Genomic DNA, 57,671 nt, shown 5'->3' with positions numbered 1-57,671 from the left:
TAGGTCGTCTTGTCCTGCTGGATGACCTCCAGGCACTCGGCGGCCACGCGCTGGGTGCAGATGCACTTGCCCTTGTCCGCGTCCTCGATCGTCTCCGTCTCGAATTTGTTGATCGCCTCGGACGTCTTGTTGACGATCGACGAGAGCAGCTGCATCGACTGCAGGACGTGGAAGTTCGTGGTGACGTTCTGCAGGTCGGCGCCCTTCGGATTGGGGTTCTCCGGCATCTTGCCGAGCTGGTTCGGGTCGCACGCCTTGACCTTGAACTCGACGCCGGAGCCGCCGCCCGCCCCGCTCGCGCCGGTGGAGGCGCTGCTCGACGCGCTGCCGGAGCCGGCGCTGCTCGACGCGCTGCCAGACGAGGCGCTGCTCGACGCGCTGCCGGCGCCCGAGCCGGTCTCGAACTCCTGGAAGACAGGGTCCGGCCGATCGGGCTGCTGGGACCACTTCGGCCAGCTCGGGGCGCCGTTCTGGCAGCCCAGGTCGTCGGCTGCGCAGAGCGCTTGCTGCGCGTTTCCAATGGGCTCGCCCGGGTCCTCCGCGCCGCCCTCGCAGGCGGCGGCGACGATGCCCAGACAGAAGAGGAGCGGGAGGCGCCCCGCGCGGCTGGAGACCGCGAGGGCGTCTTGTAATTGAATGAGCTGACGTATCAGCACGGACCTACGAGCTGTCATTGAATCATCCCCGACGGCCTGGTTGGCCGAGATGAGCGGACGTGACGCGGGCGTCCGCCGGGCGCGCTCGCGGAGCGGCTGGCGGTCTCCCGTGATGGCCTGGACTACCTGCCTTCGGGCCGGCCGCGAAGGCGACAAAGCGCGCCAGGGGGTGACAAAACCCGCCAGGCGCCGCGCGCCGGCGCGATCCGCGGCGACGCGGGATCAGCGCATCGGGCCTGCCATGGCGGCCGTTATGCGCCCGCCGGCGGCGCGGGCGGCTCCCCGGTCCCCCGCTGCCTCTCGCCGCCGCCCCGTCCCGCCGGCGGCGAGGCGCCGCCCTCGGCCACGGCGCCGGGGGTCAGCCCCGTCCACCGCTTGAACGCGCGGTGGAAGGCGCTGGGGCTCGAATAGCCGAGCTCATGAGACACCGCCTTGAGCTGGGCAGCCCCCAGCGCTTGCCGCGCCCGCTCCAGCCGCAGCTGCTGCAAGAGCTCCCGGTGGCTGACGTGCGCCGCGGCCAGCCGGCGCTGCAACGTCCGCGCGCTCATCCCGAAGCTCTCGCCGATGCGCGTCAGGCTGGTGTCGCCCGCGTCGAGCGCCAGCGCCAGCGCGTGCCGGAAGGCAGGGACAAAATCCTCATCGTGCGCGACTTCCCCGCAGACACCGAGTCGAGAGAGCGCTTCCTCCGCCTGCGCAACAAGGATGCACCTGAGCTGCGGGTCCTGGCTGGCGATCGGCGCCCGGGCGATGTCGCGATCGAACACGATCTCGTCGAAGCGGCCCCCGAACTGCACCGGGACGCCGAGGACCTCTTCATACCTGCTGGCCGCGGCGAGGGGAGCGTGCGCGAACTGGACCCGGCGCGGCGCGTGGGCCGGCCCGAACAGCGCCTGGGAACGCGCGACGACCAGCCCGAGCAGCAGCTCCGCCAGCGAGGGGACGCCGCCGGGCGCATCGTGACAGAACCGGAAGCTCTGCCCGTCGGATTCGGTCCAGACGCGCCCGGCATCCGCGAGCAGCGGCATATAACGTGTCAGGTGCGAGAACGCTTCTGCGCCGGTCGTGCTGGCCATCGCGAGGTAATCGAGGAGGTCGAGGCTCCCCAGCGGGAGCTGCCGGGCAGCGCGGAGGCCCAGGAGAGGACCCGCCGTCCGGGGGTCCGTGAGCCCGCTCCACACGCGGCGGACCAGGGCGATGGACACGCGAGCGCCCCGCTTCTCCAGAAAGCCGCTGGGGAGGGCCATCACGCGCCGAACGTCCTCGGCGTCGAGCCCGTCTCGCGCCGCCGCTGTCACCAAGGCCCGCAAGAACTCCGTCGATCCCGAACCTTGAGCCGGCACGATGGCGCATTATGCGAGCGTGTCGCAAAATGTAAATCTGTCGCGCGATCGATCCGGCGATACATCAGCTAATTTGGCGCCCTGAGAGCCTGGGACACCCACAACCGAACCCCCCGGGCAGCGCCACCGATGACCTGCCTCGACCATTGCCTGACACGTTCTCGATCGCCTCGACCTGACCCGGCGCCCCACCGGCGTCGCCGGCGCCGCGCGCGCCCCTTCGCGACCGCGGCCCTGGCCGCCTTCGCGCTCATGACGTCCGGGTGCGACTCCGGACTGACCCCGCCGGCCAGCGGGCAAGACTCCACGGGCGATCTCGCGCGTCCTGCCGCCTGGAGCGGCCTCTCCGCCGGCGCCGCCGCGTCGACCCCTGTCCCCGCCCCGGCCGCGCTCGGCTCACCCCCGGTGAACGGGTTCGCGGACCTGCACTTCCACATGATGTCGGAGGAGGCGTTCGGGGGCGGATGGCTGCACGGCAAGCACGACGGCGCAGGCGCCCTCGACGATTGCGACGGCGGCATTCCAGGGAGCGATCACGCCCGCGTGCGACAGGACCTCAGCGCGCTCCTGGACCGGTGCCCTCAGTCGGCGATGCTGGATCTCGCGAGCAGCGGCGCGCTGTCGGCGCTGCTGGGCCTGGGCGGCGGCGTCGCCGGCTCGGAGGCGATGGGCAAGGCCGAAGGGACGGAGGGCGACACAGGGCTTCACCTCCAGCGAAAGCGCTTCTCCGAGGGGTGGCCGCGCTGGGACACCATCGCTCACCAGCAGGGTCATGTGAGCTGGCTGCGCGCGGCCCACGACCGCGGGCTGAGCCTCATTGTCATGTCGGCGGTGAGCTTCGACTGGCTCTGCTCGCTCGTGCCGGAGCAGAACCGCACGCGGGCGTGCGACGAGATGGCCGACGTCGACCTCCAGCTCCAGATGACCCACGCGCTCGTCGCGCGAAACGCCGGCTGGATGGACGTCGCGCTCTCGCCGGCGCACGCCCGGCAGATCATCGGGGCGGGCAAGCTGGCCGTGGTGCTGTCCATCGAGGCAAGCCACCTGTTCGGCCGCGACGTCGACGCGGCGAAGATGCGCGCGCAGCTCGACAGGTACCATGCCCTGGGGGTCCGGACGCTCCAGCCGGTGCACCAGGTCGACAACGCCTTCGGCGGGGCGGCGCTGCACAACCCGATCTTCCAGTTCGCGCAGTACACCGAGAGCTGCTTCATCGACACCGACTGCGACGCCACCCTCGCGGGGCTGACGCTGGGCATGGACGTCGACGCGAGCTGCCGCAACATGCGCGGGCTGACGCCGCTCGGCGACGCGCTCGTCGGCGAGATGATGGACCGGGGAATGCTGATCGACGTCGCGCACCTGGCGGAGCGGGGCGTGGATCGGGTGTTCCAGCTGGCGCAGGCGCGCGCCTATTACCCCATCTATATCTCCCACGGTCACTTCCGGGAGATCATGGGCCCGGAGGTGGCGGAGAAGGAGAAGTCCACGCCGGCGCGGGTGATCCGGATGCTCCGGCAGACCGGCGGCATCTTCGGCCTGCGCACCGCGCACGACGAGACCCGGCAGTACACCCGCAGCTCGGTCGAGAACAGCTGTCAGGGCTCCTCGCGCTCCTTCGCTCAGGCCTACGAGTACGGGCGGCTCGGCCTGAAGGTCCCCATGGCCTTCGGGGCGGATCTCAACGGCTTCATCCAGCAGACCCGGCCGCGCTTCGGCGAGGACGGCGCCTGCTCGGCGGCGTTCCAGGCCGAGGCCGATTGCCAGGCCTGGGACCAGCGCGAGCAGGGGCCCGGCCCCCTGGGAACGGAGTTCGACGAGAAGGGCCTCGCCCACGAGGGGATGCTGCCCGACCTCGTGGCCGACCTGGATCGCCTGGGCGTGGACACGACCGGCCTGAGGTCGTCGACCGAGTCCTTTCTCCGCATGTGGGAGCGCGCGCAGGGGCCGCGGGCCGGGATGGCCGATCCCGCCACCGATCTCGACGAGAGCGGCGTCGCCCCCTTCGCGACGTCGGAGGAGCGGGAGCTCGCCTATCCAAGGAAGTGCGGCGCGGCCTACTGCCCGGGGTTCCAGGCGCTGGGAGGGAGCTGCCGGTTCAATGAGGAGTGCGAGAGCGGCCAGTGCACGGCCGTCGCCTGCAATGCGATCCCGGGGCGCTGCGTCTGCAACGACGACGCCGATTGCGGCAGCGGCCTCCGCTGCGCGCGGAAGACGCCTGGCATCGGGGGCGACAACGCCTGTGAGCCGAAGAAGGCCGATCATCAGATGTGCACGCGCGACGGCGAGTGCGCGTCCGGCCGCTGCGGTGGGCTTTTCGCCGGCGCGGGCTGGTGTTACACGCCCGGATCCAGGACCATCGGCCAGGGGTGCCGGGTGAACGAGGAGTGCCACAGCAACCGCTGCGGCGATCTCGCCCAGACGTGCCTCTGCCGCTCCGACGCGCACTGCGCCGCGAGCCAGTTCTGTGGCTGGGGCACCAACGAGGGCGAGTGCGTCAACAAGCGCAGCCGAGGCGCGGCGTGCACCAAGGACAACCAGTGCGCTTCCGGGAACTGCAGGTTTCTCTTCTGTCGCTGACCGCTGTGGCTGCACATTTCCGGGGTCACGGCACCCTGGCGCATTCTGTACATTGCCTGTCGCGAAGTGGAACTCGAGCCCTCGCGAGCGCGTGTTACACGCTTGCCGTAGCACCGTTTCGGCCTGACTGGCCACGACCCATTCCAGGAGATCCAGATGAAGAAGAAGCTCGCACTTGCCCTGTCCATGCTGATCGCGACGCTCTCCGCCGCTTGCGGCTCGGGTGACGCCACGGAGACGGAGAGCGACGCGCCCGCGCCGCAGGCCGAGGCGTCGGCGGCCGTCACGCCGGCCCTGTTGCTGCGGACCGTGGAGAACATCGGCGCCGAGCTGGAGGCGCGGCTGGCCTCGGGGACGCTCTCGGCCGAATGGGTCGAGGCCTGGTCCAAGGCGCAGGTCATGCGGCAGCAGAGCCAGGTCCAGACCTTGATCGAGCTCCTCCGGGAGGGGGCCACTTCCGGGGACCTGCTCGCGGCCGGGTCGGACGCGATCGAGCTCTACCTCCAGTCCTACGATGCCGTCCTGCTCGAGATGGAGCGGCAGCACGCCGAGGGAACCCTCGACGCCCGGCTCACGGAGCTGCGCTCGAGCTGGCTCTCGGTCGCGGAGCGGGTCTCCGAGTCCGGCGACTCGTCCCAGAGGGCGTCGACGTACTGCTGTCGCGCGAGCGTCTCCTTCTCGGACAACTGGTCGTGCCACCAGTTCAACACGATCGGGATCTGGGCGGCCGCGAAGTGCTCGGCGTTCTTCGCCGGGGTGCCGGTCATCGACGGCATCCGCCTGTCGAAGCAGTCCTGCTCCGACGTCCCGGAGTGCCAGTAACCGATCCCGGCGGCGCGGCGCGCCGGGCATTCGAGCCCGGCTCGCCGTGAGCCCGGAGCCTGCGTGACATGAGCCCACGCCTCGTCGCTCTCGCCTGCGCGGCCCTCGGCGGGTTCGCGGGGTGCTCGCACGCCCTGCCCGGAGACCCCGTGGAGGAGCAGTCTCTCGCGATCAAGGACGGGAGACCGGCGACCCCCGACGCCCTCTTCGGCGCCGTCGCCGTGCTGGACAGCGAGGGTGCCCAGGAGTGCTCGGGCGTCCTCATCTCCCCGAGCTGTGTCGTCACCGCGGCCCACTGCGTCGTGCTGCAGGACGAGGTCACCGGGGAGATCCTCGCCGAGCTCGGGTCCGCGAACCTGCGGGTGGCGGCGGGCGCGCTCGACGTGACGGACGCGCCGCCCGAGCAGATCTTCCGTGTTCGAAAGGTCGTCCGACACGAGGACTTCCCGGTGCCTGGCACGATCGGCGCGAGGAAGCTCGCCCGGGCGGAGGACATCGCGCTCTTGCTGCTGGAGACCCCGGTGACGACGATGAACGCGGTTCCGCTGGTCCCGCCCGAGGCGCTGGACGGCCTGCTGGACGAGGGCGCACCGGTCGTGATCGCCGGCTACGGCGCCCGGGGCGAGCCTGGCCAGCCCTCCGGCGCGCTGTACGTCGGCGAGACGCCCTTCCAGGAGCGGAACGCGACCGAGCTCTCGGCCGGCGCTCCCGGGTCGCCGGACAGCTGCTCCGGGGATTCGGGCGGGCCTGCGTGCCTCATGATCGCGGGAGAGCCGCACCTCCTCGGCATCAGCGTCCGCGCGCTCGGCTCGCCCGACGGCCCCGACTGTGGAGACGGCGGGATCTACACGCTCGTGCCCGCATACGGCCGCTGGATCGAGGAGAACGCCGACGGAGAGGTGCCTGCCACGGGCGAAGGCGCCACGCCGGCGGCGGGCTTCGATGGAGACCCGCCGGGCGGATGCGCCGTCGGCCGCACCGGGCGCCCCCTGGACCGCAGGGGCATCGGAGCGCCAGCGGCCTTGATGGCGAGCGCCATCGTGACGTTCCTGCGACGATCCAGGGCACGCCGATGAGGGTGGCCCTGGCGCGAGCACCCCGAGCACGGCGCCGATCGACCTGATCCAGGACGAGCGCGATCCCCTCTCGAGGACGGGCGTCTGTCTGGCGTCCGCCTCGGGCCCGATCGCGATGAGCCGCTCGCCCCGCCGCGGATGGGGTAGTGTGCCCTCCGTGCCGACGATCTTCACCAAAGGCGACATCCTCCACACCGACGGAGTGCGCGCCTACGCCCACGGTTGTAACTGCGCGGGGACCATGGACGCGGGGGTCTCCGTCGCCTTCAAGAAGCGGTGGCCGCGGATGCTCGAGGCTTACGCCCAGCGCTGCGCCGAGCGCAGGCCGACGCTCGGGGACGTCTTCACGTGGAGCGAGGGCACGGACACGGTCTACTGCCTGGCGATCCAGGAGAGCGAGGCAAAAAAGGCGACCCTGCCGGCCCTTTCGCGATCCCTGAAGACGATGGTGGAGCTCGCTGCGAAAGCGGGGATCGACCGGATCGCGCTGCCGCGCCTCGGGGCCGGGAGCGCCGGGCTCGACGGGCAGCGGGTGAAGCGCGTCCTCGCGGAGAGCGGCGCCCACACGAGCGTCACGCTCCTTGTCTTCGAGCAGTTCGTTCGCGCGCGGACCGCGTAGCCGCAAGCGGCTCGCCGCGCGAGTCCTTGCCTCTGCGCGTGCGCGCCGTGCCGGTCCGGTGCGCGCGCCCTGCCGGGTAGCGCCCGGCGCGCCGGGGCGTCACTGGCTCGCGGTCATCGCGCTGTGCTTGCGGCTGTAGCCGAAGTAGATCACGAACCCGAGGAGGAGCCAGATGGCGAGACGTAGCCAGTTCTCGGTGGGCAGCGAGAACATGAGGAGGAGACAGATCACGATCCCGAGGATCGGGGTGAGCGGATAGAGCGGCACCCGGAACGGGCGCGGCGTGTCCGGCGCCGCCCGGCGCATGACCAGGACCGCCGCGCAGACGAACAGGAACGCAAGGAGCGTCCCGATATTGACGAGCTCCGCCAGGATCCGCAGCGGGAGGAGCGACGAGAGGGTGGCGACAACGAACCCGGTGACGAGGGTGGACTTCCACGGCGTCCTGAAGACCGGATGCACCGCTCCGAAGAATTTCCTGGGCAGGAGCCCGTCGCGGGCGATGGCGAGCAGCACGCGCGGCTGGCTGTTCATGAGCACGAGCAGCACGGAGGTGATCCCCGCGACCGCCCCGAGGGAGATGATGAACTGCGCCCACGGGAGGCCGACGCGCGCGAAGGCGTCAGAGACGGGCGCGTCGATGCTCAGCTCGGTGTAGGGCACCATGCCCGTCAGGATCGCCGCGACGGCGACGTAGAGCACGGTGCAGATGATGAGCGAGACCACGATGCCGATGGGGAGATCGCGTTGCGGGTGCTTCGCCTCCTCGGCGTGGGTCGAGACCGCATCGAACCCGAGGTAGGCGAAGAAGATGGTCGCGGCGCCGGCGAGCATCCCGAGCGGCTCGCCCCCTTTGCCGAGCTCGCCGAAGATCGTGTGACCGAAGAAGCTGAGCCCCCCGAACCCGAACGGCGCGAACGGTCGCCAGTTGTCCGGGTTGACGTGGAACGCGCCGACGACGATGACGAAGAGCACGACCGCGAGCTTGAGCGCGACGATCACGGCGTTGAAGGTCGCGCTCTCGCGGATGCCCTTGAGCAGCATCATCGTGACCGCGGCCGTCACGAGGAGGGCGGGGAAATCGATGACCGACCCCGTGGACACGAGCTCGCCGATCGCTGGATCGTAGTCGAACGGCGCGCTCCTGAGCTCCCTTGGCAGCTCGACCCCGAAGATTCCGATGAAGTCCTGGAAATAGTGGGACCACCCGTGCGCCACGGCGGCGGCGCCGACGGCGTACTCGAGGATGAGATCCCACCCGATGATCCACGCCGGCAGCTCGCCGAGCGTCGCGTACGCGTACGTGTAGGCCGAGCCCGCGACCGGCACCATCGCCGCGAACTCCGCGTAACAGAGGGCCGCGAACACGCAGGCCATCCCCGCGACCACGAAGGACAGCATCAGCGAGGGACCTGCCTTGTCGTGCGCGGCCTGACCGGTGAGTACGAAGATGCCTGTCCCGATGATGGCGCCGATCCCGAGGCTCGTGAGCTGCAGCGGCCCGAGGGCGCGGTGGAGGCGGTGCTCTCCCTCCAGCTCCTTTTTCAGGACCGATATCGGTTTGCGGACGAATAGCCGGCTCCCCATGAACTTCGGTGTGCTGGCTCTGCGGCCCGGCCCTCGGCACGTCAAGCCAGAGGCACGTCGACGAGGACGACAAGGAGGCGATGACCTCGGCACGGACATCGCGCGGGCGCAGGGGGTGAGCCGCCGCTCCCCCCTCGACGGCGCGACGGCAGAGCAGCTCGGCGGCTCGCTGGCCGCGCACATCCGCTGGAGCCTGTCATCGTCCGCTCGCCGCGAGCGGACTGTCGCTTTTCCGCGAGCGTGATTTGTGGGCGAGAGGTCCCGGGTGAAGCCGGGGAGAGCGCCGCGCCCAAGACAGGCCTGGCTCAGCGCCCGGGCGACGCGGTACGGTCACCCGTGACCGACACTGTCCTGCTCATCGACGACGATCCGGGCTTCCGCGACGCCTACCGCGAGCTCCTTTCGCTGGACGGGTACGCGGTCGCCGAGGCCGGGGCCGCCCCGAAGGCCCTCGCGGAGCTCCGCCGCACGAGCGCGCGCCTCGTCGTGCTCGACCTGATGCTGCCGCCGTCGGGCCGCCCCGAGGAGGGCGCCGCGCTCGCCGAGAAGATCCTCGCCGAGCGGCCCGCGGCCAAGGTGATCGTCGTCTCCGGCGCGGGCGAGACGCCGCTCGCCCTGCGGCTCGTCGAGCGCGGCGCGTATGATTTCCTGGCCAAGCCGGTCGACCCGGACGTGCTGCTCGCCGTTGTCGCGCGCGCGGCGGCGCGCCTCGCGCTGGAAGACCGGGTGGCGGAGCTGGAGCGCTCGCTCACCGCCCGCGAGGGCGACGCCTCGGCGCTGCTCGGGCAGTCGCCGGCGTTCCTCGAGGCGAAGACGCTGTGCGAGCGCGCGGCGCCGGCCGACGTGCCGGTGCTCATCACGGGCGAATCCGGGACGGGCAAGGAGGTGTTCGCCCATTACCTGCACGCGAGGAGCCGGCGGAAGGGCAAGCCGTTCATCGCGGTCAACTGCGGCGCGCTCGCGCCGACCCTGCTGGAGTCGACGCTGTTCGGCCACCGCAAGGGCGCCTTTACGGGCGCGATCAAGGACGCTCCAGGCCTGTTCGTCGAGGCGGACGGAGGGACTCTGTTCCTCGACGAGCTCGGCGACATGGATCCGGCGCTGCAGGTGAAGCTCCTGCGGGTGCTCGAGACGGGCGAGATCCTGCCGGTCGGCGCGGCGCGCCCGGTGACCGTGGACGTCCGCATCGTGTCGGCCACCCACAGGGCGCTGGAGTCGATGGTCGCGAACAAGACCTTTCGCGACGATCTCTACTGGCGCGTGCGCGGGATCGAGATTGCCTTGCCGCGGCTCGCGGATCGCGTGGGAGACCTGCCGCTGCTCGCGCAGCATTTCCTGAACGTGTCGCGCGCGCTCGTGCCTCGCTCGCCCGTGACGGCGATCTCGCCCGGCGCGATGCGGCGGCTCGAGGCCTGCGACTGGCCCGGCAACCTGCGCGAGCTCCGGCACGAGATGCAGCGCGCGCTCGTGATGGCCGGGGGCAGGGGAGAGATCCTCGAGGAGGACCTCTCGCCGGCGCGGCGAGGCGGCGCGCCCGCGGCGGCGGCAGGCGACGAGCCGGCCGAGGGGGCGACGCTCGAAGAGAAGATCGCGGCGCTGGAGCGGCGGGAGATCGCCGCCGCGCTCCGGGCGACGCAGGGGAACAAGAGCCAGGCGGCGGTGCGGCTCGGGCTGTCGCGCCAGGGGCTGCTCAACAAGATGGATCGGTATGGACTGAAGTGAGCTGGGCCGCTCGTGCGATGACGAAGGAAATATTCACTCGACCGAGAACGAACTCGGATCTGCAGGCGACCATAAAAACATGAGCCGCGCCGAGCTCAGGCCGGCACTGAAGGACCGAGAGCGCGGCTCGTCACGACTGTCGCTGGTTCAATCCGATCGAGGTCGTGGTCCCTGTCGATCGGGGGCCATCGGTGCCTTCCGATCGGCGCGACGCCGGCCGCTCTGCACGCACGATGTCGGTGGTTTGCTCCTCGCGAGGGGCGAGCACCGCGGATGAGCAACTTCAGGAGGAGTCATGACGCTTAGCAGGATGATGCTTGTGGGCTGTCTGTCGCTGGTCGGATCCGCCCTCGCCGGCTGCGGGCTGGGCGCCGCGGATCGCCTCGGCGAGGGGAGCGGCAACGTGGTCGTGAGTGAGCCCACGCCCGACGGCGGCGGCGACGGCGACGGCTGCACGCTCACCCAGGGTTACTGGAAGAACCACGAGGAGAGCTGGCCGACGTCGAAGCTCACCCTCGGCGGCGTGGAGTACTCCCAGGAGGAGCTGCTCGAGCTCTTCCGGACGCCCCCGAAGGGCGACACAAGCCTGATCCTGGGCCACCAGCTCATCGCCGCGCTGCTCAACGTGGCGAGCGGCGCGAGCGACGCTGCCCTCGACGGGGCGCTCGCCGACGCCGAGGCGTGGATGGCCGCCAACAAGGATGCTGACGGCAAGCTCCCGTACGGCGTGAAGCGCGGCGCCGCGGCCGACGCGGCCGTCTCGCTCTCGGGCAAGCTCGCGGACTTCAACGAGGGCGGCACCGGCCCCGGCCATTGCGACGACGGCCCCGGCAGCGGCTCCGGCGACCCGGGCGACAGCGACGGCGGCGAGGGGGGCTGCGGCGCCCACGACGGCGGCACGGGCGAGAGCGGCGAGGGCGGCTCCGACGGCAGCGGCGGCGACCCCGACGGCGGCACGGGCGAGGGCGGCTCCAGCAGCAGCGGCGGCGACCCCGGCGGCGAGGGCGAGCCTGACCCGACGTGCTCGGAGCCCTGCAGCGCCGGGTGTTCCAGCGGCTACAGCTGCGTCGTCGGGTGCTGCGTGTTCATCCCCACCTGAACCGCCTCCCGGCAGGCGCTCCGCGCGCGACCCGCGCCTGCCGGCGATCCCCGCGTGACGGCGACGCGGGCCACACCGCTCATCTCCTTCCCGTCACGCCGCCGCCAGCGCCCCATGAAGTTGCTCAGCTCGCCCGGGCCAGCGCCACCGCGTCGGGGCCGGCCGGGAAGCGGAGCTGCCCCGATGCGTCGTTCGCGGCGCGCCACACCGCTTCGGCCACGTCGGACTCGCTCGTCACGAGCGCCGGCTGCCCGAAGGAGGCGAAGATGCGCTGCGCGAAAGGCGCGTAGGCGTCGGGAATCAGCCCTTCCATGCGGGCTCCCCCGTTGCTCGTGAAGCGCGTCGTCGGGGCGTAGCCCGGCTCGACGAGCTTCACGCGCACGTCGAAGGCCTCGAGCTCGAACGCAAGCGACGCGCTGAACCCCTCGATGGCCATCTTGCTCGCGGTGTACACGGCGACGAGCGGCATCGGCGCGAGCGTCGCGCTCGAGGTCACGTTCACCACCACGCCCGATCGCCGCGCGCGGAACCCGGGCAGCACGGCCTGCGTCATGGCCATCACGCCGAGGGTGTTGGTCTCGAACACCTCGCGCACCGTGGTCATCGGCGTGGCCTCGAAGGCGCCCATGAGCCCGATACCGGCGTTGTTGACGAGAACGTCGATGGCCCCGCTCGCCTCGATCGCCGCCGCGATGCTGGCGGGCTTCGTCACGTCGAGCGCCACCACGCGCAGGCGGTCCGACCGCGGCAGCACGTCCTCGCGCGGCGTTCGCATCGTGGCGACCACGTTCCAGCCCTGCGCGTGGAAGTGGCGCGCGGTCTCGAGGCCATAGCCCGAGGAACAACCAGTGATGAGCACGGTCTTCATATCCATTCCTTTGCCGCGACGAGCGCGGCGTTCATGAGGGGAACATAGCCGCGGGGCGCTGGACTATCTACAATTGAGAGTCCACATTTTGTTTGCTACAGTCCGGACATGAACGACCCTCTCTCGGAGGTCATCGCGCTGCTCCAGCCGCGCACCGTGCTCTCGAAGGGCATCAGCGGCGCCGGCCGCTGGGGTGTTCGCTACTCGGACTTCGGCCAGCCGAGCTTCTGCGCCGTGCTGGAGGGCAGCTGTCGTCTCGCCGTCGACGGCGAGCGCGCCCTGACGCTCGAGGCGGGCGACTTCGTGCTCCTGCCGGCGACGCCGGGCTTCACCCTGTCGGGCTTCGAGCCGGTGAGGCCAGAGCGCATCGACCCGAAGGTGGCGCCCGCGCCGACCGGTGAAGTCCGCCACGGCACGCGCGGTGGACGCCCCGACGTGCGGCTGCTCGGCGGCTACTTCATCTTCGACTCGCCTGACGCGGCGCTGCTCGTATCGCTGCTGCCGGCGCTGTTGCACCTGCGCGGCGTCGAGCGGCTCTCGGTGCTCGTGCGGCTCGTAGGCGACGAATCGAACGAGCAGAGATCGGGTCGCGACCTCGTGCTCACGCGGCTCGTGGAGGTGCTGCTCATCGAAGCGCTGCGGTCCACCTCGGCTGAAGACGCGCCCCCGGGGCTCCTGCGCGGGTTGGCCGATCCGCGGCTCGCGCCGGCGATACGGCAGATGCACGCTCAGCTCGCGCGTTCGTGGACGGTGGTCGAGCTCGCGAAGACCGCGGCCCTCTCGCGCTCGACGTTCTTCGAGCGCTTCACCCGCACCGTGGGCCAGCCGCCGATGGACTACCTGCTCGCCTGGCGCATGGCCGTCGCGAGGGATCTGCTCCGCCGCCAGGATCTCGGGATCGCCGAGGTCGCCGAGCGCGTCGGCTACGGCTCGGCGAGCACCTTCAGCACCGCGTTCAGCCGCCACGTGGGCCAGCCTCCGAGCCGCTACGCGCGCGCGGGCTAGAACGTCGCGTCGAGCGGGGCGTCGCCGCCGACCCCGACGTGGTGCGCGCTCACGCGACGCAGCTCCGCGCCCCCCGCAACCTGAGCGGGGCCTGCCCCGTGCTAGACATCGGTCATGACAGACAGACACTCTCTCTGGTTGGCTCATGCTTGCTTCGTCGCATGGGCGGCGCTGGGAGCTGCTGCGTGCAGCGATGACGGCCATGAACCGGCGAACGCAGGAGCCTCCAGCGCCAGCGGCGCGGGGGCGAGCGGCAGCACCGGCGCAGGCCCGGGAGGCACCGGGGGTGGGGGCGACGGCGGCGGGGGCGCGAGCGCGGGGGCCGGCGGCTCCGGGGGCGACGGCGGCGGGGGCGACGGCGACGGGGGCGCGAGCGCGGGGGCCGGCGGCTCCGGGGGCGAGGGCAGCCATGGGCTGACGTGCCGCGACTCGAGCTTTCCGGGGTTCAGCAAGGCCTGCGAGCAGGCCAGCGATTGCGTCGTGCTGGAGCACATCACGAGCTGCTGCGGAGATGTCCTGTTCGTCGGCGTGGACGCGGAGGGCAAGGGCGCGTTCGAGTCCGCCGAAGCGGCCTGCGCCGCCAGCTACCCGCTGTGCGACTGCGTCGCAGGTCCGCCGCTCGCGGAGGACGGCAAGCCGCTCGACAACCCGAGCGAGGCGGCCGTCGTGGCGCGCTGCAAGGAGGGCTCCTGCACCTCCGAGATCAGATATCTTCCCTAGCCCGGCGCTCGCTCGCGCTTGCAGGGGCACGACCGCTCCGCCGCGAAGGACGCGTCGTCGGGTCAGGAGCCCGCCGCGCCGAGGACCTCCGCGCTTCGCCGAGATCGATGCTCCTCGCCGTCGACGCTCGCTGGACAGCGCCGTGCGAAGCGCGATCCGCCGCGCCACACCGGCTCGCACACACAATGGCACAGATCGTCTGAGCCATATTGAGCCAATTCGCTGGACAACCACCGAAGAGAGCGTGAATGACGGGGATTCCTGCTTGGCCCGCGGATTGCTCACAGGTCGCACGCGAAATCGGTGGTGGACCGTGGCACCCGCGGCCGCCGGTACCGAGCGGCAGCTTGGGAGGAGAGAAGAATGAACAAGATGTCCAGGGGTTTCGGGTCGCTCGCGGCGGCCGGCGTGCTGTTCGCTGTCGGGCTCAGCGGTTGCGTCTCGCAACCTGGCGATGACGAGGCAGCGCTCGGCTCGATCAGCTTGCCGCTCGCGGCCGAGGCGCCGTCTGGAGCGCGCTACCAGCTTCGTAACGCCACGTTCGAGATCCGGCGTGGCTATTACTGGGACATGGGGGCAGACGTGGGGGCGGGCGGCGCCTCGTCCACCAGCGGAGGCGGGGGTATCCCCAGCGGGCCTCTGCTGACGATCCATACGGAGGACGAAGATCCAGACGCGAGCGCCATCCTCGTCGATCTGGAGCAGGGCAGCTACAACGTCACGCTGCTTCCAGGCTGGGAATTCAAGAAGGTCCAGGGCGGCGCGGTGACGGACGTCGAGGCCACGTTGCTGTCGTCGGAGACGGTCCACGTCTACGTCTCGCCGCATTCGACGACCTGGGCTCAGTATCAGTTCGGTATCGGGGATGCCGCCCTGTGGCTCAACGGCAAGCTGAACGTCAGCATCGAGGTCTACGAGGATCCGAGCGAATACTACGGCGGGAGCGGAGAAGGAGGCGCGGGCGGAGCCGGGGGCTGGGAGACAACCGGAGGCCAGGGCGGAGCCGGGGCGTGGGGTGGAGACGGGGGCGTCGGGCTGGGGCCCGACACGTCGAACGGCGGCTCCGGCGGTTAGTCAAGGAGACCTGTTCATGCACTTGAAATCTTTGGCTACAATCGCCCTCTTCGGGCTTCTTCTTTGTGCCTGTCGAGATGACGGAGGCGGCTCCACGCCCGGAACGGGCGGCGCCTCGGCCACGAGCTCGAGCGTCAGCGCGGGGGACGCCGTCAGCAGTTCGATCGCCAGCACAACGGAGTATTGCTATGGCGACCCCGACGTGTCCGCCGCTTGCGCGGTCGATCACCCAGAACGGCCGGAAGGCTGGTACTGCGCACCCAATGCGAGTCCGTTTGGGATGGGTTCAGATTGCGTCGACGGTCGGAATGAAACCGATCTCTGTTGTCGCCTCCCTGGGGCCGGCGGCTCTGGAGGCGGAGGCGGGAATGGCGGAGGCGGAGGTGGCGGAGGCGGGGGTGGCGGAGGCGGGGGTGCCTGATCGAGGCGCTCTCGGCGGTGGTGCTGACACGTCGAGCGGCTCACCTGACGTGACCTGAGCGACCGCCGGGCCCGGGAGGCCGGGCCCGGGTAGTGCGGTCATTTGAACATGAAGGCGGGGAGAAACCCTGAAGGCTGTTCCCGCCTTCCCGCCTTCATGTGGAATCTCTCTGGGCAAATGACCGCACCACCCGGTGCCCGCTGCAGACGTTCGGAACCTATTCGTACATGGTGCCGCTCATGGCCAGGACGCCGCCGGCCCCGCTCCCCACAAACCGCGAGCCCGGAGGCGACCTCAGTTCTTGCAGCAGAGCGTGCCTGCCGTCGTGTTGCCGGCGCAGCCGCCGAAGTGCCGGCTCGTCGTGCCGCCGTCGTAGCCGCACCGCACCCAGTTACAGCTGTTCCCCTCGGGATCGACCTTGTCGGGCGAGCACACCCGCATCGGCGTGTCGGCGCCGCAGCTCGTGCCGGTGGCCGCAGCGCTGCAATTCCCCGAGCCCGTGCCGGTGTAGTCGAGGTGATCGTCGGTCCAGTAATGGTGCTTCGGCGCCTCGGCGTTCGTCGAGCCGTAGCTGTTCTTGTCGACGAACTCCTCCGCGCTGCACACGTGATGGCCGGCCGCGCATAGGTCGGCGCGGTCCGAGAAGCTCACGCTGCCGGCGCAGCCGAACATCTCGTCGTCCCAGAAGCGCTGCACTCCCGTCACGAGCGCGGGGTCGTCCTTGCACCCGCCCGTGGTCCGCCGGTACGCCGGCTGGCTCGCCATCCAGCTGACCACGGTCGCGTTCGCCCCATCGGGGTCCGGCCCGCCGTTCGCGAACGAGAGGTAGGCGATATCCATCTCGGGGTACACGCAGATCCTCGACTGCATGCCCGTGAGCGCGCCCGAGTGGCACATGCCGGTATACGTGATACCGCCCGCCGTCACGCGGGGCCCCGAGCTCCAGCCGTAGTTGTACGACGTGTAGTCGAGCGCGTGGGTGTTCGTGATGGCCGGCGAGTTGTCGCGCATGTGCAGGACGGCGTAGCGGGCCCAGTCGAAGATGTTGAATGCGAACCCGCCCGAGCCGGGCGACATGGCCCACGGATCGACGTCGGGGTGGAGCACCGAGTGCGGCGTGCCCACCGAATTGTGGCCCCAGACGAAGTCGCCGGCGGCGAGGTAGGCGTGCGCGGGCTTGAAGAAATAGGGGTTCCAGTACGCCTTCTGGGCCGCCGTCCCGGTGATGGTGCCGCTCTGCGCGAGGAAGAACGCGTGCGAGGGCAGGTAGGTCGCGCCCATCCCGTTCGGGGTGATGAGCTTCTGCTTCGCGTACTCGACGAACTCCATGCCGGACCAGTGATCGATCACCGCCTGCGCGATCGTGAAGTTCCCGTTCTCGTAGTCGTGGACCCCGATGGGCGCGCTGCAATCGGCCAGGAAGCCCGTGGCGTTGCCGCCGAGCCCGATGACGGGCCCCCGCAGGAACTCCTTCAGCACCGTCTGCCGGGTCTGGCTCTTCCAGCTGGGGCCGTAGTCAGGGTGGTTATACAGCTCGTTGCCGCCCCCGCAGGCGATGCCCGAGCGGTGCCCGACGAGCTGCCGCAGCGTGACGTTCTTGCGCGCGGCTGGCTTGATGTACTCCTTGCCCGGCGCGGTGGCCCAGGGCAGCGCCTCGGCGAGCGTGGTGTCCCATTCGAGCGAGGGGTGCTCCTCGATGAGGATCGAGAGCAGGGTCGCGGTCATGTTCTTCGTGTTTGACCCGATGTTGAAGATCATGTCCGTCGTCATCGGGGTGTTCTCGGGGAGCTTGGCGTGGCCGGCCGCGCCGATCGCGACGATGTGCTTGCCCTTCACCACGGCGGCGATCATGCCGGGCGTGAGCGCGCCCGGGCTCGGGAAGCCGGTGTACTGGTCGAGCTTCCACGAGATGTCGTCGTGCGCGGCGTTCAGGAGGGGCGGCGGGGCGGGCGCGGCGATGACATCGAGGTGCTCGGTCGACTCGCTGACGCTCTCGGCGGACGCCGCCTGCGTGGGCTCGCTGTCGTTCCCGGGCTCCGCGCACCCGGCGAGCGAGGGGAGGACGCCGAGACACGCGATGATGCATCGATTGAGGTTCATTGTTTCTTCCTTGTGGCCGATGAATAAAGAGGCCGCGCCGCGGGGGCCGCCTGCCGGCGCGCGGCGGCGCGGCCGCGCGCCGCTCGCCACTCGCCACTCGACGTCGACGTCAGAGCAACTGGCAGGCCAGGCCATGAAAGGCTGGCGATCGGGGCAATCTGGGGCGCGGTGTCACGCTGCCATGACACCGCGCTGGCACGCGGTCATGACACCGCGCCGTCGCGCTGGTACACCGCCGTGACAGCGCCCGCTCAGCAGCTCAGCTCAGCTCCCCACGGTCCTTCAGCGGCGGCGGGCGTGAGCGCGACGCGGCGGGTCGTGCGATCGAAGAGCGGCGCGCCGATGCCCGGCAGGCTCGCGCGGGCGCGGGACCTCGGTCGAGCGCACATCGTTCGGCCCCGCCGAACAATACTATGCCGAAAGTTTTGATTCACAGGACGCGAAATGGCCTTCATGCTGAGCGTGTCACGACGGGGGAGCGCCGGGCAGCGGCGCGGCGGTCCTTCATTGTGTCTTGCTTGATCTGGAGGGTGTGATGAAGCTCGAAAGACTTTTCAACGTGGTGGTCCTCGGTGGTGCGTCGCTCGGCCTCGGGGCGTGTGGGCAGCAGGCCGGCGGTGGGAGCGGCGGCGACGCGCCGGGGGCGGTGAGCGGGACAGGCGGCCATGGCGGCGAGGACGCGGCGGGCGGCTCGGGAGCCCAAGGCGGCGGCGGCGCGGGGGCGACGGCGGGCAGCGGCGGCCATGGCGGCGAGGACGCGGCGGGCGGCTCGGGAGCCCAGGGCGGCGGCGGCGGCGCGACGAGCGGGACGGGGGGCGGCGCGGGCGGCCCGCAATGCACCGTCCTCGAATTTCCCGGCCAGCCGAAAGATCCTTGCGGCTGCCCGTGCTGCTGGATGGACGGCTGCAACAACGACGAGCCTTGCTGCGCGGCGTTCTGCGAAGCTGCGAACGACGGCGTGGGGTGCTGCGGTGGCTGACGTGGATCGCGCGGCGGCGCGCGCCTCGGCGGCGCGGGTCTGGCGGCGGAGGGCGCGCGCCGAGCTCGAAGCCGCGTCGCGCTTCTCGCGGCTCGGGGACGAGCTCGCGGCCGTGGGCGCCGTGGGCCCGGTCGTCGCGATGGCGCGCGACGCGGCCTCCGACGAGCGGCGCCATGCAGAGCAATGCGCGGCGCTCGTGCGCGAGCTCGGCGGCGGGCCGGTTGCGCTCGGCCCGGCGCCTCCGGCGCGCGAGCTCGGGCCGCGCGGGCTCGGGGCTCGGGAGCGTGTCCTTTACGAGGTCGTCGCGATGTCGTGTATCACCGAGACGCTCAGCGCGGCGCTGCTCGGCGAGCTCGTCTCGCGGGCGGCCGATCCCGTCGTGCGGGAGAACATGCATCGCATCCTGCGCGACGAGATCGACCACGCGCGCCTCGGCTGGGCGCACCTCGCGGCCGAGCGGGAGCGCGGCGTCGGAGACGTGATCGGCGCGTATCTCCCGGCGATGCTCGCGGGCACCGTCGCCGCGGAGGTGCTCTTTTCGGCGGAGGCCGAGGATCCGGCGCAAGATGCGCTGTCGGGCCTCGGCGCGCTCGGACGCGGCGAGAGCAGGCGAATCTTCAGCGAGACGATGCGGCTCGTGGTTCTCCCGGGGCTACGGCGATTCGGCGTGGATACGGCGCGCGGGGAGGCGTGGCTCGCGGAGCATGAGGCTCGCCTTGGACCCACCGTGTGATCGGCGCGCAAGCGCGCCTGGGATCCCTGGGCGGCCTGCTCTTCGGATCGCGGGACTCGAGGGCGGCGCCTCTGGCACCGGCGGAGGCCGGCGCCGTCGCTCGGCTTGACGGGCGCGCCGCGACAAGCGATCCTCGCCGACATGCGATTCGCCGCGTTCGGGTTGGTCCTGCTGCTCGCGGGCAACGCGCAGGCCGAGCCGATGGCGCCGGCCGCCCCCGTCGACGCCACCCGGCGCGACGTCGGCACCGGTCTCACCGTGGGTGGGCTTGCCCTGGGCGCCGCGGGAGCAGGCATGTACTTCCTCACCCGGCCGAGCGACGACGATCTCTGCGATTGCTCGTCTCGTGCGTGGGTCTTTCCCACCGTGCTCATGGGCCTCGGAGGCGCCATGGCCGCCACGGGCGTACCGCTCTGGATCACCGGTCAGATCAACATCGATCGCGCAAAGACGCAGGCTCAGCTCCAGATCGGCCCGCTCGGCGGTGGCGTTCGGTTGCTGTTCTGACGGTCCGATCCTCGGCGCCGCGGAGCTCGCGTTGCGCTGTCCTCTCGCTGGTTCGTGGCGCGGCGACCCGGGATTGCAGTCCACCCTGCTCTCGGCCAATCCCATCCAGTGATGGGCCTCGGCGGCGGATCTTCGGCGAGCAGGAACGAACGCCCACGATGACGGTACGAACCGGAGACGTCGACCCGCGAGCGCATTTCGAGCTTCCGCCCGCCACGTCCTTCCAGGCATCCTGCGCGCGATGAGCGACCGGCAGAAGCCCTTGCTGATGCCGCGGCCGGATCTCGGCCTGCGCGCGCTCCTCCCGTCATGGCGCGAGGCGTCTCACCGCGCGACGCGGTGGAGCGACGCCGTCGCGGGCGCCGCGGCCCTCGGCCCCTCGTTCGCGCTGGCCCTGCTCACCGCGCATCACGCCGGGCTGCCCCCTGCGGCGGCGCTGACCTGCGCTGTTGTCGGCAGCGCCGTTGTCGCGCTCCTCGGCGGCACGAGGCTCGGCCTCGCCGGACCGGGGCTCGCGATGGGCTTCGCGCTCGCCGACATCGCCCGCGACTACGGGCCGGCCACCCTCGCGTTCGCGGGCGCGATCTGCGGCCTCTTGCAGCTCCTCCTCGGCATGCTCGGGGTCGGCCGCTTCGCTCGCCTCGTGCCCCTGGGCGTCGTGCACGGCTTCGTGCTGGGCCTCGGCGCGCTGCTCGTCCTCCAGAGCCTGCCCGACGCGCTCGGCCTCGCGACGCCCACGGATCTCGACCCGCTGCGCGTGCTCGACCATATCGGCGCGCACCTCGGCGGCGCGCGCGCTCCGGCGCTCGCGATGGCCGTGTTCGCGGGCGCGGCCACGTGGCTGGGGGCCCGCTACGCGCGGCGCGCCCCTGTCGCGCTGCTCGTGATCGCGGCGTGCGCCGGGCTCACCCACCTCGCGAAGCTGGATCTCCCCACGCTGTCCGATATGGCCTTCGCGCTGCCGCTCGGTCCGTGGCCCAGCGAGCCCGCGCACGCCATGGCGCAGTTCGGTCGGGCCGCGCTCGTCCTCTTCGCGCTCGCCTCGATGGAGACGCTGCTCTCGGCGAGCGCCGAAGAGGAGCGCGTGCCCGGCGCCCGGCCTGACTTCGATCAGGAGATGATCGGCTACGGGCTCGCGAACATCCTCCTGTCGCTGCTCGGCAGCGTCCCGGCGGCCGGGTCGATCGCGCGCTCGTCCGTGGTGCGCGCCGCGGGCGGCCTCCACCGCGCCGCGGCGCTCTTTCATGCCCTCTTCGGCGCGGCGCTCGCCGCGGTCGTCCTCGTGGTCGATCGCCTCGTGCCGCTCGCCGCGCTGGCCGGCGTCGTCATCGCGATCGCCGTGCCGCTGCTCGACCTCCGGCCGCTCGTCGCCGTCTATCGCATCTCGCGCTCGGCGGCGGTGGTGCTCGTGGCGACCGCGCTCGTGATGCTCTTCGGCGGCCTCCTGCGCGGGATCGAGGTCGGGCTCCTGGCGACGCTGGCGCTGGCTTTATGGCGCATCGCTCGTTTCCGCGCCGCGGTTCACCAGGGCAGCGCGGGCGCTCCGCACCAGGTCAACTTCAGCGGCCCCATCACGTTCCTCGTGGTGCTCGAGCTCGAAGCGACGCGCCGGCACCTCGCCACGCTCGACCCGACGGCGGGCGTGATCCTCGATATTCGCGGGGTGCACGTGATGGACCTGACCGGCTGCGAGCGCTTCCTCTCGCTCGTGGCCGACCTGGTCCTTCGCGGCGTTCGCGTCGTCGTGCTCGGCGCCTCCCCGGCCTGCCGCGACAAGCTGCTCGCGGCCGATCGCGGGGATCTCCTCGCCGGCCGCCTGGCCGTCACGGACCGCGACGTCGATGCGGTCCTCGGGCAAGCGCGCGCGTTCGGGATGCGCGCGCAGGTGGTCGCGAACCTCGAGCGGTTCCGGATCGAGGTGCGCGAGCATTACACGCCGCTCTTCGACCAGCTCGCTGACGGGCAGCACCCGCACACGCTCTTCGTGACGTGCGTCGACAGCAGGATCACGCCTTCGATGCTCACGGGCACGCACCCGGGCGAGCTATTCATCGTGCGTGCCCTCGGCGCGATGGTGTCGCCCCCGAGCGAGTCGACGCGGCCGGGTGAGGGAGCGGCTGTCGAGTATGCGGTCGGCGTGCTGGGCGTGCGCAACATCGTGATCTGCGGGCACTCGTCCTGTGGCGCCGTCAAGGCCGCGAAGAGCGGGCATGTGCCTGACGAGCTGCCGACGCTCAAGCGCTGGCTCGTGGAGATCCCGGCGGCGTCGGGCGATCTGTCGGGGCACGCCGACGTGGATGACGCGGCGCGCGCCGTGACCGTGCGCCAGCTCGAGAATCTCCGGCAGTTTCCGCTGGTGCGCGAGCGGCTCGCGAGCGGTGAAATCGAGCTTCACGCCTGGTTTTATGACGTCGGTCAGGCCGAGCTCTTCGAATGGGACGAGGCCAAGGGGGCGTTCGCCGTGATGGCGGGTCGCCCGGAGTCGCCCGGCTAGACTTTCCGGCGCCTGAAGCGGCTCACGCCGGCATGGCATGGGCCCCGAGCAGGCTCGGGTCGCGTGCCCGCGCCGGACCGGGCCGACCGCCCGGCGGCGCGCCCATTGACCAGGGCCCCCGCCGGTGCGAGCTACCCGGCATGAAGGCACCCACGTACGAGCTGTATTACTGGCCGGGCATTCAGGGTCGAGGCGAGTTCGTGCGCCTCGCGCTCGAGGACGCCGGCGCCTCCTATGCCGACGTCGCCCGTCTGCCCGCGGCGAAGCACGGCGGCGTCGCCGCCATGCAGAAGCTCATGAAGAGCGACGCCCTCGCGCTCGAGCCCTTCGCGCCGCCGTTCCTCCGCGCAGGGGACCTCGTGATCGCGCAGGTGGCCAACATCCTCTTCTACCTCGGCCCGCGCCTCGGCCTCGCGCCCGACGACGAGGCGAGCAGGCTCGGCGCCCATCAGATCCAGCTCACCATCACCGACCTGGTCGCCGAGGTGCACGACACCCATCACCCCATCTCCGTCGATCTCTATTACGAGGACCAGAAGCCCGAGGCCCTCCGCCGGACCGAGGCCTTCCTCGCCGAGCGCATGCCCAAGTTCCTCGGCTACTTCGAGCGCGTCCTCGCTCGCCACGGCGGCCGTCACCTCGTGGGAGGCGCGATGTCCTACGTCGATCTCTCGATGTTCCAGATCATCGAGGGCCTCCGCTACGCGTTCCCGCGCGCGATGGCCGCCTTCGCGCCCAGGATCCCCACGCTCGTCGCGCTGCACGACCGCGTGGCCGAGCGCCCGCGGATCGCGGCCTACCTGGCCTCGGATCGGCGGATCCCGTTCAACGAAGACGGCATCTTCCGGCGCTATCCGGAGCTCGATCTTGATTGACGCCGGCCAGGCTACTTCTCGAGCGTCAACAGTCCGAGCTTGTAGGGCAAGCGGCCGTATTCCCCACCAACGCTCGGATCTCTCCCCTGGTAGAGGAACCGCAGGTCGCACGGATCGAGGGTCATTTTCTCGTCGTGCCCGGAGCGGACCAGCTCGCCGTGGCTGATGTCGTCGGTCCACTTCCCGCCTTCGAACGTCACGTTGGCCGGGCCGGCGAAGGGCTTCGCCTTTGTATCCGCCAAGGGGGCCCAGGGGCCATCGAGGCTCTCGGAGGTCCACGACCTGAAGAAGCGAGGGCTGTTGTCGAACGCCTCCACCAGGAGCAGGTACTTGTTCGATCCGTCCACTTTGTAGACGTTGCTGGCTTCGAACAAGAGCCCCGAGCTGGGAGCCGTCATGACGACCTCATAACCATCGAAGTTCGGGAAGTCGTCGATGCTGACCTTGGAGCGGTAGAGCTTACCGTCGTCCCGCGAGAAGAAGAGGTGGCAGTTGTCGTCGTCGCAGATGACCCAGAAATCGAGCGCGCCGAGGGTGTTCCCCATCTGGCCTGGCTCGCCTCGGAGCAGCGTTTGGGGACGACTCCAGCCGTTCATGTCGTTGATGTCGTCGTTGGTCGAGTACCGGCCGTTCCACTGGTAGATGAGGTACCACTTGTTGTGCGGCCGGAAATAGAAGACCTGGGGAGCGACCGTGCTGCCGGTGGGCCAGCCCGCCATGTAGTGCTGCTCAGCGGCGTTCGCCTGAGGGAAGTCCGTGAAGTTCAGGTACACCGACTGCCACCCGCCGTTGCCCGACGTGGTGTCGAACACGGTGGCAAATACATGGTACTTGTTGTCGAAGAACACGATCGTCGGGTCCTTGACGGAGGCGAACGTACGGCCAGCAGGCGGCTTGGGGCCGATCACCGCCGGCCCCGCCTTCCACTTGTACGTGGTGGGCAAGTCGCAGGTCACCGTCGGGCCGCCTCCGCCACCACCACTACCGGCCGCCGGAGCGCCGCCGCTCCCGGTCGCCGTCATGTCGCCGCCCGTGCCCGTCGCGCTTCCCGTGCTCGTGCCGGGGATCGACCCGCCTGTGCCCGCTCCCTCTGAGCCCGTCGTGACGCCGGCGCCCGTCATCCCGCCTGCGCCCGACGTGACGCCTGCGCCCGACGTGACGCCTGCGCCACCCGTCCCAGGGGGCTCCTGCCCGTCCGACGTGTCGCCGGCGCAACCGGCGACCACGGCGAGCACACAACCGAGGGCCGAGAATCGAAGCATGGAACCGGACGGAGTCAGCGGTCGGCGGGGCAAATCGAGGGGATTGATCATGCTAATCTCCAGAGGAATGCCCAATCGGGCCAGCGAGCTCCTGAGAGCCCGACCGTCAAGGTGAACGCGCATGAGGACGAAGGCCCGGTGCAGAGGCCGGCCCGTCCAGAGCAAGGCGGAAGAATACCCGGAACCCGGAGTGTGAACGTTCACATGGTCGACGTCAATCAGAAAAGCGGCGCGCGGCTATCCTCGATCCCGAGGGGGGAGCAGCGACGGCCAGCTCCGCGGCGGCTTGAACAGGTGCGCCGGCGCGGGCCCGTCGACGACGTGCTCGACGTCGTCCAGGCGGCTGCCAGGGAGCAGCACCCCACCCAGCGACTCCCGCACGAGCGGTATCCGCGCCGGATCGAAGCCCATCCCCTGCGACGCGATCCCGTCGACCACGCTCGGGTCGAACCCGCCGATCAGGAGCCCTGCGCGCACCGGCGTCGCGCCTAGCGGCCCCTCGCCCTCGCCGGCGACGATGCCGTCCACGATCGTCAGATACCGCCGCTGCGGCTCGCCGCGCAGCGCGCCGCCGCGGTCCGCGAAGAACAGGATGCGGTTGAGATCGAGGATGGTCCGCCAGAGCGTGTCGTTCCCCTCCCAGCTCCCATCGATGACCTTCGGCGGCGCCCCGAGCCGCGGCGCGCGCGCGACGAGCGAGTGATCGCCCGGCAGCGGGAACCGGCTGAGCTTGTTCTCCACCGCCTCGCCCACGCCCTGCGGCCGATCGAACTCGTCGCCGCCCACCGACGGATCGCCCTCGGTGAAGTGCGGGAGCCAGTACTTCTCGTTGGTCAATCCGATCACGCTCTTCAGCGAGAGCGTGACCCCGGTCTTCTTGTGCGTCTTCAGCTTCGGCAGGTTGATGACGACATCGGCGTCGAGCAGCGTCTGGGGAATGCTGTACTCGTGCCGCTGCTCGGTATGGTGCGGCACCGGCGTCGCGTAATGGCTCCGATGGAACCGCAGCGCGCCGGGGCGCGGGGCGCCCGCGCCGGCGAAGAAGCTGTCGCGGCCGAGATCGACCACCCGGTAGCCCCGGGGGTCGCCGGGCAGGCGGCGCCGGAGCAGCAGGCCGAGGTTCCACGAGCGGCCGAGGCGGCGCACGTCGTCGAGCGCGAACACCGGCGCGACCCGGAAATACCGCAGGTCGATGAAATCGATGTCATGGCCCTGGGCCTTCAGGTGATCGATGACCTCGAAGATGCCGAGTGGGCCGGCCACCTTCTCGATCTCGCACCCCTCGACCGGCGAGTCGACGACGCGCACCCGCCCGCGCGGACCGGCGGCGCGGAGCGCATAGTCGAGCACCGGCCGGAGGAGCGAGCCGTGCGTGCTGGAGGCGGCGAGCCGCTCGCCCGTGATCTTCTGGTGCAGGTTCTTCGACGAGACGAGGTTCGGCTTGATGATGACGCGGTCGCCCGGCGCGATCAGGTCGCCGAGCGGGTTCCACGCCGGCGTGCCGGCGCGCGCCGCGTCGAGGCCGAGCCGGCGGAAGAGCGCCTCGACCGCCTCGTAGACCGGGCCCGGCGGGCCGTACGGCGCGCGATCGGCGTAGCCGAGGCCGGGCCTCGATATGGTCACAACGCGGTTCATCGTCGGTGCCATCGGGAGCGCCCCGCTCAACCGCCCGCGCCGCTCTGGCCGGACGACAGGATCTCCACCGGCGCGGCGCGCTGGAAGTCGACGTTCAGGCGCGAGACGCTCGCGAGGTGCTTGCCCGTGCGGACGAGCGCGATGTCGTCCGCGAACTCGACCTCGATGCGCATCCGCTCGCCGAGGTAACGGCGGAACATGGCGAGCACCTCGTCCAGCACCTGCGGCGAGTACCGCCCGCCCTTGACGACGCGGAACGTGATGGCGTCGCGCTCCTCCTGCACCACCTGGAAGCGCTTGATCGCATAATCGAACTCCTTCAGGTAATGCGCGAAGAACGTGCCGGGGAGATATCGCCCGTCCGTCCCGCGGATGATGGACTGGACCCGCCCCTCGATGCGGCCCACGCGCGGCGCCCCGCGGCCGCAGGGGCACGGCGCGGCCGGGTCCATCGCCTCGGCGAGATCACCGATGCGATAGCGGACGAAAGGCATGCAGAAGTTGTTGAGATCGGTGATCACCACCTCTCCGATCTCCCCGGGCTCCGCGGGGCGCCCGTCGCGGAGGATCTCGACGAGGTAGCCCTCGGCCACGACGTGGTGGCCCTCGTGCGCGTCGCACTCGTACGCGATGCCCGAGAACTCGCGGCTGCCGTACTTGTCGAAGACCTTGCAGCCGAACGCCTCCTCGATGAGCCGGCGGCTCGGCAGCGGCAGCGTCTGCGCGCTCGACATGATCGCGCGCGGCCGGGCCGCGACCTTGCCGGTGCTCTTCACGTAATGCGCCAGGAAATCGAGCGCCTCGGCATAGCCGTCCATGAGCACCGGCTGCACGCCGGCGATCCGCTCGATCATCTTGCCCAGGTTGTCGTCGGACAGCTCGAAGATCGGGATGAACGTCCGGTTCGACAGGATGGCGTCCGCGCGCTCGCGGGCCGCCTGCCACCGGGTCATCCCGATCGTCTGGTGCCACAGCCGCACCGTCGGGTCGCCGAAGCGGTAGCCCGTCCACTCCTGCGCCCGGAGCGTCGCCGCCCAGCGGAACTCGAGCTGCGCCCGGTCGGCGTAGCAGACGAAGGGCTCGCCGGTGGAGCCGCTCGTCGTGATCTTGAGGACCTGCGACTTGTCGTGGTTCTCCGACATGATATCGAAGTAGAGGTGCCGCCGGATATCGGCCTTGGTGAGGAACGGCAGCTTGTGCAGGTCCTCCTGGCCGCGGATGTCCTCGGGCCGGAGCTTGAGCTCCTGCATGCGGGCGCGGTAATAGGGCACGTTGCGGTAGCAGTGGCGGAGCAGCCGCCGCAGCTTCTCGTCCTGGAGCTCGCGGGTCTGCGCCGGCGTGAGCCACTGCGTCTTGCGGAGCGTATCGTAGTAGTGCTCGACGTCGCGCGTGATCATCCAGTGGGTGTGGTTGAACGCGCCGAGGTACGCGCGCCACTTCGTCGTGGTGAGCGGATCGCGCTCCGGCGAGCGGTCGACCACCGGGTGGCGGCGGAGGTACTGCGTGGCCACGTCCGCCGGGATCCGGTCCACGCGGTACTCCCAGACCGCCTTGCCGAGGTCGTAGAACGACTTGACCACGGCGCTGGCCGCCTGCTGGTCGAGGAAGGAGACGCCCTGACGGCGCTGCTCGAAGAGCGTCTCGACCTCCTTGTACGAGTAGCCCTTGGCGTGGGCGGCGACAAGGATGAACGACTGCCAGTAAAAATAGCTGCCCTTGTAGGTCAGCAGATCCTGGAACACCTCGCGCGCGCACATCACGAAGCCGCTCTTGTTGTCGTGGAGCGACATCCCGAAGGTGGTGTTCAGCAGCGTGTTGAACCCGCGGCTCAGGTGGTAGCGGCGGTCCATGCGCCGCCCGACGGCGCTCCTCCAGCCCTGGACGACATCGACGCTGTGCTCGTAGAGCTCGCGCCGGAGGCGCAGGAGGTCCTCGGGCTGGTACTGGAGATCGGCGTCGATGATGGCGACGAGCTTGCCGCGCGCGGAGGCCGCGCCGGTGCGCCACGCCGCGGTGATGCCGCGGTTCTGCGGGTGGAAGCACCCCACCACGAGCCCGGGGTGCGCGGCCATGAGCGCGCGGATCGTCGCCTCTGTGCCGTCGGTCGAGCCGTCGTCGACGAGCAGGAGCTCCCCCGTGAGGCCCCCTTCGCGGAAGACGCCGAGGACGCGCTCGGTGAGCTCGGGGATGTTCAGCTCCTCGTTCAGACAGGGCACGATGACGGAGAGCTCGATCGGGGTCTCCGGAGGAAGCTCGGATCGGGGGTCGGACATGGGGTGTTCGCCTATCTTGCCTGGAAGGGGCGCCCGCAGCAGGGCGACGGGCGCTCGGGGCGGCCCGGGTGCACGGCGGGCGTCACGGGGGGACGCAGCGGAAGCACGCGCGGATCGGCAGCGCGCCGTGCGGCGCCGCGCGGCGCTCGGTCACGCGGAAGTGGCGCGCGAGGAGGCGGCCGAACTCGTCCGGAGTCCACGTGTGCAGGTGGTAGACGTCGCCGCCCCACTGGATGCGGTCGCGCAGGAGGTAGCCGACGGGCGTGCGGCGGACGAGGCCCTTCAGCCGCGCGATGAGCGGGTCGTTCGGCACCGTGATCGCGGCCACCCCGCCGGGGCGCAGGAGGCGGGCGATCTCGGCGAGGACGGCGGCGGGATCGACCGTGTGCTCCAGGACCTCGGTGCAGATGATGCGGTCGAAGCTCGCGGCGGGCAGGTCGAGCTCTTGGACCTCGCCCTTGAGGAAGCGGGCGTCGTAGCCAGCGAGGTTCTTGCGGGCGGTGTCGAGGAAGACGTCGGAGACGTCGATCGCCGTGATGCGCGCGCGCGGGAACATCCGCAGCACGTGCCCGCCGCCCGAGCCGACCTCGGCGAGATCGAGGCCTGTGCAGTCGCCGAGCATGTCGCGGATGATGGCGAGCCGCTCGCGCTCGATGAGCCGGATCGGCAGCGGGGCGCGCTCGTAGTAGTCGTCGATCGGGTGCTCCCGGGCGAGGCGGTCGTTCAGCGCCTCCACATCGATGTCGCCGGCGGCGTTCGGCATGGCGGCCCTCATAGCACGGGGTCGCCCGAGCCTCACCCGGCCCGCGCGCGGCCGACCTGAGCCGGCGCACGGCCCCGGCGATCCGCCAGGATCTCCGCCGCTCTATGGCGGTCTCGCGCTCCGCCTTCATGTTCAAATTTGACCACTACCCAACAGGGAGGGGGGTTGCGGTCAGGGCTCGACGCGACACCCGGCGCTGCACCCGTCGCCCCCTGCCGTGTTGCCGTCGTCGCACGCCTCGAGCCCTCCGACGTCGCCGTCGCCGCACACGATCGCGGGATCGATCAAGGTGCGGCGCAGCTTCAGGTCCTCCCGGAGCGCGCTCGCGTGCTCGGTGAACTCGCGCTGATCGTCCCGGGTCGCCTCGCCGGCGCTGGCCGCGCCGATCAGCTGCGCGGCCTGATCGATGGCCGCGAGCGCGGCGGGCTCGTCCCACGCCGCGCTCACGATGCGGGCGAGCTCGGCGCGGAATCGCTCGTCGAGCGCCGGTATCTCGCGGATCCGGCGCGGGAGCACGGCGACGGGCGCCGTCTCGGTGTCGAAGCGCGGGTCGTCCAGGGTGCGATCCATGCCATGGGGCATGAACACGAAGCGCCCATCGGCCGGGTTCTTGTAGATGTAATAGTTGTTCGCCCGGTACGCGTAGCCGTCCCAGTGGCCGAGGAGCGCCTCGAGGGCGAAGCTCGTGATGAACCGATCCAGGTCGAGGTGCTCGCTCAGCCTCGCCTCGAGCTGCTCGTCCGGCGTGTCGCGGATTGTGTCGGCGAGCGCGCGGAGCGCCGCCGCGCCCTTGTCTTCCCCGCCGTCGAGCTCGGCGGCGTCGAGATCGTCGACGAAGTCGCCGCAGCACGGCCCCTCGTAGAGCGCGCCCTCGTCGTTCACCTCGCCGAAATGGCGCCTCAGGAACCGCTTGTCGAGGGCCTCGGTGACGACGTAGATGCCCTTGTCGACGCCGTTCAGGCTCACCACCGCGTGCGCGGTGCGCGCGGCTGGCACCCCGGCGCGGTCGTGCAGATCCCCGCCGATCTGCTCGCGCAGAAAGGCCGAGTCCTGCTTGGCGTTGTTCAGCAAGAGCTTCTTGAGCCCGTCGAGCTCCGTCTCTTCATCGAACTGGTCGATCTTGATGCTGAAGCTCGGCTTGTCCTCGAGCTCCACGAGCTTGTTGCCCTTCTGCCGGATGCCGACGCCGCGGACGACCTCGCCGTCGTAGCTCAGCGTGCACGGGACGCGAGCCTCGAGGTCGGTGGCCAGCTGGTCCAGGTGGGCCCCGTCGACGGTGATCGCGATCGTGTGCAGCTTCGTCCGATCGAAGACCGCCTCCCCGGTCTCCTTGTTGACCGGGCAGCCGGTCTGGCTCGCCACGACGAGGAGGAGGGAGAGGACGGCGGTGGGAGCGCGCCCCGGTCTCAGGGTTCCCGGTTTCGTGTGAAGCATCCCTCTTGATACCGCGTTCCCTCGGCGTCCGCCCGCCTGGACGCGCGCGCCCGCGTCACGGGGCGGCGGCGCCAGCCCCGCGGCCGGGGTAGGGGCGCGCTTGCTTGATGTAGAGCGTCGGCGGCTCGTCCGGGTTCGCGTCGTCGTCGAACTTGAACTCCACGTCCATCGCGTACCAGCCGCTGTTGCCCGCCGCGGGCCCGTAGGCGGGAGAGAACCGGGTGTGGATGGCGTCGAGCGCCACGCCGAGCTGGTGGACCTGCGCCGCCGTCAGGACCGTCTGGCCCTCGGGCATGAGGCTCGAGTGCGTCAGGTAGGTGATGGGCTGGTTCGGCTGGCCGAAGAAGTGGAGGAACGCGTCGTTCGTCACGCCGGCGGGCGGGGCCACGACCTCCACGTCGCCGCCCGACTGCACGTTGACGTAGAAGGCGGGCTGGACCCCGGTCGTGTCGAACGGATTGTTCGTAATGGCCACGCCGTTCGCCTCCTCGTCCGGGAAATTGTGGTGCACGAGCAAGGCCATCGCGATGGTCCTGTGATCGATACCGTAATAGGTGCGCTCATCGAAGGTGCGGAGCTTCCAGGCGCTCGCGTACGTCTTGCGGATGGCGTCGAGGACGTCCTCCCAGTCGGTCGGATCGCCCGTGTTCGAGTCGTAGCAGCCGGCGCACGGGAACCCGTCGAGATCCTCGCTGTTCGTGCTGGTGCGGAAGCGTATCGGGTGCCCGGCATACTCCGCCTCGATCTTCGCCTTGAGGAGGTCCTGGAGCTCGACGTCGACGGGCGCGCTCTTCATCGCGTCGCGGAGCGCCTTCAGCGCCTTGTCGCGGACCGCCGGATCGGTGTTGAACTCCGCGTCGGCGAGCAGCGCATCGATCTGCTCGTGGAAGCCGTTCTGCTTCATGAACAGGTCGTAGTAGTAGATCGGGATAGAGAACGCCTTCTGGATCGGGACCTCGGGGATCCTCGCCAGGATCGAGTAGTGGGCCGCCTTGCCGCCGAAGGCGAGGACGGCCTTCTTGATCGCGTCCCGGAGCGGCTCGCCGTCCGGCGGATCGGGGGTCACCTCCGCGATGTCGCGCAGATCGGTGACCGTCAGATCCAGCTCGGGGAGCGTGACGGGCTCGGGCCTGTGCGCCTCCCAGAACGCCTCGGCCTCCGCCTCGGTGACCTCGCGGACGCTCCAGGACGACGGCCCCGCGGTGAGCTCGATGAGCTTGTCCTTCAGCGCGAGCAGCTCCGGGTGGCTCATCGCGTTGCGCAGCCCCATGTTGGGCGTGCGCCGGTTCTGGGAGAGCACGTTGACGTGCGAGAGCGGCGTCTGGAACTCCTCGGTGATGATCCCCTGGACGACCGAGATGTCGTTGGGCGCCTCGTCGAGCACCACGATGTCCTGGTGGGACAGGTACTTCGCGTCGAGCTCCGCCGCCTTCGCGAAGCGGAGCCGCCCCATCGCCGTGCCCAGCGAGAGCGGCTGGTAGTCGATCCCGGCGTAGAGATCGCCGGTGCTGACCACGGGGATGTCCGAGGGGAGCTTCCGCGCCTCGGCCGCCACGGCCTCCGACGTGGGGTGGAAGGCGAGCTTCGATCCGAAGAACGAGGCCGCCTGCACCGCCCTGAACAGGGTGGTGATCATGTCCGCAGACGCGGTGTCGTAGGGGGAGAGCTCGAGCGCCCACACGCCGGGGCCCGCGTAATGCGTCACCGCGCCGAGGACGAAGCGGCGGTCCGGCGTGAAGTACTCGGTCGTGTTGAACTCGAAGAGGGGAGGGACGTAGGGCAGCTCGCCGCCGGAGAGGTGCGACGAGATGAAGGCGTAGTGGACCTCGTAGAGCACGCTGTTCTGGAAATACAGCGCGTTCTGATCGGCCGTATCCAGCACCACCTTGACCGACCGCGCGCCGGGCAAGCTGGCGTCGACGGGCGTCGACGCCAGCGCCTCGAAGTCCGCGGTGCACCCCACGCGCTTCAGGAACTCCGCCGACCCGTCGTCGCTCGTGCGTTCGCAGACCTCCCCGGTCGCGCCGACATCGTCGGGCGAGCCGCCACACGCGCCCGGCAGCGCCGCGGCGAGCAGGGCGAGCGCGAGGAGCGACGAGATACGATTGCCTTGAACCATGAATCCTCCTGAGACAAGTAAGGTGACCGAGGGGCGGCGCGCGCCGGTAGGCTTGCGTCAGGGCGTCAGGGCGAAGCAGTAGATCCCGCCGTAACCGCCGCCGGATCCGACGCTCGTCGCGCCCTGCCCCGGTCCCCCCGCGTCCACGAGGTTGACGCCCGGGGTGCACCCCGCCGCGTCGTGGGCCGACATCCAGTGGGCCATGTTGAACCCGCCGCCCGGGCCGCCGGGCCCGCCGCCGCCGAAGTTCCTCGGCCACGAGTGTCCGAGGCGCGGCTTCGAGTTCCTGTCCGCCGCCGCGCTCGTCCAGTCGCTGCACGTGGCCGTCGAGCCAAAGAGCCGCCCCTCCTCGTCGCTCCCCGTCATGGTGTCGTGGTTGTCCACCTCGGGCTGGCTCGGATCGGGCTGGTGGTTGGGGACGCCGTCCTCGTTCGGCAGATCGTCGCCGAGCCCCTCGGCCCCGGCGGGGCGCTCGCCGAGCAGATCCTGTTTGTTGCTGGCGATCAACCGTCCGAGCCGGTCGTACCAGGGCCCCTCGCCGATCCGGTCGATCGCGTCGACCTGTTTGCCGTCCTCCCCTGCCGCGGCGCTCAGGAACGCGCGCCACGTCTTGCCCCCCGCGCCCGGAAGGCTCTTCTCGGCGATCGTCGCGCAGATCTTGTCCGCGCCGCGGAGACCGGCGCCCGGGCCCGTCTCCCCGAAGCGGAGATCGCCCCCGAAGCCGTCCTGGGAGCCCGACTGCTCCCGCATGGCGACGAGGCTTGTCACGAAGAAGCTGAATTTCTCGGTCGTCCCGCCGCCGGTCGTCGCGGTGGTGGTGCCGCCGCCGGTCGTCGCGGTGGTGGTGCTGCCGCCGGTGGTCGCCCCGCCGCCGGTGGTCGCCGTGGTGCTGCCGCCGGTGGCCCCCGTGGTGCTGCCGCCGGTGGCCCCGGAGCCGTTGCCGGAGCTCGACGACGTGCTTGTCGCTCCGTCGCTCGAAGCGTCGGTGTCCCCGCCGGAGCAGCCGAGCACGTGCGGGAGCAGCGCCAGGGTGAGAGGGAGCAACACGAGAGGATAAGCGCGTGTCATGGTCTCGTTTCCTTGTCTTGGTAAGCTGGACTGTCGGTCGCGCCGTGATCGGCGAGGCTCATTGGCAGGTGAGATCGCTCTGGCAGGTCTGGCCGTCGGGGCACTGCGAGCTGTCGTTGCACGAGGTGAGCCCCGCGACCTCCACCGGCCGCTCGATCTGCGACGAGACGACAAGATCGACCCGGCCGGGCGAGATCGTCGTGGAGCCCACGGACTCGCGCGTGGCGACGATCGACGGGAAGCCCGCCACGCCGAGGTCGAGGAGCTGCGTGACGAGCGACGCCGGCAGATCGAGCGAGCCGGTGTCCTCGGCGGTGCACTCGATCTTCCCCTTCGTGCCCCCGTGATGGCTGATATCGAGCGTCACGCGGACCGTGGAGATGCCGGCCTGCCCCGGCGGCGCCCACGCGAGCTGCACGGCCGCGTCGGGCTCGATGCGGATCGTGTCGTTCAGCAGCTCGAGGGGGCTCACGCCTCTGGCCTCCACCGCGAAGGCGTTGAAGTAATCGCCGCTCGCCTCGAAGCGGACCGTCTGTCCCTCGTCGGCGGGCGGATAGCCGAGCTTCGAGCCGGCGGGCGGCTGGTAGTTGTTCGCCACGGGCTTCATGACGAAGGCCGCCTCGCCCGACTCGAGGTTCAGGCCGGTCACCGTCACGTCTCCGGCGCTGTGCGCGGCCGGGTAGGGCTCGCACGTGTCGTCCTCCACGCAGACGGCGCTGCCCCCGCAGGGCTCGTTGCAGAACGGGACGCGCGGCGTGAGGAGCCGGCAGCTCCCCTCCTCGGTCGCGAGCTCCCAGACGATCTGAGAGGGCGTGGGCCCGTCGTAGATCTTCCCGAGCAGCGACGCGCTGCCGGGCGTCTCCGGCGCGTCGCCCGGCAACGAGCGCACCTGGAAGGCGCCGACGAGGCGCGTGGGGTCGCCGGTCGCCCCGCCCGACCCCGTGGAGCCGTCGGGGCCCTCAGTGTCCGGCGGGTTTTCGGTGCCCGTCGTCGAGGTCGAGCAGCCGAGAGACAGGAGGCTCAGGAGCCCGACGAGGACGCCGGCGCACCCTCTGCATCGGGAGGGGAATTTTACAATTCTGCGGACTTTTCGCGACATTTTGATGGCCTGGTGGCGATGTCGCAGGATCGGGGGTCAATCTTTTTTGCAGACGTCGCGCCGGCGCTCACTTGCCGCCGAGCTCGGACAGGCGTGCGCGCAGCCGCGGCGCGTGGACGCTCTCGCCGTACCGGGCGAGGAAGTCGGCGATGGCCGCGCGCTCGTCGGCCGTTCGGCCGAGCCGGCGCAGGCAATGCACCCGCCCGACGCGGGCCTCCGCCGCGAGGGGGCCGCCGGGGCCGGCGAGGTAGCGTTCGAAGTGGCCGAGCGCCTCGGCCGCCTTGCCCTGGTGGAGCGCGAGCTGGCCGAGCGACACGAGCGCCGCCCGCGCCTCGGGGCTGGACGGGTGCTGCGCGAGCAGGGCGCGGTACGCGGCGCTCGCCTCGGCGTTCTTCCCCTCCCCGAGCCGGGCCTGCGCGCGCAGGAGCAGCGCCTGGGGGCCCACCGCGGGCTCCTCCGCGCGCGGCCTGGGCGGCTGCGGGGCGCGATCCCGGGCCTCGTCCGCGCCGGTGGCCGCGGGCTCGCTGGCCACCGCCGTCGCGCCCGGCGGCGGCTCGCTCGGGGCCGCGGCGGCGCCCGGCGGCGGCTCGCTCGGGGCCGCCGTCGCGCCCGGCGAGAGCTCTCCCGGCGGCGCGGGCGCGGGGGAGCCCGGGGCGCGCGGCGCGCCGTTCGGATCGAGCGCCTCGCTCCCGCCCGGCGCGGGCGGCGGGGGCGCCTGCGCGGGCCCGTCGACAAGCTCCGCCGCGAGCGCGACAAGGAGGGTCGCGGCGACGGCCACGCCCGCGATCGTCCCCGCGAGCCCGCGCCGCAGCGTCGGTCGCGGCCTCGACGTGCTCCGGGGCGCGGGCTCCACGTGGGCGCGCGCGAGCACCCGCTCCAGCAGGGCGGCGTCGCTGAGCTCGCGGCCGTCGCCGCGTTCGTCGCCGAGCTTGCCGATCGCAGCCCAGAGCCGCGCCTCGCCGCGGAGCTCGGGGTCCTCCTGCTCGGCGAGGCGGAGGAGCTCCGCGTCCTCCGGGCGGATCGGCTCGCCACGCGCCTCGGCGGCGAAGATGGCGGGCAGGCGGTCCAGATCGATCCCGGGCTTCTGGGTCCCTGTCATGATGCTCTCTTCCGGCCGACGGCGATGTCCTGGCGCACCTGCTTGCGGAGCGCGCCGATCCCGAGGCGCAGCCTGCTCTTCACCGTGTCGGGGCTGACCTCGGTCATTCCGGCGATCTCCTCGATCGAGTAATCGAGCGCATGGTGCAGGAGGATCACGTCGCGCTGCGCCTCCGGCAGCTCGTCGAGGTACGCGCGCGCCTCGCGCGGGAGGGCCTCGAACGGGGGTTGGTGCGGCGCCTGGGCGACCTCCTCGTCGATCGCGCTCTCCGGCGCGACAGGGGCGCCATCCCGGCGCTGCTGCTTGACGTAGCGAAGGATCGTCCGGACGGCGATGCGCCTGGCCCAGGCCTCGACGGCGGCCTCGCCGCGGTAGGTCGAGGCGCTCTCCAGGATCGCGAGCAGGGCGAGCTGCGCGGCGTCGTCGGCGTCGGCCGAGCTGCGGAGGAACGCCCGCGCGATCCGGCGGACCCGCGGGATCACGCGCGCCATGAGCCAGGCCTGGGCCTGCGGATCGCCCGCGCCGGCGTGGCGCATCCGGTCGAGGTCGAGCGGCTCGGGCACGGCGGGTGGCGGGCAGCGAGGGGGGCGGGTCATGGAGCTGGCCAGTCGCGGCTCGGGAAACGGTCCGAGGCTCGCGCGAAGAGCTCGTGTGCGCTCAGCGTCCATCGCCGCGACCTGGTGGGGCGACCGGGCCGAACCGGGTCAAATTTCTTTCTCTGTCGCGTCACGCGGCGCGGGCGATCATCGCCTGACCACGCCCTCGGCCGCCGGCGGGGCGAGGCCGAGCTCCAGGCCGAGGCCGGCGAGGAACCGCACCGGGTCGGGCTGGAGCGCGAGGTCCGGGTGCACGGAGGCGTCAGGCCGCGTCAGGAGGAAGTCCACGCCCAGCATCGCCTTGAGGCGAAGCCACCCGGTGAGCGGATACCCGAGCTCCGCGACCGGCGCGACGCTGAAGAGCACATCGGTCCGGGGCTCCGGCGGAGGCAGCTGCCGCGGAGCCACATGCGGCCACTGCCAGGGGGGGAAGCCCGGCAGCGGCCCCTGGCCCCGCCGCGGCGGCGGCGGCGGCGGCGGCCGGGCGGGCAGCGGCCAGGCCGGCGGCGCCGCGGTGGGCTGCGCGGAAGGCGTGGGGATGCGCTCGACGACATCGACGCTGGCGCGCGCTCCGAGCTGCAGGTCGAAGCCGAGCGGGAGCCTGAGCCGGAGCTGACCCGTGGCGATCACGGGGTGACGCACGAGCTCGAACGCCGCCCGCTCGTCGCCGAGGGTCGCCGGCGGGATCAGGTCGTAGCCCAGGCCGAACACGGCCTGATCCACCGGCGCCCAGGAGGCGCGGAGCGCGGCGGCGCTCTGCCAGGGCGCCTCGCCGCTGAAGCTCGCGCCGGTGTAGCCGACCTGCACGGCCAGCGCGGGCAGCCGGGGCGCTTCGGGCGGGGCGCCTTGCTCGCCCGCGGGCGCCCGCGGGCGCGGCGCTGCGTCTGCGGGCGCTGCAAGGGGCGCCGCGGGCGCAGGGGCGGCGGCGGGCTCGGGCGGAGCCGCCGGCGTCGCTGCGGCCGCGGCGACGCCCACATCGACCTCGGTCAGGCCGGCGACGCGCCCCTCGCGGAGCTCCTCGGCGACGGCGCCGGCGATGCTGGCGAGCGACTCGAGGGCCGTCGCGGTCTGCCCGGGCGGGACCGGGATGCGGCGGCCGTAGACCTGATCGCCGCCGCGCTCGATCACGTACAGGGCGAGCTCGCCGCTCGACCCGGCGTCGATCCAGAGCACACCCCGCGCGTCCCATGCGTCGGCGAGGGCGCGGGCGTCGGGGAGGAGCGTTTGCCGCGTGGACCTCGGCGCGCCCGGACGCATGACCTGGAGGCGGACGCCGAGGGGGCGGATACGGGCCGCGACGAGGGCAATGGCCCGCTGGTCGATGCTGCCGGCGCCGGGGAAGGCCGCGAGGACGAGCACCGGCCCGCGGGCGGCGCGTGGCTCCGCCGCCGCAGGCAGCGCGAGGAGCGCGCATGCGACCGCGCTGGCGGCCGTTCGGGCAGCGCGGAGGGCGAGCGCGAGCGACGCAGCCGGCACGGGCTGCGGAAAATATCATCGTTCCCTCCGGGGCACCATCCCCCTGCCGGGCCGGCCCGAGCAGCGGAGTCGAGACGAGCACAGCAGGGCTGAGGCGTCGGGACAGCCGCCCTCGGGGCCTCAGCGCGTTCCGGCCGACCGAGGGTAGCTCCCGAGCACCTTCACCATCTCGCAGCGGGCGCGCAGCCGCTCGATGGCCTCGGCGACGCGCGGGTCGCTCCGGTGCCCCTCCAGGTCGACGAGAAAGACGTAGTCCCAGTGCTTTTGCCGGCTCGGACGGGACTCGATCCGGGTCAGGTTGATGGTCGCGTCGTCGAAGATGGCGAGCACCCGTCGGAGCGCGCCGGGCTCTTCCTGCACGGAGAAGACGACCGATGTCTTGTCCGCGCCGGTGGGCGGCGCGTCGACCGGGGCGATGACGATGAAGCGGGTCGCGTTCTCGGGGCGGTCGTGGATGCGCTCGCGGAGGAGCGGCAGCCCGTAGAGCTCGCCCGCGCCGCGGTTGGCGACGGCCGCTGCGGCCGGGTCGCCGACGGCCTCGTGCGCCGCCGCGGCGGCGGAGACGGTCTGGATGATCTGCGCGCCGGGGAGGTGCTTCGCGAGCCAGAGGCGGCACTGCGAGAGCGCGTGCGAGTGCCCGTGGACCCGGGTGACGCCGCTCAGCCCCTCCGCCTTGCTGAACAGGCAATACGCGACGTCGAGCACGAGCTCCTGCCGGATCTGGAGGTCGCTCTCGATCAGGGCGTCGGCGGTCAGGGTCACCGAGCCGTCCGTCGAGCTCTCGACGGGGACGACGCCGCAGGCCGCCTCGCCCGCGCGCACCGCGTCGAAGACGCCCTCGATGGTGCCCGTCTCCCGGTAGCGCGCCGCCAGCCCGAAGAGGTGGCGCGCGGCGACCTCGGCGAAGGCGCCCTCGGTCCCTGGAAAGGCCACCTTCATGGGCTCTTCGAGCGCCAGACAGGCGCTCATCACCTCCCGGAAGACGACCCGGATGGCGTCGCGCGGGAAGCGGCCTGCGCCCTTCGCCTGGAGGCGGTCGAGCACGCGCCGCTCGCGCTCTGGGTCGTGAAACTGCGTGGCGTTCGCTGCGCGCTTCGCGTGTGCGACCTCGACGGCCACCTCGGCCCGCTGGGCGAGGAGATCGAGGATCCGATCGTCGATGCTGTCGATGCGCACGCGAAGCTCGCCAAGGGTCGTCATGTACGGTTCACCTCTTACGGGGCCGGCGGCCATCAAAGCGCAGGGGAGGCCGCTGCGCAAGGCTCGCCTCGGCGCCGGGAACGCGCGCGACGGAGGCGCGTGTCGGGGGCGCGCGTCGGGGGCGAAGCGCGTCCGTGCGGGCTCGACGCGTCGAGCGGGGGACGCGGAGGGAAGAAGAGAAGACCGCCGAGGATGTGAAGAGAGGAGAGCGCGATAGGGGCGGGCGCGGGAGAGATAGGGGCGGGCGCGGGAGCGATAGGGGCGGGCGCGGGAGCGATAGGGGCGGGCGCGGGAGCGATGGGGGCGGGCGCGGGAGCGATGGGGGCGGGCGCGGGAGCGATGGGGGCGGGCGCGGGAGACGCTATACTTCCGGGGCGGCGAGGGACTCGGCGGCCTTCGCCTTTCGGCGGGAGCGCCGGTTCAGGGTCGTCCGGTGGCGCGATACGAACCTGGCGGCGATCTTGGGCTGATCGCGGAAGGCGTAGCGGCCGCCCTCGCGGATCTCCTTTGCGAGCTCGTCGGCGGCCCAGAAGCAGCGGTTGCGGAGCTCCAGCGCGTGCGCGGCGCTCGCGTCGGAGGCCTCGTTGGCGGCGGCGCCTTCGAGCGCATCGGCGAGCGCCTTGGCCCTGTCGAGGTCCTTCCTCGTGATAGAGGTGAGCTCGCGCTCCGCGACGCTCACCGGCATGTCGGGACCCGTCGCGTAGATCGGGTCCAGCGCGAGGAGCGCCTCCTCGCCGGTGGGATCGTGGGCCGGAGAGGCCGGGCGTTTCGTCCTGGGGGCGGGCGTCTTGCTCGACGACTGGACCTTGGAGGACGTGGGCTTGGATGAGTTCTTCACGGTGCGTCTCTGGGGCATGAGCTCCCTCCTGGTTGAGCGTAACCGGGTGATGGTCGCGAATGGGGAGGCGATGTCAACAACGCTCTGCGTGGGCCAGGCGTCCGAATACTGCTGCGACGATCGGCGTGCGCAGCTTCCAGGGTTCCAGGAAGAGGCGCCAGGTGCCCATAGAGGAGGGGGGCGCGCTTTTATTGCTTTCTTCGATCGCGTATTGACACGGTGCGTCCGGCCGTGGATCTCTGTGCGCCAACCAACCGAGCGGGTGGAGATCGATACGCGCTTCGGCGTGCCGACGTACGCGACGGGCGAGGAGCGGTATGCGCTCGACGGGAGCGAGCTCGTGCCGGCGGGCGGCGCGTCCGGCGAGCCGGGCGTCTACCGGCAGCGGGTGGAGGGGCGCTTCGCGCGGATCGTGCGCCACGGGACCGGGCCCGACAGCTACTTCTGGGAGGTCACGGACAAGAGCGGGACGACGTATGTTTACGGGCGCAGCGCGACCGCGCGGCTCGACGATCCGGACCCGGGCCGGCCGCGCAACGTGTTCCGCTGGTACCTGGAAGAGGTGCGCGACCCGTTCGGCAACCAGATGTTCTTCCATTACGCGCATCGGGTCGAGCCCGCGGGCCCGGCGCCGCACATCGAGGTGCACCCCGAGCGCATCGAGTACACGGCCAACACGTCGCAAGGGGTCGAGGCGGCGTATGCCGTCGACTTCATCTCGGAGGAGGGGCGCCCGGATGGGATGCTGAACGGCAGGCCGGGCTTCCTGGAGCAGACGAGCGGGCGGCTCCAGCGCGTGGACGTGCGGTTCGGCGAGACGATCATCCGCAGCTACGCGCTCGAATACACCCGAGGAGATTTCGGCAAGAGCTTGCTCCAGGCGATCGCGGTCTCGGGCGAGGGGAGCCGCGACGGCGAGGGGACGCTCACGAGCGAGGAGCTCTATCGGCACACGTTCGAGTACTTCACCGCGCCGCGCACGGCGTCGGGGCAGCCCGGGGCGCTCGCGGCCGACGCCGTGACGTGGGGACAGGTGGGGTCGCAGAACGGCCTGTCGCGCACGGAGGACTCGACCTTCGGCGGCAGCGTGTCGGTGGGGCTGCTCGGCATCGTGAGCGTGGGCGGCGGCGGGTACAGCGGCGACCAGACGACGCGCGCCAGCCTGCTCGACCTCAACGGCGACGGATTGCCCGACTTCGTCGGCGACGGCGGGGATGCGCTGCGCAACTTGCTGCGCCTTCCCAGGGAGAATCACCTCGATCCGTTCCACCTCGGCGGGCTCGACCCGGGCGATCTCGGGCTGACGGACACCTCGGGATGGAGCATTCACGCGGGCATCAACGTGGGCGATGCGCTCAGCGCGTCGGCGGCGTACACGCGCAGCCGGGCGGAGGACGAGCGGGTCGCGTCGGATCTCGACGGCGACGGGTTCCCTGATCTCGTGTCGGTCGGGGACCTCGGGCAGGTCCAGGTCGCGATCAACGATCGACGCGGCGGGTTTCTGGGCGTGCAGGACTGGGGGACCGCCGACGTCAGCGCGCCGTCGGGCCGCCCGGACTTCGCGCTGGCGTCGCGCGCCGACTTCTATCCGGCGGACCCGATGCTCCGATGGATCGCGCCGTTCGAGGGGGACGTGCGCGTCGGGGGCGTGCTCCAGAAGCAGGATGCGGGGGGCGACGGGCTGCGCGTGGAGCTCGTGCGCAACGGGGAGCTGCCGCCGCTGTTCAGCCACGTGTTCGGTCCGGACGAGCTCGGGCCGTGCGCGATCGGCGCGGGCGACTGCGGCGGCGCGCCGCTCTCGGTCCACGTGCTCGCGGGCGATCGCCTCTACTTCCGGGTGAGCGCGGCGCCCGAGATCGACCCGGAGCGGGCGGTGAACACGGCCGCCGACCTGCTGTCGTGGAGCCCGTCGATCACCTACGAGGTCAGCGAGGAGCTGCTCGGGCGGGTGGGGCCGGACGGCCGACCCATCCATCGATTCGAGTACAGGGAGGACCATCGCCTCGGAGGGCGGCCCGAGGTGCCGTGGGTCGCGTCATCGGACGGGCTCGTGAGCATCACGGGCGATCTGGTGAAAGGGTCGACGAGCGATGAGCTGAGGGTGTCGATCGCGCGGGAGAGCGAGGGCAGGTTCTTCAGCGTCATGGACGAGGAGGTGGTGAGCGCGGACGCGGGGGTGCTGGCGCTCGCGGGGCGCCTCCACAGCGATGAGAACGGCCTGGTCTGGGTGAAGGAGGGCGATCGGCTGTGGTTCCGGGTGAAGTCGGACGTGCCCGACGACCCGGCGCGCGTCGCCTGGGCGCCGGCGGTGGAGTACAAGACGTACTGCCGCGCGGATCGGCAGAGCGGCGAGCGGCGCTGCGGGCCGGTGCAGTGTGGGGTGCAGCCGAACGGCCGCGCCGGCTGCAAGCTGGACAGCGACACGGCCGAGGACGCGCCGCTGCCGGTGGCGCTGATCCAGCAGCAGCCGTACGTGGCGATGCCGGTGCAGCGGTGGACGCCGGGGGCGCGGCGCGCGCCCTGGATCGCGCCGGAGACGGGGACGGTGCGGCTCCAGGGGTTGCTGATCGTGCCGGGGACGACGCCGGTGACGCTGCTGGTGCAGGGGGTGCATCGGCTGCTGTACAAGCAGCTGTACGTGGCGCCGAGCCGCGCCGGAACCGCGCTGCCCGTGGCGGTGGACCTGGAGGTCGAGGCCGGCGAGCCGATCTACGTCGTGCTCTTCCAGAAGGGAGCGGCCGGGGGCAGCGGCGCGCTGGGCGGCGCGAGGATCGGTGGAGCGCCGGCGCCGGTCGCCCGGCTCGTGCCCGACGCGGCGTCCGAGGCGCTGATCGACGGGGCGCCGCAGGACCCGACGGCGGGTGGGTTCCACGGCTGGTCGATCGGCTTCATGAACGGAGACCGCGTGTTCTCCGAGGCAAACATCCTGTTCCCGACGCGCGACCCCGAGCGCGGCTTCACGCTCGCGGTGCCGCTCTCGCCGGAGGGAGGCGCGCCGATCTGGGGCGCGGCGGCGTCGGAGGCGTTCGTGGGCGGCGATCGGGTGTTGCCGTCGGTGGTGGGGCGGCTGTCGGGGCAGCGGCACCGGGGCAGCGTGCGCTACGCGGAGACGTGGAACGCGGAGCTCACGGCGGGCGCGGGCCCGGTGGGAGGAGGCTATAGCTTCGGCAGCACGACGACGGATCTGGAGCTCGTCGATCTGAACGGCGATCGCTTCCCGGACAGGGTGACGCGCGAGGGAGCGGCGCTGAGCACGGGCCGGGGCTTCGGCTCGAGCGCGTCGTTCTCGCTGCCGGAGGCGCTGCGGCGGGTGGAGCACCGGACGGTGCGGCTGAGCGGCGAGCTTGCGTCGCTCACGTTCAGCGCGGGAGACGAGGAGGAGCAGACGGTCAACAAGACCGACAGCCGGGGGCGTTCGCAAGGCTACCTGCGCACGAGCTTCAGCGCCGGGACGAGCTACGGGCTATCGGCGGCGCACGTGGAGCTGCTCGACATCAACGGCGATGGACTCGTCGACCAGGTGGCGCAGAACCCCGAGAGCGGGCAGATGACGGTGGCGCTGAACCTCGGTTACCGGTTCACGGCGCCGGTGCCGTGGCAGCGGGACGCCTTCAACAAGGCCAGCTTCAACGCGGGCGTGCTGAACGATGCGCTCGGCGAGGTGCTGGGCTTCTTCTCGGACGCGGCGGGCCCGGAGGCGGTGCGGCTGGAGGACACGGGCGCGCAGAGCATCGGGTTCGGGGCGAGCGCGGGGGGCTCCAGCGGCGGGGTGAGCGCGAGCGTGGGCGCGGGGATCGGCTACACGCGCACGACGGCGCGCACGATCGTGGACTTCGTGGACGTGAACGGCGATGGGCTGCCGGACAAGGTGATGAAGGCGCCGGAAGAGGCGTTCTTCCGGGTGCAGCTGAACCTCGGCGCGCGGTTCGCGGCGGAGGAGCAGTGGCCGGCCGGCGACTGGGGAGTGGACCTCGATCCGCTGGAGTACGCGTTCATGGGGAGCGGCGACGCGGTGGGCTTCCGGCGCTCGGAGAGCCACGACGGCAGCGTGTCGCTGCAGGTCTGTTACTTCGTCTGCGTCGGCGGGTCGGTGTACTACTCGGAGGGAACGGGCGCGTCGCACCTCGGGTTCGAGGACATCGACGGCGACGGGCTGGCCGACCACGTGCTGAAGCGGGACGGCGACAGCGCGGTGCGGACGCGGAGGAATGCCATCGGCAAGGCGAACCTGCTGTGGCGGGTGAACCGGCCGCTGGGCGGGAGCGTGGAGATCGACTACCGGCGCGAGGGCAACCTGGTGGTGCCGAGGGAGGTGGCCGGGAATGCGCCGGTGGACGAGAGCGACGACCGCCCGGCCGTTGTCGACATGCCGTCGAGCCAGTGGGTGCTGAGCGACGTGGTCGTGCGCGACGGGGTGGAGGGCGTGAGCGGCGCGCAGGGGGTGCACACGTACCGGACGCGGATCGAGACCTACGGAGACGGGATCTATCACCGGGACGAGCGGATGGACCTCGGCTACAGGCACGTCACGACGACGACCCTGGGCGAGGACGGGGATGCCGCGATGGCGGTCGAGGAGGTGGAGTACCGGAACGAGGACATCTACCGGCGTGGGCTCGTGGCGCGCTCGGCGCTGCGCGATGGCGAGGGGATGCTCTACACGGTGGAGGAGGTCGAGCACCTGCCGCCCGATCTGGGGCAGATCGCGGCGAACGGGTGGTTCTTCCCGGGGGAGACGGCGCGGACGAGCGCGTTCTACGAGGGGACAACGGACGACCCGGCGGCGGTTCACAAGAGCGCGCTGGAGACGCAGTTCTACGACGCCGACGGCAACCTCACCGACGTGTTCTCCTTTGGCGAGGAGGGGAGCGCGGTGGACGATGTGCACCACCACATCGCGTACGAGCAGGACGACGCGCCCTATTTCGTGAAGCCGAACCTCGTGCGGACGACCGACGCGGAGGGCCGCGTGCTGCGCGAGCGCACGGCGACGTACTGGCCGGGGACAGGCGCGCTCGCGACGCTCACGAACGTCATCGCCGGAGGCAAGCGGCCGGACGGCTCACCGTATGCGGGCGACCAGGCCACCTGGCGCTTCAGCTTCGATGAGGTGGGCAACCTCGCGACCTTCACCGATCCGGCCAGCTACGAGCTGACCTACGGCTACGATGCGCTGACGCGCAGCTACCGCACGTGCGTGACCGACAGCTTCGGTTACCGCTCGATCACGGTGCCCAACCTGCTGTTCGGCACGGTGGCGCAGGAGACCGACGTCAACGGGCACACGATGGTCCATCGGTACGACGCGTTCGGCCGGCTGATCGGGGTCTGGGGACCGAACGACCTCACCGAGCCGCAGGCGCTTCCAATCGGATGCACGCCGAGCAAGATCTGGAGCGAGGAGGACCTCGACGGGGAAGGCGAGCCGGCGGTCGGGTTCGAGTACGCGCTCCAGCCGGATCAGTCCGCCGCGCTGCCGGCATGGGCGAGGACGAACCACAAGGACGCGGAGCACCCGGGCGATCCGATCGTGACGGTGACGTTCGCGGACGGGCTCGGGCGGGTGATCCAGACCAAGAAGGACCAGGAGCGCGACACGGGTACGGGCACCGAGGTCGGGATGACGGTGAGCGGGGCGGTGCGGTTCGACGCGCTCGGTCGCGTGGTGGAGCAGGGACAGCCGGTGTTCAGCGTGGAGCCGGACACGGCGTTCACGGCGGTGGAGATGGTGCGGAGCACGCACTTCGAGCACGATGTGCTGTCGCGGACGCGGCTTGTCGAGATGCCGGACCCCAAGGCGGATACGACGACTGGGCACGCGCAGACGTGGGTCGACTATGACCTGGTGCAGTTCGACGGGCAGCTCATGTTCCAGGAGACGGTGATCGACGCGAACGGCAAGTCGCGTAACACCTACCGGGACGTGGGCGGGCGGATCGCGGCGGTGGAGGAGTGGAACACGATCGACGAGGTGGGGCAGCAGATCGTGACGCGGTACGAGCACAACCCGGTGGGCGAGCTGGTGCGGGTGACGGACGCGCGCAACAACGCGACAACGGCGACATACGACACGGCGGGCCGCATGGTGGAGCTCGTGAGCCCGGACGCGGGGCGCACGGAGTGGCGGTACGACCTGGCCGGGAACCTCCGCGCGAAGCAGACGGCGGAGCTCGCGTTGCGCGGTCAGCTGATCCGGTACGAGTACAACCACAACCGGCTGTGGAAGATCGACTATCCGGTGACGCAGGACGTTGTGTACACGTACGGCGAGGCCGAGGAGGCCGGCGACGCGCAGGGCAACCGCGCGGGGCGGATGAAGCAGGAGACGAGCGCGGCGGGGACGCGGAGCTACCGGTATGACCGGTTCGGCCATGTGGCGGAGCTCGTGGCGGAGTTCCCGCGGCTGCGCGAGCCGCACCGGGGGCCGTACCAGACAACGCTGAAGTACGTGTTCGATTCGCTGGGTCGGATGCAGGAGCTGCACTTCCCCGGTTCGGGCGAGGAGATCGTGCGCTATGGGTACGACCGCGGGGGCGCGGTGGTGTCGGTGGTCGGGGAGAACCAGAAGGTCAATCCGCAGCACCCGAATGAGCCGATGACGACGGAGTACCTGAGACACATCGGGTACGACGAGTTCGGTCAGCGGGTGCGGGTGGTGGCGGGCAACGGGATCGAGACGAAGTACCGGTACGAGGCGTCGACGCGGCGGCTATCGGAGGTGGACGCGGACCACCGGACGCCGCAGATGCAGCAGATGGGGCGGCCGCCGAGGGCGTTCCAGCGGCTGCGGTACGATTATGACCTCGTGGGCAACGTGCTCGCGCTCGACAACGAGGCGCCGTTCGACGAGTCGCCGGGCGGAGCCGTCATGGTGGGGAAGACGCAGCAGCGGTTCGCGTACGACGACCTCTACCAGCTGACCGAGGCGTCGGGGACCTACCAGGAGCGGGGAAACGAGCAGCAGGGGTACACGCTGGACATCGCGTATGACGTCCTCGGGAACGTGAAGAAGAAGGGGCAGGAGGTGGCTCGGTACGTGCCGAAGCACAACGCCCCGGGGGAGTGGCAGAAGCAGGAGCCGATCCGGGAGAGGACGTTCCGCAATGAGTACCGCTACACCGGTCCGCGGCCGCACGCGGCGAACCAGGTGGACGAGTACGTGGTGGCCGAGACGTCGCCGCGGCTGCGGGAGCTGTTCTATGACGCGAACGGCCACCACAAGGAGTGGAAATACCGGGGTAACCTGCAGCGCACCCTGAGCTGGGACGAAGACGGCCGGCTTGTGTCGGTGATAGAGAACAACCAGGAGATGTCGCGGGCGCTGTACGACGGCGCCGGGGAGCGACGGGTGCACCGGCACGGGGTGGCCGGCGAGGAGGAGACGGCGTACGTCGACCAGCACCTCGTGGTGCGCAACGGGGTGGTGGCGACAAAGCACCTGTTCGCGGGGGAGACGCGGCTCGCGAGCAAGATCGACGCGGACTGGTTCCAGCGGCCGCCGGTGTTGTACTACCACCCGGACCACCTTGGCAGCACGCAGTACGTCACCGACCAGGACCAGCAGCTGAGCCAGCACGTCGAGTACCTGCCGAGCGGGGAGCTGTGGACCGACCAGACCGACTCGCAGTTCCAGAACCGGCAGCCGTACCTGTTCACCGGCAAGGAGCTCGACATGTCGACCGGGCTCTACCACTACGGGGCGCGGAGCTATGACCCGCGGCTCGGGGTGTGGATGAGCCCGGATCCGATCCTCGACCAGTACATGCGGGGGGCGCTGAATGGCGGGGTGTACGACCCGATTCACCTGGGGCTGTACACGTACACGCGGAACAACCCGCTGAGGTTCGTCGATCCCACCGGGCTGGCCGAGGAATGTGTTGATGGCGGTTGTCAGTCGTTCGTGGGGGCTGTGGACAGCCCAGAGCAGAGCATCGTTCCGGATGATACGATGTGCGCCTCTGGCGTCTGCGTAGACGGCGGTCCCGCGGAGCGGCTCGCCTTCCACCAAGCGCAGGTTGCGAGAGAAGACCTGCCGCTGGAAACATCGGTGATCGACCCGATCGATGCGGTGCTCATTGGGGGCACAGCCGTGACGGTGGTCAAGGTTGGGGGCAAGGCGATCTCCAAGCTGGCTGCGCGGAGGGCCGCCGCGAAAGCGGAAGCCTTGGCCGGGAAGGGAGCACCGAAGCTGTTGCCTGCGTTTTCGCAGACAACCCGCGAGGCTGTACTTTCCAGCTCCCAGCTTGCGAAGGGAGCAACCACGCGAGGAGCATCGCTCTTGGAGAAGCGTGTGGCAGAGGGGGTGATCACAGGAATCAAGCCGACTCAGGCAAACGCGGTGCGTATTATTGGAGATGTGCTTGGGAACCCCCTCCGAACACAGGCAACAGGCCGGTTCGGACAGGTTGATGTGATAGGTCGCAGCTTCGGGCAGGAGGTCAGCATCCGCATCAACACGCAGACCGGAAATCTGATCGGGTTCCGTCGTGTCGACTTCTGAGGAAAAATCATGGCAGCTCATGGTTTGAACAAGTTAGATAATGCCATTGGTAAGCGGCTAATTCATGTCCGTCGCTTCGTGCTCGGTCTCGGTCGGACTAATGACGCATTCGGGCATGGCATAACAGAGCTTGTCTTCGACGGCACGCCGCTCGTGGTGCGTCCAGGGCCCAATGAGGATTATCTCGTCATCGAGGATGGGCCGGTGGACCGGAGTGATCTGGACATGTCGTATTGGAGCGAGGTGAGCCTTACCAGCGAGTTTCACTGGGGGCCTCGCGGTCAGCTCGAGCACGTTGACGTCTTCGCAACCGACTCGGAAGATGTTGCTCTCGTATTCGAGTTTAGTGGCGGCGAAGCGTTCTCGATTGTCTTGTGCGATGGGGACGTGGCGATCGGCCGACGTCTTGAGCTATTTGTCAGCGATCCGAACCATGTGCGACCCGAGTTTCGGGCGCGAATTCCGGGTGCTCCAGCTGAATAGCCTCGACGCCGGCCCGCTCGCGACTTCGACGGCGACGGCCGCTCGGACATCTTGTGGCGCGACGAAAGCGGCCAGCTCGCAATCTGGTTCGGTGGCGAGCAGGGCTTCGACTCGCCCTCGTACAACAACGCGCACGGGCCTGGCGACCTCTCATCGTGGATTTCGATCACGATCGCCGCGACGACATCGTCTGGCGGCACACGAATGGCCAGGTCGGCATCTGGCTGATGCACGGCGCGCACTTCTGGGTGACGTGCCCCCGCGCCAGGTCGACAACAGCTGGGCGATCAAGGGCCTGCTCCACGACGCCGGGCGATAAGTCGTCGAGCCGGGCCCCCGTGGGCCCCTCTCACAGCGCCGGACGCGCGGGCGCTCTTCGCCGCGCGCTCGGCCGCTCAACCCGCGTGGTCGGCCGCGCGGGCGCCGCTGGCCAGATCGTCGGTCTCGCCGGGCGCAAACCCCACGAGATCGGGCTCGGCCGAGAGCGCCACGCCGAACCGGTCGAGCACCCCGCGACGCACGCGCCGCGCGAGATCGAGGAGCTCCGCCGCGGTGGCGCCGCCGCGGTTGACCAGCGCGAGCGTGTGGCGCGTCGAGATGCCCGCGGCGCCGTGGCGCGTCCCCTTCGCGAAGCCGGCGCGCTCGATGAGCCAGGCGGCCGACAGCTTCACCCGGCCGCCGGCCGCCGGATACCGCGGGATCGCCTCGCCGGGCGCGAGCACGCCCGCCGCCTCGATGCGCGCGAGGACGCCCGCGGCGGCGCCCGCGTCGAGCGTCGGGTTCATGAAGAACGACCCCGCGCTCCGGCCGTTCTCGTCGCCCGGATCGAGCACCATCGACTTGCCGCGGCGGAGCGCGATCACCGCGCTCCGCACCTCGGGGAGCGGCGGCGCGGCCCCCGCCGCAGGCGCGGCGAGCGCCCGCTGGAGCTCGGGGTAGCGGACCGCCGCGGCGCCCCCGGGGCGCAGCGCGAACGTGACCGCCGTGATGACATACCGCCCGCGCCACGCGCGCTTGAACCGGCTGTCGCGGTACCCGAACCCGCAGTCCGCTCCGGAAAGGACGGCGGCCGCCCCCGTCGCGCGGTCGATCGCCTCCACCTCGGCGATCGTCTCGGCGACCTCCTGGCCGTAAGCGCCCACGTTCTGGATCGGCGTGGCGCCGACGTCCCCAGGGATCCCCGACAGGCACTCGACCCCCGCCCAGCCCTCGGCGACCGCCCGCGCCACGAGGTCGTCCCAGCCCTCGCCCGCCCCCGCGCGCACGAGGACGCTCGGGCCCCGCCCGCCATCGCCGCCCTTCGCGCCCACGACCTCGACCCCGCGGACGCGCACGCGCAGCACAAGCGCGTCGACGCCGCGGTCGGCGACAAGCAGGTTCGAGCCGCCGCCCAGCACGAACAGCGGCACGCCGCGGGCCTCGGCGAAGCGGAACGCCTCGACCACCGCGGCGTCGCCCTCGGCCTCGGCGAAGAAGCGCGCCGGGCCGCCCACGCCGAGCGTCGTGAGCGGGGCCAGCGGGACCGACTCGCGGACCTCGAGGCTCAGGGCTTCTTCTCCGGTCCCTGCGGCCGCGCCGCGCCGCGCGCCGCCGGCTTCTGCGCGCCGCTCGCCGGCCGCGCCACCCGGATGCCCGCCATGAAGCCGCTGTCGACCGCCTGCACCCGCTCGACGAACGCCTTGTACTCGTCGGTCGACACCGTCCCCGTCGGCAAGCTCATCGCGAAATCCTCCTCGATCACCGCGCCGTAGCTGCCCTTGCGCGACGCCGCGAGGCCCGCGTGCTCGACCCGCACGCCCTCGGGCGCGCGCAGGACCGCGTAGCCCGCCGGCAGCTCGATCCGGCGGCGCATGTGGTACTGGAGCGCGGTCTCGATCGAGAGCGCGCTCTTGCGCGCCCCGCGCGAGGCGTACGTGGCGCCGAGCGTGCCCGTGAACGCGCGCGGGAACACGAGGTGCACCGGCTCCAGCCCCGGCAGCGTCCACGCCGCGGCGTCCTTGCCCTCCGGCCGCGCGAAGCCGTGGATCGTCACGGCGGCGCGGAGCGCGACCTCCCACGAGCCCTCCGTCGACGAGACCGTGACGTCCTCGACGTCGGCCCACGGGAGCCAGCCGAGCACGACGCCCCGGAGCATCTCGCGCCGCGCCGTGCCGACCACCGTCTCGAACGCCTCCGAGAGCGCCTGCGCCGCCCGGCCGTGCAGCAAAATAGTGAACGATCCCGATGCGTTACCCTTCGCGTCGACCGTGAGCCGCAGGTCGACCTCGTCGCCGGTCTCGCCGCTCGTCCCGGCCACCGTGACGAGCTCGCCGCCCGGCAGCATGGCGGCGCGGCCGCGCAGCTCGGGGCTGATACGCCCGGGCGGGAGCGGCGGGCCCTCGACGTCGGCGTCGATCCACACGTCGCCGCCCGGCAGGCGCGCGATGACGAGCGGGTGGCGGAAGCGCCCGGCGTGCGGCGGGAAGTCGGCCGACGAGCTGAACGGCTCGGTCTCGGCGATCGCGAGATCGGCGCGCACGCCGAGCTCGCGCAGGGCGCGGTAGACGACCCACGACCGGCTGCCCTGGCCGAGCTCGATCATCGCGCGCGCCGTCGTGCGCTGCGGACCGCCGCCCATGAGCGCCGCGAAATCCGAGAGCTCGGCGCCGCCGGCGACCTTCACCGCCTTGCCCGCGGCCGCGACGACGCGCTCGAGCAGCGCGGGCGACGGCGCCCGCTCGGGGCCCGCCGCCTCCCGCGCCCACCGGGTCATGGTCGGGTCGCGGTCCGAGAGCGCGCGGAGGTTCTCGTCGATCGCCGCGGCCACGTGGCTCCAGGTCTGCGTCCCCAGGCTGACGCCGACGCCCATCTCCATGCGGGGCACGCCGTCCTCGATGCGCCGCGGCGGCTGGTCCTTGATGCGCCAGACGCTGACCTTCGAGGCGCCCTCGACGCGCTCCTCCGCGGCGCCGAGCAGCGGGTGCGACCAGACCGCGAGCGGGAGCGACGACGGGCGGCGGACCTCGATCGCCGCCTCGCGGACGCTCGTGCGCTCGGGGAGCAGATCCCACGTGTCGATGACGAGCTGGCCGCCGTCGCCCGGCAGCGCGTACCCCTCGGTGATCTGCTCGACGTAGTCGCCCTGCTCGAGCTGCGAGAGGTCGCTGTGCTCCTGCGCGGCGTTCGACGCGGCGTCGGGCGCGAGGATGCGGCCGTCGCGCTTGTGGATGCGGCGGCGCAGCAGCCGCGCGGTGCCGCGGCCCTCGATGAGCGGGCCGTAGGCGACCGCGCCCTGGGCGACGTCCGTGGTGCCGGAGACGCGCCGGAGGTCGTACGTCACGTAGTGGACGAGCCCGTCGGGCGAGATCGTGAACCGCTCGACGTGGCGGAGCACCGCGGTCGCGGCGCCGGGGAGGAACGCCTTCGCCTGGTCCTCCAGCACGAGCTTGCGCCCCTCGACCTCGAGCGGCGGCGCCGGGTCCGGCGTGAGGCCGAGCGCGCGGGAGATGGGGCCGATCCCGGCGGCGGCGTCGCGCGCCGTGATGCGGTCGCGGGCGAGGCGGCCCCGCACCGCGCGGCCGTCGCCGCGGCCGGCGGCGAGGCCGAGCGCCTCCAGCATCACGCGCTCGCCCGGCGGCATGGCGTCGTACACGGCGAGCGCGCCGCGCAGATCGCCGCGGGCGACGCGCTCGCGCAGCTCGACCTCGCGCAGGGCGCCGGGCGCGCGGCGGAGCCGGCGCAGCCGCTGGATCTCGGCGAGGACCGCGGGGCGGTCGCTCGCGCCGAGGAGCGCGCCCAGGCACGCGTTGCTCGAGCGATCGAGCCCGCCGCCGCAGGCGGCCTTGACCGCGTCGACCCCGGCGCGGCCGTGGATGCGGTCGTCGACCGCGGCGAGCAGCGCCGAGCCCGGCGCCGCCGCGGCGAGCCTTGCGTACGCGGCCTCGGCGACGTCGGTGACGCCGGCGCGGCGGGCGGTCACCGCGAGCTCGGCGAGGACCATCCGGTCGGCGCCGGAGACCCCGGGCGCGCTCGGGCCGGCCGGGCCGGGCGGGGCGACCTTCACCCCGAGCTCCCGGAGCGCGTCCATGGTGCCCTCGCCCTGGCCGCCGCGGCGCTCGGCGAGCTCCGCCCGGTAGAGGCGCGCCTCCCACGACGCGGGCCACGCGGCGAGCACGCGCTCGACGGCGGCGCGGGTGCGCTCGACGACCTTGGCCTCGGGCAGATCGCCCACGCGGCGGATGGCGCGCGCGTAGAGCAGATCGTGGCGCGGCGAGCGCGGCGCGGGGGCCGGCGACGAGCGCGGCGCGGAGGCCGGCGAGGGCGCGCCGCCCTGGCCGAGGCGGCCGTCGCCGTCCGGGTCGAGGAGGTGCTCCGCCGCGCGCGCGTCGCCGAGCGCGAGCAGCGCCGCGGCCGCGACGTCGACGCCCGCGGGGCCGAGCCGCTCGCCGGGGGCGCGGCCCGCCGCCGTGGCCGGGACGAGGCTCACCGCGGCGGGCCGCGCCGCGGTCGCGGACGCGGCGGCGCCGGGGCGCGGCGCGCGGGCGCGGAGCGGCAGGCCGTTCTCGCCCCACGCGCTGAGCTCGACGTCGCTGCCGTCGCCCTTCTGCGCCACGCGCACGACGACGCGCAGCGTCCCCGGCTGGGCCTCCACCGTCGCGAGGCGCGTGACCTGCGCGCCGCCCGCCGCGTAGTCGCGCTGGAGGGCGAGCACGCCGCCCACCTCGAGCACGGCGGCGGACGACGAGGCGAGCGCGAGGCTCACGCGCTGGGCGATCGGGTTGTGGAGGTCGACGACCACGGCGCGCGTGCCCTGGAGCGCGCTCACCGCGTCGACGGGGATCGCGCAGGCGTCGGCGCGGACCACGATCGGCGAGGTGGCCCGCGCGAACGGGGCGATCCCCGGGTAGGACCGCGCGAGCGGCGCGCCCGGCGCGGAGCTCACCGGCGAGGGGCGGGCGAGGCTCTGGAGCGGGGTCGCGTCGAGCGGGCCTAGGAGAGCGGCCTCGCCCGCGCAGCCGCGGCGCGCGCTCCACGTGGCCGCCGCGGCCTCGTCGCCCACGTGGAGGGCGATGCGGTGGAGGGCGGCCGCGAGCGCGCCGCGCACGAACGGCATCTCCGGCGCGCCGCGGCCGGCGACGTCGGCGAACGCCCAGGCGCGCTGGAGGCGGCGGGCGACCTCGGGGAGCGCCTCGCGCGAGCGGAAGGCGATCGCCGAGGCGTCGGGGGCGGGGCCGCTCGCGGTGCCGGCGCCGAAGACGAGCGCGTCGAGCGACGCGATCACGGTGGCGAGCGCGCCCTCGTCGCTCGGCGCGTCGACGGCGCGCTCGATGGCGGCGAGGTACGGCGCCGCCGCGGCGGAGCTCGCGATCTCGGCCTCCAGCGCGGCGCCGAACGCGGCGGGGAGCGGCGCCTCGACGGCCGCAGGCGCCGCGGCCCCCCGCGGCGCGCAGGCGGCGGGCGCGCCGCCGGCGAGCGCCAGGGCGAGCGCCAGGGCGGCTTGGCGCGCGACGGGGGCGCACCCGGCTTGGCGCGCGACGGGGGCGTACCCGGCGTGGCGAGGGCTGCGAGGGCTCGCCGCGCACTCGCCGACGTTCCTGGGGCTACGGGGCTCGGTGGTCACGATCGGCGTCTCCCGGCGCCGCGCGCGGCGGTGCCTGTCCGCCGTTCCTTACGGGCCTGGGATCGCCGACGCAAACGTGAACTTCGGGGCGGCGGCGCGGTCCGCCCGACCCGCGAGGCCGGCCTCGTGTCCTTGGCTTCAGCCCGAGCCGCCCGCCGGGGGCCTCGGCGCGGCGCCTCCGGTGGGGGTGCGCGCCGGCGCGCCGGACGACGCCGCGTCGCTCGCCGAAAGGCGCTTCATGCAGAGCTTGAGGCCCGCACGGAGGTTCCCCACGGTCGCGATACCCGACAGGTCGAGCCCGAGGGAGACCATCGTCTGCGCCACGTTGGATCGGATGCCCGTGATGACCCCCTCGGCGCCCAGGAGCCGGATGGCGCGGACGAGCTCGATGAGATAACTCGCTGTCTTCGTGTCGACGAACTCGACACCGGTGAGGTCCAGGATCGCGAAGCGGGCCTGCTTGTCCACGATGGCGGCCAGGAGGTCGTCCATCACGTCGGCGGCCCTCTTGCTGTCGACGACGCCCACCATCGGGAGGGTCAGCACGCTGTCCCAGACCTCGATGATGGGCGTCGACAGGTCGCGGATCACGCTTCGCTGGCGCTCGATGATCTCGATCCGCGACTTCAGCTCGTCTTCCCTGAGCTTCGCCTCCGTGCCGTCGAGCGTGAAGCTGACCGCGCCGTCGGGCTCCCCGCGGGCGTCGCGGACCGGGACGACCCACGTCTCCCAGGCCATCCCGAACGCCTCGACGTGGGTGCGGACGAGCTCGCCCCGGACCGCTCTTCGCATCGGCTCCATGTCCATCGGCGCGGGGGGGTCATCGAACACGTTCATTCCGACGAACTGGCCCGGCTTCAGGCCGAGGGACGGGAGCGTCTTGCCCTCGTGGAAGGTGCAGACTCCATCGCGATCCATCCGGGTCACCGACGTCTCCACGGCGCCGAGGATGGCCCGGAGGATGACGTCGCTCTCCCTCAGCCCCTCGACGGCCTTGACCTGCTCCGTGACATCCTGCCCGAAGCAGAGCAGCCGAATCGGCTTGCCGCCGTCGTCGACCACGGGCGCATGTCGCCACTCGCACACCACGGCGCGCCCGTCCTTGCGGGCATGGGTGCAGCGGAGCGGGGCGCTCGCCTGCCCGAGCGAGCGCCGCCAAATCTCGGCGTCCGGACCGCTCAGGATCGTGTCGGTGAGGCGGAGGCCCACCACTTCGTCAGCGGTATATCCAAAGAGGCGCTCCGCCTCGCGATTCCACGCGACGACCACGAGATCATCGAGGTTTTCCGCGCACTCGATCACCGCGAAAGGCGCGCTGCGGACAGCGTTCATGTAGCTCGTGGGGAGCCCAGGGGATCCGGGGGCAGTCGCTGTGCTCGTCATCGTTCGTCCTCAAGGTAACGTGGGCCGGCGGCCGGTGTCGAGGACGACCGACGAGCGGTCAGCGAGGGAGGGAGGGAGAGGGCTGGGCCGAGCGCGTGAGGTGAAATTCAATCGCGCTGGCGGGCCCCGGGGATCAGGAGCCCTTCCGGGCACACATGGTGGGCGTCCGCCGTCCGTCGGATGCGGACCTCTGTGACGGCGCGGGCTGGAGCTGCCCGACGACCTGGTCCGCAATTTCCCGAACGTCGCTGCTCCACACGGCCGGGGGCGGTGGTCAGGCGACCCTGGGCGCTGGTGAGACGGAGCTGGCTCGACCGCGCTCTGCACGCGCGAAGCGCGCCGCACGCAGGCGAAGCGCCGTGTACGATGGACTTCATGCAGAGAGAAGGGAAGATGTCATGAAAAAGGGAGCGCAGGAAGAGGCCAAGAAACGGCGGAGCGGCGGGAAGCATGCCCCGTCCACCAGCGAACACGATGACTCCGCCGCGGTGACGGCTTACCTGGCTGCGCTGGAGCACCCGCTCAAAGCGGTGGTCGTGGCGGTTCGGAGCGCCATCCTCGGGGTCGACCCGGCGATCACCGAGGGGATCAAGTGGAATTCCGCGAGCTTCTATTGCCACGGATGGTTCGCCACGGCCAACGTCCGGGCCAAGGGCGCGGTCCAGGTCGTGCTGCACCACGGGGCCAGCGTGCGTGCGGAATCCACCCTCAGCCAGTCGATCGACGACGCGGCGGGCCTGCTGAAGTGGTTGTCTGCTGACCGGGCGATCATCACGTTCACCAGCCTCGATGACCTCGAGGCCAGCCGGGGTGCCTTCGTCGCGATCATCCGACAGTGGGCGGCATACCAGGTGAAGCTCGCCAGCCTGGCCTGATCGGGCGCGGAGCCTGGTCGTTCGCACGTACTTCCGACCGCTCCGGAATTTGCCTCTCTGCACCATCAGCTGCCCCATCGACCGTTGCCCTCCCGGAGGACGGATGGGGCCGCCTCCCGCCTGCCGGGCACCATCGCTCGCCGGCCCAACCCTATGCCGGGTGACGAGGCAGGGTCGCCCGAGGTACACTGCAACCGATGAAGCTCGCCATCGACCTATCGCCCGCGCAAGCCGAACGCCTCCATGAGCGCGCAAAGAGCCTCGGCTTGCAGCCGGAAGAGCTGGCGCGGGCCGCCGTGGCGGATCTGCTGACAACCCCGGACGACGAGTTCCGTGCTGCCGCCGAGGTCGTCCTCCAGAAGAACGCAGAGCTGTACAGGCGGCTCGCCTGAGAGTGCGTTACTTGACTTTGGCGGAAGTCTTCTTCCTCCACGAGCGGGTTCTTGCTGCGAGCGGTGGCGCCGCAGGCGTTCGAGACCTCCGCGCCGTCGAGGCTGCCGTGGCCCAGCCGAAGGCAACTTTCGGCGGCGAGGACCTCTATCCTACCGTCGTCGCCAAGGCAGCGACGCTCTGCTTCTCGCTCGTGCAAGGCCACCCGTTCATCGACGGAAACAAGCGTGTCGGCCATGCCGCGATGGAGGTCTTCCTCATGCTGAACGGCTACTCCCTTGACGCGCATGTCGACGAGCAAG

41 protein-coding genes (2 of these 41 cut by a window edge) are annotated in these 57,671 nt (G+C 71.4%); 20 read left to right on the top strand and 21 right to left on the bottom strand.

What is annotated here, in order from left to right:
- Positions 1-227, bottom strand: partial view of a DNRLRE domain-containing protein gene (locus WME75_RS40515; RefSeq protein WP_437482184.1) — the 5' portion only. 4,996 nt of this gene lie to the left of the window's left edge; 227 of the gene's 5,223 nt are visible here — the first part of the coding sequence; it begins with the start codon at positions 225-227; its stop codon lies beyond the left edge, outside the window.
- Between the two features lies 1 nt (position 228).
- Here WME75_RS40515 and WME75_RS40510 point away from each other — a divergent pair, with 1 nt between their 5' ends.
- Positions 229-636, top strand: coding sequence for a hypothetical protein (locus tag WME75_RS40510; protein ID WP_437482181.1), 408 nt, complete (start codon positions 229-231; stop codon positions 634-636).
- A 271-nt stretch (positions 637-907) separates the two neighbouring features.
- On the opposite strand, the gene WME75_RS40505 is transcribed toward WME75_RS40510, so the two are convergent.
- Positions 908-1,951, bottom strand: coding sequence for an AraC family transcriptional regulator ligand-binding domain-containing protein (locus tag WME75_RS40505; RefSeq protein WP_437495022.1), 1,044 nt, complete (start codon positions 1,949-1,951; stop codon positions 908-910).
- A 297-nt stretch (positions 1,952-2,248) separates the two neighbouring features.
- On the opposite strand from WME75_RS40505, the gene WME75_RS40500 reads away from it, so the two are divergent.
- The 4 genes from WME75_RS40500 (at position 2,249) to WME75_RS40485 (ending at position 7,093) form a co-directional block, all read left to right on the top strand.
- Positions 2,249-4,576, top strand: a complete 2,328-nt coding sequence (locus WME75_RS40500) for a membrane dipeptidase (protein WP_437482179.1) — start codon at positions 2,249-2,251, stop codon at positions 4,574-4,576.
- A 156-nt stretch (positions 4,577-4,732) separates the two neighbouring features.
- On the top strand, positions 4,733-5,398 hold the full coding sequence (locus tag WME75_RS40495) for a hypothetical protein (protein WP_437482176.1): 666 nt from the start codon (positions 4,733-4,735) through the stop codon (positions 5,396-5,398).
- A gap of 68 nt (positions 5,399-5,466) precedes the next feature.
- Positions 5,467-6,474 (top strand): S1 family peptidase, encoded by a 1,008-nt coding sequence (locus tag WME75_RS40490; RefSeq protein WP_437482173.1) that lies wholly within the window; start codon positions 5,467-5,469, stop codon positions 6,472-6,474.
- 157 nt (positions 6,475-6,631) lie between these two features.
- Positions 6,632-7,093, top strand: coding sequence for a macro domain-containing protein (locus WME75_RS40485; RefSeq protein ID WP_437482170.1), 462 nt, complete (start codon positions 6,632-6,634; stop codon positions 7,091-7,093).
- Between the two features lie 99 nt (positions 7,094-7,192).
- Here WME75_RS40485 and WME75_RS40480 read toward each other — a convergent pair whose 3' ends face one another.
- On the bottom strand, positions 7,193-8,680 hold the full coding sequence (locus WME75_RS40480; protein ID WP_437482167.1) for an amino acid permease: 1,488 nt from the start codon (positions 8,678-8,680) through the stop codon (positions 7,193-7,195).
- Positions 8,681-9,016: 336 nt separating this feature from the next.
- On the opposite strand from WME75_RS40480, the gene WME75_RS40475 reads away from it, so the two are divergent.
- On the top strand, positions 9,017-10,402 hold the full coding sequence (locus WME75_RS40475; RefSeq protein WP_437482164.1) for a sigma-54-dependent transcriptional regulator: 1,386 nt from the start codon (positions 9,017-9,019) through the stop codon (positions 10,400-10,402).
- A 295-nt stretch (positions 10,403-10,697) separates the two neighbouring features.
- Complete coding sequence (locus tag WME75_RS40470; RefSeq protein ID WP_437482161.1) at positions 10,698-11,501, top strand: hypothetical protein; 804 nt, start codon at positions 10,698-10,700, stop codon at positions 11,499-11,501.
- 124 nt (positions 11,502-11,625) lie between these two features.
- Here the strand turns inward: WME75_RS40470 and WME75_RS40465 are convergent, their stop codons facing one another.
- Positions 11,626-12,369 (bottom strand): SDR family oxidoreductase, encoded by a 744-nt coding sequence (locus WME75_RS40465; RefSeq protein WP_437482158.1) that lies wholly within the window; start codon positions 12,367-12,369, stop codon positions 11,626-11,628.
- 108 nt (positions 12,370-12,477) lie between these two features.
- Between WME75_RS40465 and WME75_RS40460 the strand changes: the two genes are divergently transcribed.
- The 3 genes from WME75_RS40460 to WME75_RS40450 all read left to right on the top strand — a co-directional run bounded on the left by WME75_RS40460 (position 12,478) and on the right by WME75_RS40450 (position 15,168).
- The gene (locus WME75_RS40460) at positions 12,478-13,374 is read left to right on the top strand and encodes a cupin domain-containing protein (RefSeq protein ID WP_437482155.1); all 897 of its coding nucleotides are present in this window, start codon (positions 12,478-12,480) and stop codon (positions 13,372-13,374) included.
- 114 nt (positions 13,375-13,488) lie between these two features.
- Positions 13,489-14,094, top strand: a complete 606-nt coding sequence (locus WME75_RS40455; RefSeq protein WP_437482152.1) for a hypothetical protein — start codon at positions 13,489-13,491, stop codon at positions 14,092-14,094.
- 363 nt (positions 14,095-14,457) lie between these two features.
- Positions 14,458-15,168, top strand: a complete 711-nt coding sequence (locus WME75_RS40450; protein ID WP_437482149.1) for a hypothetical protein — start codon at positions 14,458-14,460, stop codon at positions 15,166-15,168.
- 715 nt (positions 15,169-15,883) lie between these two features.
- On the opposite strand, the gene WME75_RS40445 is transcribed toward WME75_RS40450, so the two are convergent.
- Positions 15,884-17,689: a serine hydrolase domain-containing protein gene (locus tag WME75_RS40445; RefSeq protein WP_437482146.1), complete on the bottom strand. Its 1,806-nt coding sequence runs from the start codon at positions 17,687-17,689 to the stop codon at positions 15,884-15,886.
- Between the two features lie 535 nt (positions 17,690-18,224).
- On the opposite strand from WME75_RS40445, the gene WME75_RS40440 reads away from it, so the two are divergent.
- The 5 genes from WME75_RS40440 to WME75_RS40420 all read left to right on the top strand — a co-directional run bounded on the left by WME75_RS40440 (position 18,225) and on the right by WME75_RS40420 (position 23,277).
- A complete protein-coding gene (locus WME75_RS40440) occupies positions 18,225-18,668 on the top strand; it encodes a hypothetical protein (protein ID WP_437482143.1) in 444 nt (147 codons plus the stop codon).
- The gene (locus WME75_RS40435; protein WP_437482140.1) at positions 18,661-19,401 is read left to right on the top strand and encodes a ferritin-like domain-containing protein; all 741 of its coding nucleotides are present in this window, start codon (positions 18,661-18,663) and stop codon (positions 19,399-19,401) included. The genes WME75_RS40440 and WME75_RS40435 overlap by 8 nt, the downstream gene beginning before the upstream one ends.
- Before the next feature lie 141 nt (positions 19,402-19,542).
- Positions 19,543-19,908 (top strand): hypothetical protein, encoded by a 366-nt coding sequence (locus WME75_RS40430; protein ID WP_437482138.1) that lies wholly within the window; start codon positions 19,543-19,545, stop codon positions 19,906-19,908.
- 241 nt (positions 19,909-20,149) lie between these two features.
- Positions 20,150-22,402 (top strand): bifunctional SulP family inorganic anion transporter/carbonic anhydrase, encoded by a 2,253-nt coding sequence (locus tag WME75_RS40425; RefSeq protein WP_437482136.1) that lies wholly within the window; start codon positions 20,150-20,152, stop codon positions 22,400-22,402.
- A gap of 140 nt (positions 22,403-22,542) precedes the next feature.
- On the top strand, positions 22,543-23,277 hold the full coding sequence (locus tag WME75_RS40420; RefSeq protein ID WP_437482133.1) for a glutathione S-transferase: 735 nt from the start codon (positions 22,543-22,545) through the stop codon (positions 23,275-23,277).
- An 11-nt stretch (positions 23,278-23,288) separates the two neighbouring features.
- Here the strand turns inward: WME75_RS40420 and WME75_RS40415 are convergent, their stop codons facing one another.
- The 13 genes from WME75_RS40415 to WME75_RS40355 all read right to left on the bottom strand — a co-directional run bounded on the left by WME75_RS40415 (position 23,289) and on the right by WME75_RS40355 (position 40,139).
- Entirely contained in the window at positions 23,289-24,539 is a 1,251-nt protein-coding gene (locus WME75_RS40415) for a non-reducing end alpha-L-arabinofuranosidase family hydrolase (RefSeq protein ID WP_437482130.1), read from the bottom strand.
- A 237-nt stretch (positions 24,540-24,776) separates the two neighbouring features.
- Positions 24,777-26,174: a DUF362 domain-containing protein gene (locus WME75_RS40410; protein WP_437482127.1), complete on the bottom strand. Its 1,398-nt coding sequence runs from the start codon at positions 26,172-26,174 to the stop codon at positions 24,777-24,779.
- A gap of 26 nt (positions 26,175-26,200) precedes the next feature.
- Positions 26,201-28,447: a glycosyltransferase gene (locus tag WME75_RS40405; RefSeq protein WP_437482124.1), complete on the bottom strand. Its 2,247-nt coding sequence runs from the start codon at positions 28,445-28,447 to the stop codon at positions 26,201-26,203.
- A gap of 82 nt (positions 28,448-28,529) precedes the next feature.
- On the bottom strand, positions 28,530-29,210 hold the full coding sequence (locus WME75_RS40400; RefSeq protein WP_437482121.1) for a methyltransferase domain-containing protein: 681 nt from the start codon (positions 29,208-29,210) through the stop codon (positions 28,530-28,532).
- Positions 29,211-29,381: 171 nt separating this feature from the next.
- Positions 29,382-30,572: a CotH kinase family protein gene (locus WME75_RS40395; protein WP_437482118.1), complete on the bottom strand. Its 1,191-nt coding sequence runs from the start codon at positions 30,570-30,572 to the stop codon at positions 29,382-29,384.
- A gap of 127 nt (positions 30,573-30,699) precedes the next feature.
- The gene (locus WME75_RS40390) at positions 30,700-32,763 is read right to left on the bottom strand and encodes a PEP/pyruvate-binding domain-containing protein (protein WP_437482115.1); all 2,064 of its coding nucleotides are present in this window, start codon (positions 32,761-32,763) and stop codon (positions 30,700-30,702) included.
- Between the two features lie 57 nt (positions 32,764-32,820).
- Positions 32,821-33,831 (bottom strand): hypothetical protein, encoded by a 1,011-nt coding sequence (locus WME75_RS40385; protein ID WP_437482112.1) that lies wholly within the window; start codon positions 33,829-33,831, stop codon positions 32,821-32,823.
- A 58-nt stretch (positions 33,832-33,889) separates the two neighbouring features.
- The gene (locus WME75_RS40380) at positions 33,890-34,930 is read right to left on the bottom strand and encodes a hypothetical protein (RefSeq protein WP_437482109.1); all 1,041 of its coding nucleotides are present in this window, start codon (positions 34,928-34,930) and stop codon (positions 33,890-33,892) included.
- 67 nt (positions 34,931-34,997) lie between these two features.
- Positions 34,998-36,029: a tetratricopeptide repeat protein gene (locus tag WME75_RS40375; protein WP_437482106.1), complete on the bottom strand. Its 1,032-nt coding sequence runs from the start codon at positions 36,027-36,029 to the stop codon at positions 34,998-35,000.
- Positions 36,026-36,625 (bottom strand): RNA polymerase sigma factor, encoded by a 600-nt coding sequence (locus tag WME75_RS40370; protein ID WP_437482104.1) that lies wholly within the window; start codon positions 36,623-36,625, stop codon positions 36,026-36,028. The genes WME75_RS40375 and WME75_RS40370 overlap by 4 nt, the downstream gene beginning before the upstream one ends.
- A 147-nt stretch (positions 36,626-36,772) precedes the next feature.
- A complete protein-coding gene (locus WME75_RS40365) occupies positions 36,773-38,101 on the bottom strand; it encodes a hypothetical protein (protein ID WP_437482101.1) in 1,329 nt (442 codons plus the stop codon).
- Between the two features lie 120 nt (positions 38,102-38,221).
- Positions 38,222-39,301, bottom strand: coding sequence for a prephenate dehydratase (gene pheA / locus WME75_RS40360; protein WP_437482098.1), 1,080 nt, complete (start codon positions 39,299-39,301; stop codon positions 38,222-38,224).
- A 361-nt stretch (positions 39,302-39,662) separates the two neighbouring features.
- On the bottom strand, positions 39,663-40,139 hold the full coding sequence (locus tag WME75_RS40355) for a hypothetical protein (RefSeq protein WP_437482095.1): 477 nt from the start codon (positions 40,137-40,139) through the stop codon (positions 39,663-39,665).
- Positions 40,140-40,380: 241 nt separating this feature from the next.
- Here WME75_RS40355 and WME75_RS40350 point away from each other — a divergent pair, with 241 nt between their 5' ends.
- Positions 40,381-48,639, top strand: a complete 8,259-nt coding sequence (locus WME75_RS40350; protein ID WP_437482092.1) for an RHS repeat-associated core domain-containing protein — start codon at positions 40,381-40,383, stop codon at positions 48,637-48,639.
- 9 nt (positions 48,640-48,648) lie between these two features.
- The gene (locus tag WME75_RS40345) at positions 48,649-49,122 is read left to right on the top strand and encodes a hypothetical protein (RefSeq protein ID WP_437482089.1); all 474 of its coding nucleotides are present in this window, start codon (positions 48,649-48,651) and stop codon (positions 49,120-49,122) included.
- 395 nt (positions 49,123-49,517) lie between these two features.
- Here WME75_RS40345 and WME75_RS40340 read toward each other — a convergent pair whose 3' ends face one another.
- From WME75_RS40340 to WME75_RS40330, 3 genes are all read right to left on the bottom strand, one after another.
- On the bottom strand, positions 49,518-50,615 hold the full coding sequence (locus WME75_RS40340) for a UDP-N-acetylmuramate dehydrogenase (protein ID WP_437482086.1): 1,098 nt from the start codon (positions 50,613-50,615) through the stop codon (positions 49,518-49,520).
- 50 nt (positions 50,616-50,665) lie between these two features.
- On the bottom strand, positions 50,666-54,721 hold the full coding sequence (locus tag WME75_RS40335; RefSeq protein ID WP_437482083.1) for a hypothetical protein: 4,056 nt from the start codon (positions 54,719-54,721) through the stop codon (positions 50,666-50,668).
- A 138-nt stretch (positions 54,722-54,859) separates the two neighbouring features.
- Positions 54,860-56,104: a PAS domain-containing protein gene (locus WME75_RS40330; protein WP_437482081.1), complete on the bottom strand. Its 1,245-nt coding sequence runs from the start codon at positions 56,102-56,104 to the stop codon at positions 54,860-54,862.
- Positions 56,105-56,502: 398 nt separating this feature from the next.
- Here WME75_RS40330 and WME75_RS40325 point away from each other — a divergent pair, with 398 nt between their 5' ends.
- The 3 genes from WME75_RS40325 to WME75_RS40315 form a co-directional block, all read left to right on the top strand.
- Complete coding sequence (locus WME75_RS40325; protein WP_437482078.1) at positions 56,503-56,979, top strand: DUF1801 domain-containing protein; 477 nt, start codon at positions 56,503-56,505, stop codon at positions 56,977-56,979.
- Positions 56,980-57,176: 197 nt separating this feature from the next.
- Entirely contained in the window at positions 57,177-57,371 is a 195-nt protein-coding gene (locus WME75_RS40320; protein ID WP_437482075.1) for a DNA-binding protein, read from the top strand.
- A 2-nt stretch (positions 57,372-57,373) separates the two neighbouring features.
- On the top strand, positions 57,374-57,671 hold the 5' portion of the coding sequence (locus WME75_RS40315) for a type II toxin-antitoxin system death-on-curing family toxin (protein WP_437482073.1). The gene runs 83 nt beyond the window's last position; the window shows 298 of its 381 coding nt (coding positions 1-298); its start codon is at positions 57,374-57,376; the stop codon falls past the right edge of the window.

This window comes from Sorangium sp. So ce1014 (assembly GCF_051521505.1).
GTDB lineage: Bacteria > Myxococcota_A > Polyangia > Polyangiales > Polyangiaceae > Sorangium.
This window is presented reverse-complemented; position numbering and strand designations above follow the sequence as displayed.

Coding starts and splice junctions, on each gene's coding strand:
- WME75_RS40500 (WP_437482179.1), top strand. CDS start 2,249: ATGACGTCCGGGTGCGACTCCGGACTGACCCCGCCGGCCAGCGGGCAA.
- WME75_RS40495 (WP_437482176.1), top strand. CDS start 4,733: ATGAAGAAGAAGCTCGCACTTGCCCTGTCCATGCTGATCGCGACGCTC.
- WME75_RS40490 (WP_437482173.1), top strand. CDS start 5,467: ATGAGCCCACGCCTCGTCGCTCTCGCCTGCGCGGCCCTCGGCGGGTTC.
- WME75_RS40480 (WP_437482167.1), bottom strand. CDS start 8,680: ATGGGGAGCCGGCTATTCGTCCGCAAACCGATATCGGTCCTGAAAAAG.
- WME75_RS40470 (WP_437482161.1), top strand. CDS start 10,698: ATGACGCTTAGCAGGATGATGCTTGTGGGCTGTCTGTCGCTGGTCGGA.
- WME75_RS40465 (WP_437482158.1), bottom strand. CDS start 12,369: ATGAAGACCGTGCTCATCACTGGTTGTTCCTCGGGCTATGGCCTCGAG.
- WME75_RS40460 (WP_437482155.1), top strand. CDS start 12,478: ATGAACGACCCTCTCTCGGAGGTCATCGCGCTGCTCCAGCCGCGCACC.
- WME75_RS40455 (WP_437482152.1), top strand. CDS start 13,489: ATGACAGACAGACACTCTCTCTGGTTGGCTCATGCTTGCTTCGTCGCA.
- WME75_RS40450 (WP_437482149.1), top strand. CDS start 14,458: ATGAACAAGATGTCCAGGGGTTTCGGGTCGCTCGCGGCGGCCGGCGTG.
- WME75_RS40445 (WP_437482146.1), bottom strand. CDS start 17,689: ATGAACCTCAATCGATGCATCATCGCGTGTCTCGGCGTCCTCCCCTCG.
- WME75_RS40440 (WP_437482143.1), top strand. CDS start 18,225: ATGAAGCTCGAAAGACTTTTCAACGTGGTGGTCCTCGGTGGTGCGTCG.
- WME75_RS40430 (WP_437482138.1), top strand. CDS start 19,543: ATGCGATTCGCCGCGTTCGGGTTGGTCCTGCTGCTCGCGGGCAACGCG.
- WME75_RS40425 (WP_437482136.1), top strand. CDS start 20,150: ATGAGCGACCGGCAGAAGCCCTTGCTGATGCCGCGGCCGGATCTCGGC.
- WME75_RS40420 (WP_437482133.1), top strand. CDS start 22,543: ATGAAGGCACCCACGTACGAGCTGTATTACTGGCCGGGCATTCAGGGT.
- WME75_RS40415 (WP_437482130.1), bottom strand. CDS start 24,539: ATGCTTCGATTCTCGGCCCTCGGTTGTGTGCTCGCCGTGGTCGCCGGT.
- WME75_RS40410 (WP_437482127.1), bottom strand. CDS start 26,174: ATGAACCGCGTTGTGACCATATCGAGGCCCGGCCTCGGCTACGCCGAT.
- WME75_RS40405 (WP_437482124.1), bottom strand. CDS start 28,447: ATGTCCGACCCCCGATCCGAGCTTCCTCCGGAGACCCCGATCGAGCTC.
- WME75_RS40400 (WP_437482121.1), bottom strand. CDS start 29,210: ATGCCGAACGCCGCCGGCGACATCGATGTGGAGGCGCTGAACGACCGC.
- WME75_RS40390 (WP_437482115.1), bottom strand. CDS start 32,763: ATGGTTCAAGGCAATCGTATCTCGTCGCTCCTCGCGCTCGCCCTGCTC.
- WME75_RS40385 (WP_437482112.1), bottom strand. CDS start 33,831: ATGACACGCGCTTATCCTCTCGTGTTGCTCCCTCTCACCCTGGCGCTG.
- WME75_RS40380 (WP_437482109.1), bottom strand. CDS start 34,930: ATGTCGCGAAAAGTCCGCAGAATTGTAAAATTCCCCTCCCGATGCAGA.
- WME75_RS40375 (WP_437482106.1), bottom strand. CDS start 36,029: ATGACAGGGACCCAGAAGCCCGGGATCGATCTGGACCGCCTGCCCGCC.
- WME75_RS40370 (WP_437482104.1), bottom strand. CDS start 36,625: ATGACCCGCCCCCCTCGCTGCCCGCCACCCGCCGTGCCCGAGCCGCTC.
- pheA (WP_437482098.1), bottom strand. CDS start 39,301: ATGACGACCCTTGGCGAGCTTCGCGTGCGCATCGACAGCATCGACGAT.
- WME75_RS40345 (WP_437482089.1), top strand. CDS start 48,649: ATGGCAGCTCATGGTTTGAACAAGTTAGATAATGCCATTGGTAAGCGG.
- WME75_RS40330 (WP_437482081.1), bottom strand. CDS start 56,104: ATGACGAGCACAGCGACTGCCCCCGGATCCCCTGGGCTCCCCACGAGC.
- WME75_RS40325 (WP_437482078.1), top strand. CDS start 56,503: ATGAAAAAGGGAGCGCAGGAAGAGGCCAAGAAACGGCGGAGCGGCGGG.
- WME75_RS40320 (WP_437482075.1), top strand. CDS start 57,177: ATGAAGCTCGCCATCGACCTATCGCCCGCGCAAGCCGAACGCCTCCAT.